The sequence below is a fragment of the Enterococcus sp. E4-223 genome, from assembly GCF_035727065.1.
In the GTDB taxonomy this organism is placed as follows: Bacteria; Bacillota; Bacilli; order Lactobacillales; family Enterococcaceae; genus Enterococcus_B; species Enterococcus_B faecium.
In genome coordinates this window covers 403,701-461,371 of the sequence record NZ_JAPMLH010000001.1, presented here as the reverse complement: position 1 = coordinate 461,371, position 57,671 = coordinate 403,701, and the positions used below count along the sequence as shown (strand labels likewise).

At 38.2% G+C, this 57,671-nt stretch carries 51 protein-coding genes and 1 riboswitch (2 of these 52 cut by a window edge); of the genes, 39 read left to right on the top strand and 12 right to left on the bottom strand.

Annotated elements, in window-relative coordinates; translation table 11 throughout:
- Positions 1-420, top strand: the 3' portion of a protein-coding gene (locus OS139_RS02270) for a permease prefix domain 1-containing protein (protein ID WP_002306962.1). 330 nt of this gene lie to the left of the window's left edge; 420 of the gene's 750 nt are visible here — the last part of the coding sequence; its start codon lies beyond the left edge, outside the window; the stop codon is at positions 418-420.
- A 79-nt stretch (positions 421-499) separates the two neighbouring features.
- Here the strand turns inward: OS139_RS02270 and OS139_RS02265 are convergent, their stop codons facing one another.
- Both OS139_RS02265 and OS139_RS02260 read right to left on the bottom strand, forming a co-directional pair.
- Complete coding sequence (locus OS139_RS02265) at positions 500-955, bottom strand: Spx/MgsR family RNA polymerase-binding regulatory protein (RefSeq protein WP_002289471.1); 456 nt, start codon at positions 953-955, stop codon at positions 500-502.
- A gap of 426 nt (positions 956-1,381) precedes the next feature.
- The gene (locus OS139_RS02260) at positions 1,382-1,657 is read right to left on the bottom strand and encodes a hypothetical protein (protein ID WP_002306959.1); all 276 of its coding nucleotides are present in this window, start codon (positions 1,655-1,657) and stop codon (positions 1,382-1,384) included.
- A gap of 293 nt (positions 1,658-1,950) precedes the next feature.
- Between OS139_RS02260 and thiD the strand changes: the two genes are divergently transcribed.
- Positions 1,951-2,766 carry a bifunctional hydroxymethylpyrimidine kinase/phosphomethylpyrimidine kinase gene (thiD, locus tag OS139_RS02255; protein WP_002306958.1) on the top strand — a complete coding sequence of 272 codons (816 nt, stop codon included), beginning with the start codon at positions 1,951-1,953 and terminating at the stop codon, positions 2,764-2,766.
- A 203-nt stretch (positions 2,767-2,969) separates the two neighbouring features.
- Here thiD and cls read toward each other — a convergent pair whose 3' ends face one another.
- Positions 2,970-4,421 (bottom strand): cardiolipin synthase, encoded by a 1,452-nt coding sequence (gene cls, locus OS139_RS02250; RefSeq protein WP_002306957.1) that lies wholly within the window; start codon positions 4,419-4,421, stop codon positions 2,970-2,972.
- A gap of 340 nt (positions 4,422-4,761) precedes the next feature.
- On the opposite strand from cls, the gene OS139_RS02245 reads away from it, so the two are divergent.
- The gene (locus tag OS139_RS02245; protein WP_002331875.1) at positions 4,762-7,428 is read left to right on the top strand and encodes a cation-translocating P-type ATPase; all 2,667 of its coding nucleotides are present in this window, start codon (positions 4,762-4,764) and stop codon (positions 7,426-7,428) included.
- A 363-nt stretch (positions 7,429-7,791) separates the two neighbouring features.
- A complete protein-coding gene (locus OS139_RS02240) occupies positions 7,792-8,544 on the top strand; it encodes a class I SAM-dependent methyltransferase (protein ID WP_002289269.1) in 753 nt (250 codons plus the stop codon).
- Positions 8,545-8,565: 21 nt separating this feature from the next.
- Here OS139_RS02240 and OS139_RS02235 read toward each other — a convergent pair whose 3' ends face one another.
- On the bottom strand, positions 8,566-9,720 hold the full coding sequence (locus tag OS139_RS02235) for a hydroxymethylglutaryl-CoA synthase (RefSeq protein WP_002289270.1): 1,155 nt from the start codon (positions 9,718-9,720) through the stop codon (positions 8,566-8,568).
- A 184-nt stretch (positions 9,721-9,904) separates the two neighbouring features.
- Here OS139_RS02235 and OS139_RS02230 point away from each other — a divergent pair, with 184 nt between their 5' ends.
- A complete protein-coding gene (locus tag OS139_RS02230) occupies positions 9,905-12,346 on the top strand; it encodes a hydroxymethylglutaryl-CoA reductase, degradative (protein ID WP_002306954.1) in 2,442 nt (813 codons plus the stop codon).
- Positions 12,347-12,675: 329 nt separating this feature from the next.
- On the opposite strand, the gene OS139_RS02225 is transcribed toward OS139_RS02230, so the two are convergent.
- From OS139_RS02225 to OS139_RS02215, 3 genes are all read right to left on the bottom strand, one after another.
- The gene (locus tag OS139_RS02225) at positions 12,676-13,380 is read right to left on the bottom strand and encodes a hypothetical protein (protein WP_002331874.1); all 705 of its coding nucleotides are present in this window, start codon (positions 13,378-13,380) and stop codon (positions 12,676-12,678) included.
- Positions 13,381-13,568: 188 nt separating this feature from the next.
- Positions 13,569-13,814 carry a hypothetical protein gene (locus OS139_RS02220; protein WP_002289275.1) on the bottom strand — a complete coding sequence of 82 codons (246 nt, stop codon included), beginning with the start codon at positions 13,812-13,814 and terminating at the stop codon, positions 13,569-13,571.
- 16 nt (positions 13,815-13,830) lie between these two features.
- On the bottom strand, positions 13,831-14,682 hold the full coding sequence (locus OS139_RS02215; protein WP_002306953.1) for an aldo/keto reductase: 852 nt from the start codon (positions 14,680-14,682) through the stop codon (positions 13,831-13,833).
- Between the two features lie 165 nt (positions 14,683-14,847).
- On the opposite strand from OS139_RS02215, the gene OS139_RS02210 reads away from it, so the two are divergent.
- Positions 14,848-15,852 carry a nucleoid-associated protein gene (locus OS139_RS02210; RefSeq protein WP_002294378.1) on the top strand — a complete coding sequence of 335 codons (1,005 nt, stop codon included), beginning with the start codon at positions 14,848-14,850 and terminating at the stop codon, positions 15,850-15,852.
- A 241-nt stretch (positions 15,853-16,093) separates the two neighbouring features.
- Here OS139_RS02210 and OS139_RS02205 read toward each other — a convergent pair whose 3' ends face one another.
- A complete protein-coding gene (locus tag OS139_RS02205) occupies positions 16,094-16,450 on the bottom strand; it encodes a YxeA family protein (RefSeq protein ID WP_002331872.1) in 357 nt (118 codons plus the stop codon).
- Positions 16,451-16,817: 367 nt separating this feature from the next.
- Here OS139_RS02205 and tuf point away from each other — a divergent pair, with 367 nt between their 5' ends.
- Positions 16,818-18,005, top strand: coding sequence for an elongation factor Tu (gene tuf / locus OS139_RS02200; RefSeq protein ID WP_002289463.1), 1,188 nt, complete (start codon positions 16,818-16,820; stop codon positions 18,003-18,005).
- A 187-nt stretch (positions 18,006-18,192) separates the two neighbouring features.
- Here the strand turns inward: tuf and mprF are convergent, their stop codons facing one another.
- Entirely contained in the window at positions 18,193-20,784 is a 2,592-nt protein-coding gene (mprF, locus tag OS139_RS02195) for a bifunctional lysylphosphatidylglycerol flippase/synthetase MprF (protein ID WP_002300997.1), read from the bottom strand.
- Positions 20,785-20,809: 25 nt separating this feature from the next.
- Positions 20,810-21,571: an alpha/beta fold hydrolase gene (locus tag OS139_RS02190; RefSeq protein WP_325066779.1), complete on the bottom strand. Its 762-nt coding sequence runs from the start codon at positions 21,569-21,571 to the stop codon at positions 20,810-20,812.
- 166 nt (positions 21,572-21,737) lie between these two features.
- Between OS139_RS02190 and OS139_RS02185 the strand changes: the two genes are divergently transcribed.
- From OS139_RS02185 to OS139_RS02105, 17 genes are all read left to right on the top strand, one after another.
- Positions 21,738-22,370, top strand: coding sequence for a lysozyme family protein (locus tag OS139_RS02185; protein WP_002289460.1), 633 nt, complete (start codon positions 21,738-21,740; stop codon positions 22,368-22,370).
- A 58-nt stretch (positions 22,371-22,428) separates the two neighbouring features.
- A complete protein-coding gene (locus OS139_RS02180; protein WP_002298152.1) occupies positions 22,429-23,289 on the top strand; it encodes a DUF368 domain-containing protein in 861 nt (286 codons plus the stop codon).
- 184 nt (positions 23,290-23,473) lie between these two features.
- Positions 23,474-25,789, top strand: a complete 2,316-nt coding sequence (locus tag OS139_RS02175; RefSeq protein WP_002303731.1) for a cation-translocating P-type ATPase — start codon at positions 23,474-23,476, stop codon at positions 25,787-25,789.
- A gap of 181 nt (positions 25,790-25,970) precedes the next feature.
- Positions 25,971-27,812 (top strand): DNA primase, encoded by a 1,842-nt coding sequence (gene dnaG / locus OS139_RS02170; protein WP_002331871.1) that lies wholly within the window; start codon positions 25,971-25,973, stop codon positions 27,810-27,812.
- Between the two features lie 23 nt (positions 27,813-27,835).
- Complete coding sequence (rpoD, locus tag OS139_RS02165; protein ID WP_002289498.1) at positions 27,836-28,945, top strand: RNA polymerase sigma factor RpoD; 1,110 nt, start codon at positions 27,836-27,838, stop codon at positions 28,943-28,945.
- A 219-nt stretch (positions 28,946-29,164) separates the two neighbouring features.
- Positions 29,165-31,270, top strand: a complete 2,106-nt coding sequence (locus OS139_RS02160; RefSeq protein ID WP_016627898.1) for a cell division site-positioning protein MapZ family protein — start codon at positions 29,165-29,167, stop codon at positions 31,268-31,270.
- A 195-nt stretch (positions 31,271-31,465) separates the two neighbouring features.
- Positions 31,466-32,329 (top strand): virulence factor B family protein, encoded by an 864-nt coding sequence (locus OS139_RS02155; RefSeq protein ID WP_002306946.1) that lies wholly within the window; start codon positions 31,466-31,468, stop codon positions 32,327-32,329.
- A gap of 104 nt (positions 32,330-32,433) precedes the next feature.
- Entirely contained in the window at positions 32,434-32,907 is a 474-nt protein-coding gene (gene fur, locus OS139_RS02150) for a ferric iron uptake transcriptional regulator (RefSeq protein ID WP_002294385.1), read from the top strand.
- 95 nt (positions 32,908-33,002) lie between these two features.
- Positions 33,003-33,890, top strand: coding sequence for a site-specific tyrosine recombinase XerD (gene xerD, locus OS139_RS02145; RefSeq protein WP_002331869.1), 888 nt, complete (start codon positions 33,003-33,005; stop codon positions 33,888-33,890).
- Positions 33,891-33,908: 18 nt separating this feature from the next.
- Entirely contained in the window at positions 33,909-34,280 is a 372-nt protein-coding gene (locus tag OS139_RS02140) for a GNAT family N-acetyltransferase (protein ID WP_002294387.1), read from the top strand.
- A complete protein-coding gene (locus tag OS139_RS02135) occupies positions 34,277-35,047 on the top strand; it encodes a segregation/condensation protein A (protein ID WP_284589394.1) in 771 nt (256 codons plus the stop codon). Before OS139_RS02140 ends, OS139_RS02135 begins: the two co-directional genes overlap by 4 nt.
- Complete coding sequence (gene scpB / locus OS139_RS02130; RefSeq protein WP_002296975.1) at positions 35,031-35,600, top strand: SMC-Scp complex subunit ScpB; 570 nt, start codon at positions 35,031-35,033, stop codon at positions 35,598-35,600. Before OS139_RS02135 ends, scpB begins: the two co-directional genes overlap by 17 nt.
- 5 nt (positions 35,601-35,605) lie before the next feature.
- A complete protein-coding gene (locus OS139_RS02125) occupies positions 35,606-36,322 on the top strand; it encodes a pseudouridine synthase (RefSeq protein WP_002294391.1) in 717 nt (238 codons plus the stop codon).
- Positions 36,323-36,403: 81 nt separating this feature from the next.
- Positions 36,404-36,528: riboswitch (FMN riboswitch) on the top strand.
- A gap of 122 nt (positions 36,529-36,650) precedes the next feature.
- On the top strand, positions 36,651-37,262 hold the full coding sequence (locus OS139_RS02120) for an ECF transporter S component (protein ID WP_002294393.1): 612 nt from the start codon (positions 36,651-36,653) through the stop codon (positions 37,260-37,262).
- A gap of 377 nt (positions 37,263-37,639) precedes the next feature.
- The gene (locus OS139_RS02115; RefSeq protein ID WP_002290168.1) at positions 37,640-39,163 is read left to right on the top strand and encodes a YfcC family protein; all 1,524 of its coding nucleotides are present in this window, start codon (positions 37,640-37,642) and stop codon (positions 39,161-39,163) included.
- Between the two features lie 236 nt (positions 39,164-39,399).
- Complete coding sequence (locus OS139_RS02110) at positions 39,400-40,740, top strand: M20 family metallopeptidase (RefSeq protein WP_002306940.1); 1,341 nt, start codon at positions 39,400-39,402, stop codon at positions 40,738-40,740.
- 153 nt (positions 40,741-40,893) lie between these two features.
- On the top strand, positions 40,894-41,631 hold the full coding sequence (locus OS139_RS02105; protein ID WP_002294400.1) for a thioesterase: 738 nt from the start codon (positions 40,894-40,896) through the stop codon (positions 41,629-41,631).
- Between the two features lie 164 nt (positions 41,632-41,795).
- Here the strand turns inward: OS139_RS02105 and OS139_RS02100 are convergent, their stop codons facing one another.
- Positions 41,796-42,017, bottom strand: coding sequence for a ferredoxin (locus OS139_RS02100; RefSeq protein ID WP_002294401.1), 222 nt, complete (start codon positions 42,015-42,017; stop codon positions 41,796-41,798).
- A gap of 30 nt (positions 42,018-42,047) precedes the next feature.
- Between OS139_RS02100 and OS139_RS02095 the strand changes: the two genes are divergently transcribed.
- The 10 genes from OS139_RS02095 (at position 42,048) to OS139_RS02050 (ending at position 52,402) form a co-directional block, all read left to right on the top strand.
- The gene (locus OS139_RS02095; protein WP_002331867.1) at positions 42,048-43,079 is read left to right on the top strand and encodes a helix-turn-helix domain-containing protein; all 1,032 of its coding nucleotides are present in this window, start codon (positions 42,048-42,050) and stop codon (positions 43,077-43,079) included.
- On the top strand, positions 43,066-44,469 hold the full coding sequence (locus OS139_RS02090) for a RecQ family ATP-dependent DNA helicase (RefSeq protein WP_016627895.1): 1,404 nt from the start codon (positions 43,066-43,068) through the stop codon (positions 44,467-44,469). Before OS139_RS02095 ends, OS139_RS02090 begins: the two co-directional genes overlap by 14 nt.
- A gap of 65 nt (positions 44,470-44,534) precedes the next feature.
- Positions 44,535-45,170: an SAG1386/EF1546 family surface-associated protein gene (locus tag OS139_RS02085; protein ID WP_002294404.1), complete on the top strand. Its 636-nt coding sequence runs from the start codon at positions 44,535-44,537 to the stop codon at positions 45,168-45,170.
- 48 nt (positions 45,171-45,218) lie between these two features.
- Positions 45,219-45,899 carry a (d)CMP kinase gene (cmk, locus tag OS139_RS02080; RefSeq protein ID WP_002331865.1) on the top strand — a complete coding sequence of 227 codons (681 nt, stop codon included), beginning with the start codon at positions 45,219-45,221 and terminating at the stop codon, positions 45,897-45,899.
- A gap of 134 nt (positions 45,900-46,033) precedes the next feature.
- A complete protein-coding gene (gene rpsA, locus OS139_RS02075; protein ID WP_002294406.1) occupies positions 46,034-47,263 on the top strand; it encodes a 30S ribosomal protein S1 in 1,230 nt (409 codons plus the stop codon).
- A 181-nt stretch (positions 47,264-47,444) separates the two neighbouring features.
- Positions 47,445-48,755, top strand: a complete 1,311-nt coding sequence (gene der, locus OS139_RS02070; RefSeq protein ID WP_002331864.1) for a ribosome biogenesis GTPase Der — start codon at positions 47,445-47,447, stop codon at positions 48,753-48,755.
- 242 nt (positions 48,756-48,997) lie between these two features.
- Positions 48,998-49,273: an HU family DNA-binding protein gene (locus OS139_RS02065; protein ID WP_002290178.1), complete on the top strand. Its 276-nt coding sequence runs from the start codon at positions 48,998-49,000 to the stop codon at positions 49,271-49,273.
- Positions 49,274-49,507: 234 nt separating this feature from the next.
- A complete protein-coding gene (locus OS139_RS02060; protein WP_002306933.1) occupies positions 49,508-50,554 on the top strand; it encodes a hypothetical protein in 1,047 nt (348 codons plus the stop codon).
- 1 nt (position 50,555) lies between these two features.
- Complete coding sequence (locus tag OS139_RS02055; protein ID WP_002298134.1) at positions 50,556-51,815, top strand: tetratricopeptide repeat protein; 1,260 nt, start codon at positions 50,556-50,558, stop codon at positions 51,813-51,815.
- Between the two features lie 5 nt (positions 51,816-51,820).
- Positions 51,821-52,402, top strand: a complete 582-nt coding sequence (locus OS139_RS02050) for a ReoY family proteolytic degradation factor (RefSeq protein ID WP_002289878.1) — start codon at positions 51,821-51,823, stop codon at positions 52,400-52,402.
- An 81-nt stretch (positions 52,403-52,483) separates the two neighbouring features.
- On the opposite strand, the gene OS139_RS02045 is transcribed toward OS139_RS02050, so the two are convergent.
- Positions 52,484-53,359, bottom strand: coding sequence for a YitT family protein (locus OS139_RS02045; protein WP_016627893.1), 876 nt, complete (start codon positions 53,357-53,359; stop codon positions 52,484-52,486).
- A gap of 147 nt (positions 53,360-53,506) precedes the next feature.
- Between OS139_RS02045 and OS139_RS02040 the strand changes: the two genes are divergently transcribed.
- The 5 genes from OS139_RS02040 to OS139_RS02020 form a co-directional block, all read left to right on the top strand.
- Positions 53,507-53,839 carry a nucleotide pyrophosphohydrolase gene (locus OS139_RS02040; protein ID WP_002290045.1) on the top strand — a complete coding sequence of 111 codons (333 nt, stop codon included), beginning with the start codon at positions 53,507-53,509 and terminating at the stop codon, positions 53,837-53,839.
- A 111-nt stretch (positions 53,840-53,950) separates the two neighbouring features.
- Positions 53,951-55,159: a CCA tRNA nucleotidyltransferase gene (locus tag OS139_RS02035; RefSeq protein ID WP_002331862.1), complete on the top strand. Its 1,209-nt coding sequence runs from the start codon at positions 53,951-53,953 to the stop codon at positions 55,157-55,159.
- Positions 55,160-55,312: 153 nt separating this feature from the next.
- Positions 55,313-55,768: a hypothetical protein gene (locus OS139_RS02030; protein WP_002290187.1), complete on the top strand. Its 456-nt coding sequence runs from the start codon at positions 55,313-55,315 to the stop codon at positions 55,766-55,768.
- Between the two features lie 361 nt (positions 55,769-56,129).
- On the top strand, positions 56,130-56,405 hold the full coding sequence (locus OS139_RS02025; RefSeq protein ID WP_002290188.1) for a hypothetical protein: 276 nt from the start codon (positions 56,130-56,132) through the stop codon (positions 56,403-56,405).
- A gap of 12 nt (positions 56,406-56,417) precedes the next feature.
- Positions 56,418-57,671: the 5' portion of a cation:proton antiporter gene (locus OS139_RS02020; RefSeq protein WP_002331861.1), read on the top strand. Its footprint extends 819 nt past the window's final position; only the first 1,254 of its 2,073 coding nucleotides appear in the window; its start codon is at positions 56,418-56,420; its stop codon lies off the right edge, out of view.

Genomic DNA, 57,671 nt, shown 5'->3' with positions numbered 1-57,671 from the left:
ATTAGCTTATCTTTTGCAAGTTTTCTTTTCTTTTGTTCAGCAGGATATGTGTTCATGGGTATTTCTTGTCTGATTTTCGGTATAGCATTAGCTGTCGGTTTTTTTATTGCTTCTGGTATGAAAATCACACGTTTAAATCACTTTTTGCACCATCGGAAAATACCTGAAAAAGTATTAGCAGAAGCAAAAGAAAAAGAAGAAGGGTATCAGCGAAGTTTTGGCTTCTCACTGATTGCAGGAATCGGATTATGTATTTTTTCACTTTTCCCACTTTTGGCTTCTTTAATGTGGTATATGGATGGTAGTATCGGTGCCTCTATATTTTTTGTTACGGTAGGAACGGGAGTCTTCTTGATCATTTATGGCAGTCTGGTCCGTCATTCTTATCGTCAATTCACTCAAAGTGCTTATTACTGGTGAATGTATTCAGATTTGTAAAAATATTCTATTTATCCGGCGTAGAAAAAAAGACTGTGACACGCTTTTGTCACAGTCTTTTTTATATATAATAATTTAAAAATTCATCATCTAAATCCGTAGAATTTTCTAGATTGCTTACCCATGTAAAATCGTTATAGACAGATTTCAGTTGACTTCTGCGCCATTGTACAGGGATAAAAAGACGCATGCTATCTTCATTGAATCCGACTAATAATTTCTTTCCGTCAGTAATGATGGGACGTTGTAACAAAGTAAAATGCGAGACGATCAGATCGACAAGCTCTGAGGTCGTACATTGGTCGATTTGATCTTTCAAATTTTTATAATCAATCGAGCGTTTAGCTAATAGATCGTCAAATCCGTTTTCTGTTAATGACAATAAATAAAATATCTCTTTCCTTGTTAAAGGCTGTTTAGGTGTGAAAATTCGTTCTCTGTAAGGCATTTGATGGTCTTTCAGCCAGTTTGCCATCAGATGGTAACTATGTGTGCGAGAAGAATAGATCGTAAGCATAAAAAAACTCCTTAAATAGTCCATTAATTTGTTAGATCTGTTGAGATAAATAATAGGTAAGGAGCTGTGCATAAGCTTTGATCAAAACAACCCAAACATCATTAGAAATAACTTTCTAAAGTCTTAAACTTGCGACGAGAAACAACTAGACTAATAGAAAAAATGTCTTAGCCATTTGGCTTCCTGTTTGTTTTTTTGCTTATGCTGCAGCTCCTCGGGAAAGGGTTCTAACAATTTGAAGAAGGTTGATGATTGATCTAGTTTAAATTGTGTGAAATTTGAAATCTGGTGTTTTTACTAGATAAATCACCTAACAACTATGATTATAACTTATAGAACCTATGTTTTGTATTCTGTTTTGTTATAGTTGTTATAAAGTTTTATTTTATTACAGAACATTTTTAATTAATAAAGAACAGTTAGAAGTTAAAATTGCTGATTCACATAGAGTTTATGACTTCTTGGAAATTCTTTTTCAATCAGTTTTTTCATCTGTTTATGAAATTCTTTTTTTTCAGTAAACATAAAGGTTTGGGTATCGTAACCTTCTTCATGTAGGAAATAGATTATTCCTTTTTCTGTGTTTTGCGTATAAGCTTTTATACTCCTGTCTTTTTTGAAAGAACAGATCGTATAGCCAACTATTTGGTCTGGTAGTCGTTTGATTTTCTTCAAAATGACTTTTTTATCCTCAAGTTTCATTTTTTTCACCTGACTTTATTTTTTTCATATGGAAATCATAGCGCCTTTGGTTATATGAAAACAAGAAGGATACTGAAATATATATAAATCAAATAGTGGTTATTTATTATTAGAATAGCGAATACAAACAAACGACAACTATTTTCTGATTTATTACAAATGTTTTTTCAAATAAATTTGATTACCAAGAAAAGGTAGTGGTATATTTACTGAGGGATACTTTGAAAAACATATGGTAGAAACAGTAACAGCATTATGAAAAATCTTTTTATAAAAATGGAGGAATCGATTTGATGGAAGATCAGTATGTACAAGCAATGACGATCGCAGGATCAGATAGCGATGGAAGCGCAGGGATGCAAGCAGATATGCATACATTCTTTACAAGAAATGTTTACGGTGTTTCTGTCATGACCGCATGTGTTGCAGGTAATTCTTGCGGAATCGGAGCAAGTGTGACATTGCCAACAGATTTTATCGACAAAGAATTTGAACTGATTGCGAAGGACTTTCAAATACGTGCAGCTAAAACAGGTATGCTAGCAGATTCAAAGTTGATTGAGACAGTTGTAAAAAATTACCAAAAATATGATTTTGGACCATTAGTCGTGGATCCCGTAATCGTAACGAAACATGGAAATCTTTTACTAGAAGAATCTGCTTTGCAAAGCTTGAAAGAAAAGCTTGTCCCTTTGGCCGAAGTACTGACACCTAATTTTTATGAAGCAGAAAAGCTGACTGGACGGACATTAGCAGCTGAAGAAGATTTTGTGCAAGCAGCAAAAGAACTGCAAGATATGGGTGCAAAAAACGTTATGATCAAAGGACATCATGCTAAAGATGCGCAGCAAGAAACAGTCAATGACTACGTATTGCTCGAATCAGGAAAATCATTTTGGTTAAATGCACCATTTTATCCTACCGACCGGATCAACGGAACTGGCGATTCGCTATCTGCATGTATTGCAGCTGAGTTAGCGAAAGGAAAAACAGTTGAACAAGCGATCCGATTGGCAAAAGACTATGTAAACCGTGCAATTCGTGAAGAAATAAATGTAGGGCACAAATATGGACCCATCAATCATTGGGCAGCTGGTGAATTAGAGTAAAAGAAAGAAGTTGTGAGATCAGCGTCCTGTTCTGAGTATTAGAGAAACAAACGGAAAAATAGTTCTCATGTTTGTTGAATATTGTGACTTGTGACCGAGGAGTTGGCAGGAGAACACCGTTTGTTCGGAAGAAGGGACTGTGACAAGATTTTTGTCACAGTCCCTTTAATCTTAGTATATTTTTCTCTACTTGAATAAAAAAATTATAGGATTGGAGAAAATAATCGAGAAATTTGTTGCTTGAATAATAGCCAGTTAGACATTTCTTTAACTGTTTCAGTTGTCATGGATGAACAATGTGTCTCATCTTCTTTGAACTGAGTAGCAAGTTCTTCTAAAAACTCAGGATCGTAAATGACAGCACTTGTTTCAAAATTCAATCTGTAGCTACGAATATCTTGATTTGCTGAACCTACCATGCAGATTTCATCATCCATTATCAATGTTTTTGCATGGAGGAAGCCGTTCTCATAGACAAGGATTTGTACATTTTCCTTGATCAGCTGCCGAGCATAATATTGTGTTGCTCGATAAATAAAAGGATGATCCGGTTTGTTGGGAATCATGATTTTCACATCTACACCAGAGGCAGTTGCGATTTTTAAAGCAGCAATGACACTTTCATCAGGAACAAGGTAAGGTGTCTGTATCCAAACACGCTTTTTAGCAGAAGTAATCAATTTGATAAATGAAAGCTTGATTTGTTCCCTTTCGTTATTCGGTCCGCTTGAAACAAGCTGGATGGATGTTTCAGCAAGCTTAGATTCATCTCGATCTGCTTTTTTAAAGAAATAATTCAAATGATAGCCGACCTTTTTTTCTTCAGGTACCGAGACGTTCCAGTCTGTTAAGAAGCGAAGCTGGAGCAAAGAAGAAGCGGCACCGAAAATCCGTATATGCGTATCGCGCCAATAGCCGAATTTTTTTGTTGTATTTACATATTGATTGGCAATATTGAAACCACCGGTATAACTAATCTTTCCATCGATCACAACGATTTTTCGGTGATCATGGTAATTCAATCGGAAACGAAGTAATGCCTTTTGTGAGGTAACAAATGTATGGACATGTCCACCATTTTTGATTAGACGATTGAAATCTTTTGCTTTTGTGCCATGAGAGCCAAATGCATCATATAATATTCGAACTTCCACGCCTTCTGCGGCTTTTTCTTCTAAAACATGTAAGACTTGCTGGCCGATATTATCTGTCACAAATGCGTAATATTCGATATGGATCGAATGTTTGGCTTTTTTTAGATCTTGAAGCAGTGAATCCAATTTCTCTTGTCCGTCTGTGAGAAGAGTGACAGAATTCATTCTTGTCAGCGGCATACGATTTAATGAAGAGAAGAAGTCAACAAATTGCTGTTTGTCTTTATCGCCCATGTCAGGATCGTAATGTTCAATGGTATCTCCTCTAAAAGACTGAAAGTTTTCTAATTCTTTCAAGTCACTTTGTCGGAGATAGAATTTTTTCTTATCCGTTAATCCACGTCCGAAAAATAAATATAATACAAAACCCACCCCAGGAAGGGCAAACAATACTAAGAGCCATGCCCAAATGGCTGCTACATCTCGGGGTTTGATCAAAATAGCCACCAAAGCAATAAGTGCATTTAATAGATAAAGGGCGGTTATAATACTAGATACCACAAAAATGTTCCTCCTTACATACAATAACATTAGTATAGCATGATAGAAGAAAGAAGCCTACCAAGGTGAATATACTTTTCACTCCTTTCATGAAAATGTAGGTAAATCGGGCTAAAGTAGTTGCTTTTTGTAGGTTAATAAGGTAGGATATTAGTACAGTTGAATATCTCCTTAGGGGAGTAACCGGCAACGTTTGTTGCGATAATATCAACAGTAAGTTAACCAAATGGTTTTCTGGTATTGTATGAAATGGTGAGACCTAAGACAAATGCGTATTTGTCTTAGGTCTCTTTTTTTTCAGACAGGACTAGGGCCAAGATCAAAAAATGGGGGATGAAATTTGGAAAACAAGGAACAAGCACAACAAGCGGTCTATAAAGAAACGATCGACTCGTTGATGCAGCAAACGCAGAGCTCAACCGATGGATTGAGCACCACGCAAGCGAAGGAAAAATTAGAAAGAGATGGCTTGAACCAGCTAAAAGAAAAGCCGAAGAAGCCAACTTGGAAATTGTTCTTAGAAACTTTCAAAGATGCAATGGTTATCGTATTGCTGATTGTCGCACTGATTCAGATGGTCATGGGTGACTACATCGAATTCTTAGTTATTTTTGCAGTATTGATGTTGAATTCTATAATCAGTGTTGTCCAAACAAAAAAAGCAGAAGGTTCTTTAGAAGCGTTGAAAAACCTTTCAGCGCCCGATGCTCGAGTGATTCGTGATGGTAAGGAAAAAACGATTCCGGCAAACGAACTTGTGGTAGGAGATATCGTGTTGTTAGACGCAGGCGATTATGTACCTGCTGATGGACGTTTACTAGATGCGGGATCATTAAAAGTAGATGAAGGTATGCTGACAGGAGAGTCGACTTCTGCAGAAAAAGAAGTAACGGATATCACAAGTACGGTACCAATCGGAGATCGTACAAATATGGTATTCAGTGGAACGATCGTAACTTACGGACGCGGTAAATTCTTAGTGACTTCAACTGGGAATAATACGGAGATCGGACAAGTTGCTGGCCTTTTGGAATCAACAACTGAGCAAGTCACTCCGTTACAACGAGGTCTGGATAAATTCAGTAAAAAACTAAGTTTGGCTATTTTGGCATTGTCTTTATTGATTTTAGGTATCCAACTGTTTCGTATTTATCTTGGAGAAGGTACAGGAGATATGACTGCAGATATCGTCAGCGCAGTGATGTTTGCCGTAGCCGTAGCCGTAGCTGCTATTCCAGAAGCATTACAGTCTATCGTAACAATCGTGTTATCTTTGGGAACGAATAAAATGGCAAAACGTCATGCCATTATTCGGAAGCTTCCAGCAGTTGAAACACTTGGTTCGACAAGTATCATCTGTACAGATAAGACTGGTACATTGACACAAAACAAAATGACAGTTGTTGACTACTTTTTAGGTAATGGCGATACTGGGGATTTCACAAATAACCCTTCAAAATGGACAGCTGACGAACGTCGCTTGATCGAAATCAGTGTTTTAGCGAATGATGCATCGATCAGTGAAGACGGTACTAAATTGGGCGACCCTACGGAAGTAGCGTTTATCGACTTTAGTGAAAAATTAAACCAGCCTTATCAGGAAATCCGAAACAACTACCCAAGACAAGCAGAACTTCCTTTCGATTCTGATCGAAAATTAATGTCTACTGGACACACGATCGATAACGAAAATTACTTATTTGTCAAAGGCGGACCAGATATCGTCTTCCAACGCAGTAAAAAAGTATTGCTAAATGGTGAAGTCGTTCCGATGACGGATGAATTGATGAAAAAATTCCAAGAGCAAAATGAAGCTTTTTCAACACGAGCATTACGTGTACTAGCTTTTGCTTACCGTCCACTTGATAATTTTGATTTATCATTTGAAGATGAAGACGATTTGATCCTTGTTGGTTTGCTTGCTATGATCGATCCTCCACGTGCTGAAGTGACTCAGGCGGTAACAGAAGCAAGAAGTGCAGGAATCAAAACAATCATGATTACTGGTGACCACAAAACAACAGCTGTTGCTATCGCAAAACAAATCGGGATTTTTGAAGAAGGAAACCTGGCTTTGACCGGGACGGAACTAGATGAATTGACAGAAGATCAACTAAACGAAGTTTTAGAAAAAGTCACTGTTTATGCACGTGTTTCACCTGAGAATAAAATTCGTATCGTTCGTGCTTGGCAAAATAAAGGTCATATCTCAGCTATGACAGGTGATGGTGTAAATGACGCACCAGCATTGAAACAAGCAGACATCGGAATTGCTATGGGAACGGGTACAGATGTGGCAAAAGATGCAGCAGCGATGGTATTGACGGATGATAACTTTGCTTCTATTGTCAGCGCAGTAGAAGTAGGACGTAATGTGTTTGATAATATCAAGAAAGCTATTTCTTATCTATTTGCAGGAAATTTAGGTGCGATCATTGCGATCATCTTTGCCTTAGTTGCTGACTGGTCCAATCCATTTACAGCATTACAACTGTTGTTCATCAATTTAGTCAATGATTCACTGCCAGCAATTGCATTAGGTACAGAAAAAGCTGAACCTGCTACGATGAACCGCCCGCCAAGAGATCCAAATTCAGGAATCTTTACGGACAAAACATTGATTTCTGTAACGTATCGTGGTGTGCTGATTGGGATTGCTGTTATCTTTGCTCAATGGCTTGGCATGCAGCATTCACCTGAATTCGGTGTAGCCATGTCATTTTCAACATTGATTTGGTGTCGGACATTGCAAACATTCCCAGCACGTTCAAACACACAAACAGCTATCCAAGCAGGGTTCTTCTCTAACAGAAGTGTCTTACTAGCTGTAGTTGTATGTAGCGCGCTTTACTGCTTAACAATGATCCCAGGACTGAAAGAAGTCTTCTCTATCCCATCAGCATTTGGATTGACAGAAGTCTTTACATGTATGGGAATCGCACTTGTGACAATTGTTTTGATGGAAATCACTAAATTGATCATTGTACGAGTACAAGGAAATAAATAAAACGAATCAACGAGGTTGTGAGCCTGCCGTTTAATTCTGAGTCACAAGGTGCAATTTCAACAAACAGCTTCTCATGTTTGTTGAATATTGTGACTTGTGACCGAAGAGTTGGCAGGAGAACACCGTTTAAGGAAGAAGTTGTAAAATCAGCATTTTGAGCTAATACTGAGGGTCATCTGATTGGACACTGTTTATTCGGAAAGAGGGACTTTGACACGACTTTGGTCACAGTCCCTTTTTTTATTTATGATAGACGGAAAGCCAATCATTTTATTATTCATCAAAAGAGATAGAATAGATAAAAGAGGAGAATAATTTATTCCGAAAAGTGAAAACATATAACAAAAAATTAGAGGAAATCAAATGAATGAAAAAGAATGGGATGAATTTGCTGAAGAATATTATGAAATCCAGCAAGAATCGCAAGTAACTATTGCTGAAGATGTAAAAAATTATCTGAAAACGGAGAAAGTCCTGCCTGCTGAAACAGCAGCAGACGTTGCTGGAGGATCTGGCAGATTTCTTTCCTTAGCAAAAGAAATTAATCGCTATGATTTGATCGATTTTTCTTCAGGAATGTTAGAAAATGCAAAAAAAGAAGCAGAAAAAAATGAGTTGCCAAATGTTTCCTTTATCAAACAGTCGTTAGAAGAATTTATCCAATCAAATGAGACATATGAAATGGTTTTTACAGCAGCAAATCCAGCATTGGTACATCTTATTCAATTAGAAAAATTGATGAAAAAGTCAAGCAAATGGTGCGTGATAATCAGAGTAGTGGAATCAATCGATGATGTTTTTTATCCTATCGAAAAGCAACTAGGAATGATAGAAGAAGATCCTAATACATCGCCAGTTGTAATGGATCAATTTGAAACATACTTAATTGATGAAGGATTCAAAGTGAAGAAAAAAGATTTTACTTATTTTACACAGGAATCAATTACTGAAGAATTGATGAAGCTATACTATGACGCGTACGCAAAAGATCCTGTTGTGACTAGGTACATTCGCAAACTATTCAGTGAAAAACGAGAAATTCTTAGTACGACTAAGCTGACCTATAGACTGCTCCTTTGGTCCGCAGATAAAAAAAGAACCTTTCACGACTCGTGAAGGGTTCTTTTTATGATTTTATTATATTTTGTAGTAACGAATATCATTTTCGATCTTTGTAATCGAAAAAGGTACATCTGAAGTATATTCTGCACATTCTCCGTGTTCAGGAAGCGTCTCACTGAAAATCGTTTCATATTCGTCAACAGTGATCCGTGTTCGAGAATCTAGCATCTCTTGATGAGATTGTGCGAAGAGATATTCTTGATAGTTTTCTTCCAGATAACCTGTAAAAAATTCACTTACTGCACCAGAACCGTAGCTGAATAGACCGATGCGATCTCCTGGCTGTAGTGATTTCGAATTTTCCAGTAGAGAAGTTAGCCCCAGGTATAATGAACCAGTGTAAAGATTACCGATTCGTCGGCTGTAACGGATGCTTTCTTCATAGCGAGCCATAAGACGTTCCTGATTTTCTTCGTCTGTTTGGTCTAATACGCTTTGCAATGCCTTTTTTCCCATCTTAGTATACGGAATATGGAAAGCAATCGCCTGATAATCTTCGAGTCCTCGACCCGACAATTCTTTATGTCGATTCCAAACTTTTTGGAATGATTCGATATACGTAGAATTAGATAAAGGACCATCAACAACAGGAAATTCGCTATAATCTGGACGCCAGAAATCATAGATATCTTCTGTCAGAAATACGCTGTCGTCTTCAATCGATAAAATACGCGGGTTTTGAGTGATCATCATCGCAACAGCACCGACACCTTGCGTCACTTCACCACCGCTTGCCAAGCCGTAACGAGCAATATCACTTGCTATGACTAGTACTTTTCGTTCTGGATGATTTTTGACATATTCTTTCGCCATGTGCAAAGCTGCGGTGCCACCGTAGCAAGCCTCTTTTACTTCAAAAGAACGAGCAAAAGATTGGATTTTCAGTAAATGGTGGATAATTACCGCACTCGCTTTTGAATGATCAATCCCGGATTCTGTTCCGACGATGACCATGTCGATTAGCTCACGGTCTTTTTCTGTTACGATTTTGCTGGCAGCATTTGCTCCTAGTGTAATGATGTCTTCATTTGCACGATTGACTGCCATTTGGTCTTGACCAATCCCTATATGGTATTTTGCAGGATCATCCCCACGGCTTTCTGCCAACTCTGTCATATCTAAATATAAATTAGGAATAAAAAAGGAAAGACGATCAATCCCTATTTTCATTTCAACACCTCTTTACTTATGATAAAAAACTTACTTTACTAAGGTATCATAAAAAGATTAAAAGAAATATAAAAAAGAGAATATTTAAGGATTGTTAAAATTTAATCTTAGAAAAAAACAACTGGAACAAGAGCTATTTGTTTTTACAGCAAAGAATGGTATATTTTTGTAGGAGGTGGCTTACTTGAAAGAAGTCGTTATGATAGATGCTGCAAGAACGCCGATAGGAAAGTATCGCGGAAGTTTAAGTCCATTTACTGCAGTTGAATTAGGCACACTTGTGACTAAAGGATTATTAGATAAAACAAAACTGAAAAAAGATAAAATCGATCAAGTAATATTCGGAAATGTCCTGCAAGCTGGTAATGGTCAAAATGTTGCCAGACAGATTGCTTTGAACAGCGGTCTCCCTGTAGATGTCCCAGCAATGACGATCAATGAAGTTTGCGGATCTGGTATGAAAGCAGTGATCTTAGCACGCCAGCTGATCCAATTAGGTGAAGCAGAACTTGTGATAGCCGGCGGAACAGAGAGTATGTCTCAAGCACCTATGCTGAAATCGTATCAGTCAGAAACAAATGAATATGGTGAACCAATTTCCAGTATGGTCAACGACGGATTGACTGACGCATTTTCAAATGCACATATGGGATTAACCGCAGAGAAGGTTGCAACACAATTTTCTGTGAGCAGAGAAGAGCAGGATCGCTATGCCTTGTCGTCCCAGTTGAAAGCAGCACATGCTGTCGAAGCCGGTGTATTTTCTGAGGAGATCATCCCAGTCAAGATTTCTGATGAAGACGTGTTATCTGAGGATGAAGCAGTTCGTGGAAATAGTACATTGGAAAAACTGGGCACGTTACGTACAGTATTCTCAGAAGAAGGAACTGTAACAGCAGGAAATGCTTCCCCGTTGAATGACGGTGCCTCTGTGGTGATCCTTGCATCCAAAGAATACGCAGAAAATAATAATCTGCCTTATTTAGCAACCATCAAAGAAGTAGCGGAGGTCGGTATTGACCCAAGTATCATGGGAATCGCTCCAATCAAAGCCATTCAAAAATTGACAGATAGATCAGGAATGAATTTATCAACAATCGATCTTTTTGAGATCAATGAAGCATTTGCAGCTTCTTCTATCGTAGTTAGCCAAGAACTGCAGTTAGATGAAGAAAAGGTCAATATATATGGAGGAGCAATCGCATTAGGCCATCCAATTGGTGCAAGCGGTGCACGTATCTTGACTACATTAGCTTACGGATTGCTTCGCGAACAGAAGAGATACGGTATTGCTTCATTATGTATTGGTGGAGGTTTAGGCTTGGCAGTCTTGTTAGAAGCGAATATGGAGCAAACACATAAGGATGTGCAAAAAAAAAAGTTTTATCAGCTTACGCCATCTGAACGGCGCAGTCAATTAATAGAAAAAAATGTATTGACACAAGAAACTGCGTTGATTTTTCAGGAACAAACACTTTCTGAAGAGCTCTCCGATCACATGATCGAAAACCAAGTGAGTGAAGTGGAAATCCCAATGGGCATCGCGCAGAATTTTCAAATCAATGGCAAGAAAAAATGGATTCCGATGGCAACAGAGGAACCATCTGTCATTGCAGCTGCAAGTAATGGTGCAAAAATCTGTGGAAATATCTGCGCAGAAACACCTCAGCGGCTGATGCGAGGGCAAATCGTTCTATCAGGAAAATCGGAGTATCAAGCAGTGATCAATGCAGTTAATCATCGAAAAGAAGAGCTGATTCTTTGTGCAAATGAAAGTTATCCTTCAATCGTGAAACGCGGGGGCGGTGTTCAAGATATCTCTACTCGGGAATTCATGGGGAGTTTCCATGCATACTTATCTATTGATTTTTTAGTGGATGTAAAAGATGCAATGGGCGCTAACATGATCAACTCGATTCTTGAGAGTGTGGCAAACAAGTTACGGGAGTGGTTCCCTGAAGAAGAGATTCTATTCAGTATTTTAAGTAATTTTGCTACAGAATCATTGGCTTCTGCCTGTTGTGAAATCCCATTCGAACGTTTAGGGAGAAACAAAGAAATCGGTGAACAAATTGCCAAAAAAATCCAACAGGCAGGGGAATATGCGAAGCTTGACCCTTACCGTGCAGCAACGCACAACAAAGGGATCATGAATGGTATAGAAGCTGTAGTGGCAGCTACAGGAAATGATACACGTGCGGTTAGCGCTTCGATCCACGCCTACGCGGCAAGAAATGGATTATACCAAGGATTAACAGACTGGCAGATCAAAGGGGATAAACTAGTTGGAAAACTAACGGTGCCTTTGGCTGTTGCCACAGTAGGCGGAGCTTCCAATATCCTGCCAAAAGCAAAAGCATCTTTAGCTATGTTAGATATTGATTCAGCCAAGGAACTAGCACAAGTAATTGCTGCAGTAGGGTTAGCTCAAAACCTGGCTGCTTTGCGTGCATTAGTTACAGAAGGAATCCAAAAAGGCCACATGGGACTTCAAGCTCGTTCATTAGCGATCTCAATTGGGGCTATTGGTGAGGAAATCGAGCAAGTTGCGAAAAAATTACGTGAAGCAGAAAAGATGAACCAGCAGACAGCTATACAAATATTGGAAAAAATCCGGGAAAAATAAAAAAGCAATATCTTTAGAAGAATAAAGCAAGATTTACAGTTATTTTATTTACTGCAGATCTTGCTTTTTTCTCTATCAGAAAATATGTTTATTATTAGAATTTTTTATAGTTAAGGTTAGGCATCTTAAGAAATCAGGCAACTCCAAGATATCTTCAGATAGAAGAGAAGTCGCCTAATATTGTAGGATCATAGGTGATTTGTTGGACAGGTCAAGCTGATATTTGAGCCTGATGTTAGAAGGAATTTCTTTTTACTTGCTGTAGAAATTATTATATGACTAAAAAGGCTGGGATTTTAAATCCCAGCCTTTTATGACAAATAGAATTTTTATCGATCAGTAATCGCTGTCGCTGCAAATTGTTCGATCAAAGGAATCAAAGTCAATTTGACTTTGTATTTCCGTTCGAGTGCTTTTTCGATAACGAACTCATTTTCAGTAGTCATAGAAATAGTTGCTAATTTACGAGGTTCATCAGCATTTTTTTCATTAATAACTACTTCATGTTCATTTTGTTCTGTGTAAAATTTAGGATACTCAGCAACGGCTTTTGAAAAATCAGCAAAACTTAAAGCGGCATTCGTATCAGTTGAGCATGTATTTTCAGTTGTGTCCGCTTTTGGTTTTTCCGTTTTTTCTTCTGGCACACTGACTGTTTCTTCTGTAACTGGTGTCGCAACAGCTTGCGCAGTTGGTTCATCGTTTTTCAATCGTTGATCATTCCAGTAAGACACGATTTCAATAAGAAGATTGTCACGGAATCGTTCGAAAATCCCGTTTTCTCCTGAACGAATTCTCTTTAATACAGTATTGAAGTTGTCATCGATTGGCACGTTGATCCGTGTATCTTCATTTGTTTTCCCAGCTAATCCGATCGTTAAGATTTGACGGTTTTTGGGATCAAGCATGACTTGTAACGGCAAACCATAACGTCGCAAGCTCTCTTCTTCTAGAGAACGGAATAATTGTCCTCTTACACCATCCAATGAAGGACGGAATTGATTTAATAATTTTTGTTTCTGTTTTTTCTTCATATGTTCTCTCCTTCGCTCATACCCTTTCGATTATAAGAAAAAAACAGCCAAATGAAAAGGAGTAATGCAAAAAAACTTGCGTATACGCAAATTACAACAGAAAAATTTGCGTATTTTCCCGTTTTTTGAAAGAAAAATAGAAAGAATGGAACGGATTATGTATATATACATAATCCGTTCCATTCTTTCTATTTTTTCGGTATCAAGGCAAAAACAGGTAGTTCAGGTGAATAAATGACTTCATGTTCGTGCCAGGGTTTGACCATTAGCGAATGATCGAACCGTTTTTTCAGTTCTTCGATGATTTGATCATGTGTCCAGTTTCTTGCAGGAAAATGTTGGATTTTCTCTGCATCGATCAAAAAGACAAAATCGGAATGAAAAGTCTGGGTAACTTCTTCCGAGAGAGAATTCAAGCGTTCGATTGGATCCATAAAATCACCTTTCGACTTAAAATTGGGTAGTATCTGGGTCTTTTGCTTTGCCGACTACACCATCTAACTGATCGATTTGTTTCATTTCTTCTTCTGTTAATTCAAAATCAAATAATTCAGTATTTTCTTTGATTCTGCTTGGTGTCACTGACTTAGGAAGAGGAAGGAATTCGTGTTGCAGCGACCAACGCAAAGCAACTTGTGCAATCGTCTTGTCATGTGCTTCAGCGATTTGTTTCATTTCGGGCACATCGAAGATTTTACCAGTGCCTAATGGACTATATGCTTCGAGGATCATATCATGTTTTTTTGCATACTCAACTACAGTTGGCTGTAATTCGCCTGGTGCAAGGAAAACTTGATTGACCATCGGCATAATTTTTGCTGTTTTTGCTAGTGTATCTAGATGGTGGGGTAAGAAATTGCTCACACCGATTGCTTTGATTTTACCTGCTTCATACAGTTCTTCAAATGCTCGCCATGTATCTGCATTTGCTTGTTCCCAATTATCACGAAAAGCAACAGGGTTTGGCCAGTGGATCAAAAACAGATCTAAATAATCTGTTTGGAGCTTCTTCAATGATTCTTCAAAAGAAGACATCACAAGTTCATAGCTGTGGTTTGCATTCCATAATTTTGTTGTCAAGAATATCTCTTCTCTAGGAATTCCACTTTCCTTAATCGCTTGGCCGACACTTTCTTCATTCTTGTATCCTTGGGCAGTATCGATATGGCGATAACCTGCAGCCAGCGCTTCTTTAACAGAGGAAACAGCGACATTCCCATCAGGTGTTTGCCATGTGCCGAATCCTACTACCGGGATTTCGTAACCATTTGATAGACGATAAGTGCTTGTTAATGAATTCATACTTTCAGCTCCTTTTTTATTCGTTCAACTATAAGTGTAGCGCATTTTTCGAAAAAAAGAATCCATTTTGTTTCTACTCTTGAAATTTTTGTTTAAAAGAAAATGATTTTGATTCTGGTATTTTTGATTTTTTTTCCGTAAACTAAGACAGAAGGGAATGAGAAAATGGATATCTATTTAAAAAAAGCAATTCTGCATATTATTGACAGAGAAACTGGTTCTCCAGTCTTTTCACAAAAAGAGCTGGATCTGACAAAAGAATATATTCGTGATTTTCTTCAAAAGAAGATCCAAAAAATCTCTTCTGCTCAAACAAAAACTGGACAACTAGCAGAAGAAAGCATGATCGTTGAATCACTTAAAATCGCTCAAGAAAATTTTGTGGAAGCAAGTGAAGCAATCGTTCAGCGGTGGTTCGATATCTACCAAGAAAGTGAAGAAGCACCTAGTGCAGATGTATTTGTTGTTTTGTATGAATTAGATACAGTGATGTACTTATCTTTATTGAAAGTCAATTATCGTGAGGCTTACACTCACTTTGTTGAAGCAGACGAAGCAGGGATCGACAACCGCTTGATTTTGAATCGAGCAATTCTAGGGGCGAAAACACAAAAAGCAGATGAAGCATTCGCTGTGAATTTGACTGATTGGACCTACGAATTAATTGAAAAAAAATATGAGTTTTCTGGCAAAAAAGAACTTTATTTTTCTGGAAGAGTGATCGAAAGTGTTCCTGCACCTTCTTTAGAAGAAAATGTAAAAGTGATCCAAAAAGTAGCCAAGCATCTTGGAAAAAAATTTGAGACAGAAGAATTTGATATCATGGCTGATTTGAAAGAAGCTGTCTATGATACGATAGAAGAAAAAGGTCGGTTGGATCATGAGATGATTGCGGAAAAAGTCTTCAAGGAAAACATCACGGCAAAAATGGCTTTTAAAGAAGAAGTACAAGAGCAAGGATTTGTCCCAGAAGCACCTCCTGTAAAAGAAGTACAAGAAATTTCTGAGAAAAAATTTGGAAAACAAAAATTCAAGCTATCAAACGGGATCGAACTGATCGTACCAGTAGATGTATATCGCAACCCAGATTTGATTGAATTTGTGAATAATCCGGATGGTACGATATCCGTGATGATCAAAAATGTGGATGAAGTATTGAATCGTTTATAAAAATGACTAGAACATTAGGTGTTCAAGTACCAGTGATCAGTTAAATGAATTGTGTCAAGAGAAGGATCGGAAAAGACGAATATAACAAAAAAAGAGCGTGAGACAAAAGTAAAGAACAATTTTTGTCTCACGCTCTAAACACGTATAAACGGCGGAAGCAGAAGCAACTCCTTCTTATTTCTTGGAGTTAAACGCTTCTGTCCCAGCCTCTTTTTATCTAATAAAATTTTAAGACCATTTACTAATTATCGATTTTTTCTGTCGCATTTTTAGGCACTTCAGAAGCCTTTATTTCTTCCCAGCTTAATACACCTTTACGAGGATTGACTTTGAGTTTAAGATACGCATTCATCTTTAATGGATGTTCTCTTTCTTCGCGAAGCGTCACCTGTTTTTTTTCACCATCTTTATTATAAGCCGCTTGCTTGTAGGTATAAGTCGTGAATTTCTCTCCGTTATCTGCTTGGGTAGCTGACATTTCGCCATTCGTCGTGATTTTTGTATAATAAGCTTCGCCGCCGTAAAAATAATGATAAGCTGCAAAACTTCCGCCGAGAAATATGCCTAAAACGACAAGTACGCCAATTAATTTTTTCATGTACTTCACCTCTTTCCTTATTATTAACGAAATAGAAGATTTCGTCTATTGAAAGTTGTTGGCAACAGCTGAATTTTAAACTTTTCCTCATTTTGTTCTTATTGCTTCAAAAGAAAGTTAAGGACTATCTTGAAGTTTTTCTCAAAAAACACATTTTTTTATTTATAAAAGGTACTTTTTTCGCGTATAAGACAAGCGAGTGCTCTTAGTTGACTTTGACCAATATTGACGTATAATAAGCTTAGTTCGAATCTTACAAAAAGTAAGTCGGACGTATTCTTTTTGATTTAGTCAAAAAAAGACTATAATAAAAAGGTGAGAGCTGAAATTTTTCAGTGATCTATATTATTTAGGAGGTTTGTAAATTATGGCAAAAGAACATTATGACAGAAGTAAACCACACGTTAACATTGGTACGATTGGACACGTTGACCATGGGAAAACTACTTTAACTGCTGCGATCACTACAGTATTAGGCAAAAAAGGCCTAGCAAATCCTCAAGACTATGCTAGTATTGATGCAGCTCCAGAAGAACGTGAACGTGGGATTACGATCAATACCGCACACGTAGAATATGAAACAGAAAAACGCCACTACGCGCATATTGATGCACCAGGACACGCGGACTATGTGAAAAACATGATTACAGGGGCAGCACAAATGGATGGTGCAATCTTAGTTGTTTCTGCAACTGACGGTCCGATGCCTCAAACACGTGAACACATTTTATTGTCACGCCAAGTTGGTGTAAAATACCTGATTGTTTTCTTGAACAAAGTTGATTTAGTCGATGATGAAGAATTGATCGATTTGGTAGAAATGGAAGTTCGCGAGTTATTGAGCGAATATGGTTTCCCAGGCGATGACACTCCTGTGATCAAAGGTTCCGCATTAAAAGCATTGCAAGGCGATCCAGATGCTGAAGCTGCTATTATGGAATTGATGGATACAGTAGATGAATATATCCCAACACCAGAACGTGATACAGATAAACCATTACTATTGCCAGTGGAAGACGTCTTCTCAATTACAGGTCGAGGAACTGTTGCCTCAGGTCGTATTGATCGTGGTGCTGTTCGTGTCGGTGATGAGGTAGAGATCGTAGGGATCAAACCTGAAACACAAAAAGCAGTTGTAACAGGTGTAGAAATGTTCCGTAAAACGTTAGATTACGGGGAAGCTGGGGATAACGTAGGCGTGTTGTTACGGGGGATCCAACGTGACGATATCGAACGTGGACAAGTACTTGCTAAACCAGGTTCCATTACTCCACATACAAAATTCAAAGCAGAAGTGTACGTGTTGACAAAAGAAGAAGGTGGACGTCATACTCCATTCTTCAACAACTATCGTCCACAATTCTACTTCCGCACAACTGATGTTACAGGAACAATCACATTGCCAGAAGATACAGAAATGGTCATGCCTGGTGACAACGTGACGATTGATGTTGACTTGATCCATCCAATCGCTGTTGAAAACGGAACGACATTCTCAATTCGTGAAGGCGGACGGACAGTAGGTTCAGGTATCGTTACAGAGATCGAAGCATAAGAAACGCGACTCGAATATTTTGGTAATGAAAAATGTTTAAAATAAAAGAGCGGTCCAAACAGGATTTCTGTTTGGACCGCTCTTTGTTCTTCAATTGTATAAGAAGAGATTGTAGAAGCATGAACTTTCGTTTTACTTCAGTCTCTTTTATTCATCATGAGAGTGTTCATCTATCGGTATGCAGTTTTTAATACTTTCTTCGTATCCATTTTTTCAAACCACTTATTCTACCTTGTGTCTGCTCAACTGGCGCATTATCAATAATCAGCAAAGCAATCATAACATATGCAATCCAACTATCTCTAGAATATAGAGTATAACGTGAGACCCAGTTTGTAGCGTACTTGCTTTTATATTCTCTTAATCCATGGAAAGAATAAAAATGAGAACCAAACTCGTAAACCAAGTATGCAATCCTTTCCTGTAAAAAACTCTTTCTGGAAGTTCCGACATTTGAAAGAGGGGCCATCCCTAAATTGAACCATTGGATATGTTCTTCTTTCATATAGGCAAACAAATGCAAGAACAAGAAATCCATACTGCCAGAAGGTGCTTTTTTAGGATCATATCGCATCAGATCAATCGTTCCTACTTTATTGTTCGTGTAAGTAGGCATGATCGTTGCAAAAGCGACAATTTCTTCTTGGGTATTTTTGACAACTGCAATAGGCGCTCTTTGTAGATAATCTTCAGAGAAAAAGCCTAAAGAAAACCCTTTTTCCTTTCGTGAACCCAACCAATTATCAGAGATATTTTTGAAAGTACTCATTTGCTCAGTAGAAAATGGTGGTTGTAAGACATCAAATGTAAATCCTTCTCGTTCGATCCGATTCAAGACAGCACGAGTGCCCTTCATTTTTTTCCCTGAAGTTGTAAAACTATTCAGGTCTACATAAGCTTCTTCCCCCATCTTAATGAAATCGTAGCCGAATTCATGCAAAATCATAACAATCTCTTCGCTTGTTTCGTAGAAAACTGGTAAATAGCATAGTCGATCTGTTTCTTCGATAAAAGCTTCGATTGCTTCTGGAAAATCTTCTTTCTTACCAGAAGGATCACCCATTACAATACATTTATTATTGAAGCAAGCGAATTGGAGAAGAACAGTTGGTTCACCGTCTTTTTCATAGGCAAACATCCGCTTATCTTTTAAGAAGATCAATTGACTATCGGAGTTTCCCCCATAAGTTGTAAGGATCTTCAGGGCCTTTTCTTCATTAAAGGCTTCGCCAATCTGTTTCTTTTCTCCTTGAAGGAAATGAACAAATAGAACGATCATGAAACTAACAGCGATGATGGCCAACAATCCCGAAAACCAAATCTTTTCAGAAGGAAATAAGAAAAAGGAAATAAAATGGTGACGCCGATGAGGGAAATCCGGCAGATTGTATACTCCAATAACGATGTAAAGCAAGGACAGTGCACCAATAATGATTCCATCGATCGTACGCCACTCCCATGAATAGATCAATTGTTCCCGAAATAATTCGTTTTTAGAAGCAAGAATGATCAGAAGCAGAATAGACAAGAAAACCACCGGTGTGAAACTAAAATCACTTAATAAAACATAAAGTAAAGCTAGAACAATCAAGAAGATTGTAGGCAAATATGCTCGTTTCACACGTGCTGCGATCCCTCTGCCCATAATGATTAAAAGAAATCCCAATAGTATACTAGGAAATTGGATAATAAAATGAAATTTCAATGGGTTCAAACTATGAAGCCAGCGAAACTCTGTAAAAGCTTGCGGGATAGTGGCAGAAAGTACTAGCATGATTCCAGAAAAGTATAATAAGACAACCACGATTTTATGCGCAATTTCTGTTGCTAATTGTTTAGGGATACCAGAATAACGCTGATCAAAAGTGGAACCGATATTTTTGAAGAAAAAGACGATTCCAATCAAAAACGGAATGATGTAGTAGAACAGGCGATAGAGCAAGATCCACACAACGACTATTTCTCTTGGCACACCAATAGCGGACAACCCGATAATCATCATTACATCGAAACTCCCAATTTCTCCTGGAATCATAGACACGATTCCTATCACTGAAGCAGCAATGAATAACGGAATTGTTTGCCACAGATCAATCCGGATTTCCATTAAATAACCAACAGAAAGGAAACTAAACAGGACACCGGTCCATTCCAACAATGAAACTAGCAATAGCTGTCCTTGAGTTTTAAGTGAGGTACCACCAAGGAATCCTTTCTTTTTGAAAGTAGTAAATAAAAAGACGACAGGAAAATATAGACCGCCGCCGATCAACCATATCCAATATTGCTTCAAAAAAGGAGCAACTGGCGTGAAGACTACAAGTAAAAAAGAAAGCAGACTGTAAATAGAAAGTCCAGCCATCAAAAACAAGAAAACTTTCGATAATGCTTGGATCACGTTTCTGCTCTCTTTCTTTTGTCCATATAGTTCAGAGCGAAGCCCCACACTAACAAACCCGCCGAAACCGGCAATATTGTTGATTGTATTGATCAGCCAGCTTGTCTCAAACAAGTAACGAGGATTCTGCTTTTGTTCAAGCATCCGATTCAAAATAATATCATAACCAATCATAGGTAACACAGAGACAAGACCAATCAACAGCATAAGTCCGCTTTTCCATACAGGTATAGTGGCAAACGTTTCTCCTAATTGCTGGATAGATAGAGTTTTACCGATGGACATCAATTCACCGACAATAATAACAATGACAGAAATCAAAAAGATTGTTTTGAACAGTCCTAGGTGGTTTTTCAGCCATTGTATGGTATTTTTTAACAAATAAATCACCTTCTATTCCTAATAGTTATGTTTCAGAAAGAAATTGAAGAACTTCTCGATTGAAGCGTTCAGGATCTTTTCTAGCTAATTCATGTCCTTGTTCTTTCACAAGCACAAAGGAAGCTTTTGGCATAGTTTTAGCTATATACAAAGAATGTTTTAGCTTGATTACATCTTTTTTTCCCACGATGATCAAAGTGGGGGAGTTGATTTTTTTTAAATCATTTTCTGTAAGCCCGATGTCATGCAGCAAAAGTTTGATAACTAAAAGATTTTTGCGAAGACTTGGGCGAAATAAAGAGAGTAACCATACCCATGCATAATGAATATTACTGATGACTCTGGCAGAAAAACGAACGCCTTTAACAAGCGTGTTTCCAGAATTTAAAATCAATCGATGAACTTTTTTAGGGAAGCTGCTGGCAAATACCAGTGCTAGATTTGCTCCATCACTAAATCCAAGAAAATCTGCCTGATCGATTTTTTCCAGCAACATGATCGTATTCAGATCCTCGGCCATTAACTGAAAATTCAACATAGATGCTTCGTTTGTCGAACGACCATGTCCTCGGCTATCTACTAGATACACGGTATAGTAGCGTTCGAGTACAGGGACCTGTTCTGAAAAAAAGCGGCCGCTGCCGTCATTGCCATGCAGTAAAAAGAGAGGGAAGCCTTGACCGCTCTTTTCATAGTAAATTTCGCTCCCATCTGGCATTTTTGCATATTTCTTTTCTTTTTTCACATAATCACCTACTGTGTAAAGTATAACGATTATATCAGTCATTGGGCAATTGTTTTTACTGAAAAACAACGATCATTTTCGTAAGATGACAAAAAATACAGGAAAATTCATTTTTTCTTAAGGCGTACACAGAAATCAAGGAAGAAATAGCCAAGAAGATAAAGAAATAGTAAGATAAAAAAAGATGTCAAAATAACTAGGTGATGAAATGAAGCGAAAACGATTATCTATTATCCGTATTCTTTTTTACATGATCATTCTGACTGTTATTGGTGCGGTGTTGTTTTTAGGAGGAAGAACTTATCGTTCGGTAAAACGAGTGGAAAGCTATCAAATAGAAATAACAACAGCTGCAAAAAATTATCATATGGAAAACTACGAGAATTTGATCAAGGCGATAATATTGACCGAATCAAAAGGAAAAGGGACAGATCTCATGCAGAGCTCGGAAAGTCTGCATGGAGAAGCTGAGATCATTGATAATCCAGCTGACAGTATTGATCAAGGTGTCAAATATTTGGCGGAAATGATAGTAGAAGCAAAGAAACAAGGATGCGATTTATGGACAGCTGTCCAAGCATATAATTTTGGGAAAGATTATATTGCCTATGTAAAAAATCATGGCGGAGAAAACACAGTAGAATTAGCAGAAGCGTATTCTAAAGATGTGCTGAGCCCACTTTTAGGAAATGAGGAAGGGAAACAATACCGATATTGGCGGATCCAGTCCTTGCTTTACAATGGCGGCTATCTCTATCATAATGGAGGTAACATGTTTTATCCTGATATTGTCAAAATGAATGAAAAAATAATAGAGACCTATGAAAAAGTCTTTAAGTAAAATAGCAGGAAATGTTCAATCATGAATAAAATTAGTTGAAAGAAGGAGTGCGCAAATAGTGGAAAAAAGGCAAAAAATGGAAAATCAAAAAGTGGGGTACACAACCAAAGACTGGATGTTACGGTTTGTGAAGGGAATGTTTATCGGTTCAGGATTTATCTTGCCAGGAGTCAGCGGTGGTGCATTAGCAGCTGTCTTTGGCATGTATGAGCGGCTGATTTCTTTTTTAGCCCACCTTACAAAAAATTTCAAAGAAAATGTTTTGTTTTTTCTGCCTGTTGGTCTAGGCGGAGTGACAGGCATCTTTCTACTTTCTTTTTTAGTCAGTTTTTTATTAGGTGCGTATGAAACAACGATATTATGGTTTTTTGTCGGATGTATCGCTGGAACTGTTCCTGCGTTATGGAAAGAAGCAGGGAAAAAAGGAAGAGATACTTCTGATGTGATCATCATGGTTGTTACTTTTGTTCTGGCTTATTTGTTTTTATTATACGGCGCTCAATTATTTGACGGGCAAGTCGATCAGAATTTTGGAACATGGCTGATTGCCGGCGGATTGATTGGTTTGGGTATGATCGTCCCAGGATTGAGCCCTTCTAATTTTTTGGTGTATATGGGATTGTATAAAGCGATGGCTGACGGATTTAAAGAAGTACGACTTGAAGTGATTGTGCCGATCGGAATTGGTGGGATTCTTTGTGTTCTTGGATTGTCAAAAATCATGGATTACATTTTCTCAAAGGCATATAGCAAGCTATTCCATTTCATTTTAGGTGTAGTTTTTGCTTCAACGATTATGATCATTCCTACCGATTACGCGGGATTGGGAGTTGCTGGGGTACTAGCTTGTCCTGTTCTTTTTATAGCCGGTACAGCACTAGGTTGGTGGATGAGCCGTTTGGAGGAACAATATAAGTAAAGATAGATTGATAATAAAAACAGCACACGGGTGATTCAAACAAAAAGGTTGGCATCTTTTTTGTAAAATCATTCGTGTGTTTTTCTATAAATTTTATAAAAACAAGTTGTTTTTAATCTTGGAACACGCTAGACTTAAACACGTGATTATTTTTGAAAGTTGGCGGAAAATGGAGAAAAAGAAAATGAATGGACTTACACAGCAAGAGGTAGTTCAGAAAATGGCTTCTGGCCAGCAAAATGACTACCAGGAAGATGCATCAAAAAGTACAAAACAAATATTCAGCGATAATATATTGACGTTATTCAATTTTCTGAACTTTGGTATTGGGATTTGTCTGTTATTTGTAGGTGCGTATTCCAACATGGCGTATTTAGCAATTATTGTCGTCAATATCGTTATTGGAATTTATCAAGAAATACATGCAAGAAATCTTGTACGGAAATTATCGATTGTTTCCCAATCAGAAGTACTAGTAATCCGGGACGGTAAAGAACAATCGATTTCTACTAAAGAGCTGGTATTAGGAGATTTGGTAAAAATCGGAGCAGGAGAACAGATACCAGCCGATTTACAGGTTATATCTGGACGGGCAGAAGCAAATGAAGCTCTTTTGACAGGCGAATCTGATTTGATTGTCAAAGAAACTGGAGCTGAATTGCTTTCTGGAAGCTTTTTGACAAGCGGTTCTGTCATGGCTGAAGTTATCCGAGTAGGTGCAGATAATTATGCTGTCCGCTTGACTAGCGAGGCAAAGACTCACAAAGCTATTCGTTCTGAACTTGTAGATTCGATTCGCAAAGTATCCAAATTCACTAGTTTCGTGATTATTCCTTTGGGGATCATACTATTTTTGGAAGCACTGTTCATCCGCGATGCTTCTATCAAAATTTCTGTTATTGCATCTGCAGCAGCTTTGTTAGGCATGCTTCCAAAGGGTTTGGTATTGCTAATAAGTATTGCATTAACGACAGGGGTAACCAAACTGGCAAAAAAACGAATCCTTGTTCAAGACATGTATTCAATTGAAACGCTGGCCCATGTCGATACATTATGCTTGGATAAAACAGGGACCATTACTGAAGGAAAAATGAGTATCCAGCGGGTAGAAGCACTACATCCGCTGTACGAGAAAGCCATCCCAGAAATTATGGGGACGTATCTGGCAGAAAGCAGTGATAACAACATCACTATGCGGGCTATGAGAGATTATTTTGAGCTTTCTAATCGGTATGATGTGACAAACAAAGTCGCATTTTCTTCTGATCGCAAATGGGGCGCGATGGAATTTCCAGAACTGGGAGTCGTGTACGTAGGAGCGCCTGAACGTTTGGTGGAAGAAGATCGGCTTCCGGACAGTCTAAAAACAGCCCAAGCGAATGGATATCGCGTACTTATGTTGGGGATCGCTCCAAATCAGCAATTGAACGAAGAAAAACCAGCATTTGTTGAGCCGGTTGCTCTGTTTGAAATCGATGATCCAATCCGAAAAAACGCTCAAGAAACACTAGCTTATCTTCATGAGGAAGGTGTGGATCTGAAAGTGATTTCTGGAGACAATCCTTTTACTGTCTCCAATATCGCTAGACGTGCAGGATTACCGAATTATGATGCGTATGTCGATCTTTCTCAAATTACTGAAGAAATGGAAGTGCGAGAAGCTGCTCATCGCTATACGGTTTTTGGACGAGTGAGTCCTCAGCAAAAGAAATTGCTGGTAAATGAATTGAAAGAAAGCGGCAGAACGGTTGCAATGACAGGCGACGGTGTGAATGATGTTTTGGCGTTAAGAGAAGCAGATTGCAGCATTGCTATGGCAGAAGGTGATGGAGCAACACGTCAGATTGCGAATCTGGTATTGTTGGACTCTGATTTTACTACATTGCCAGAAGTCCTATTTGAAGGACGCCGAGTGGTCAACAATGTGACGAAAGTCTCAGGCATCTTTTTTATCAAAACGATTTATTCATTTATTTTATCGATTATATGTGCCGTTACAGCAATTGGATTTCCGTTTATCCCTATCCAAATCACGCTGATTGATTTAGCGATTGAAGGGTATCCTTCCTTCTTTTTATCTTTTGAACAAGATAAAAGAAAAATCACTTACCGTTATTTGCCTACAGCACTTATTAATGCTTTACCAAATGCCTTGCTTGTAGTAGTGAATATCATTGCGGTGTATCTACTTGGAAAAACATTCGCATGGGGAAATGCTGAAACTACTACTTTGATGTATTACTTGCTGATTGGGATCAGTTGCATGGCAGTTGTAAAAGCTTGTTATCCCTTCAACCCATTGCGCATCTTCCTAGCAGTAACGACGATCGTAGGGATATATGTAGCTGCAATGCTGTTCCATGGAATTTTGGAAGTAAACTTAGGGTTGGGAGAGAGCGTAGGATACTTCTTTGTATTCATGCTCGTAAATATTGTTCTTCGAGTATTGTACTGGAAGGCTGATATTCAAAATCAGTTACTGAAAAGAGTAGCAAATTGATGCTTAATGAGATAGAAATGTGTTATACTTGAAAAAGCAATGAAATATGATACAATCAAACATGTATAATTGTGTCCTTTAAAATCGCACTGATTTCAGTTAGTGCGATTTTTTACCGGTTATTCTCCTGAAATATCTTCTGTTAAACCCAAAAGATATCAATAGAGCAGGGGGTGGAAAAATGGCTCAACGGATTCCTCAAGAGGTTATCGAAACAGTACGCAGTCAAACGAATATCGTTGAGGTGATTGGACAATATGTCCAGTTGAAAAAGTCTGGTAAAAATTACTTGGGGCTGTGTCCTTTTCATGAAGAACGTACACCGTCTTTTTCTGTTGCAGAAGACAAGCAGATTTTTCATTGCTTTGGTTGTGGTAAGGGCGGAAACGTGTTTACTTTTCTTCAAGAACTAGAAGGTCTAAGTTTTCCAGAAGCAGTGGTAAAAGTGGCAGACTTCGAACAGATACCGTTAGAAGATCAATGGCGTCAGCGTACTATAGCTGTCCAAAATCCTGAATCTGCTACGGGGAAACTGATTGCTGCTCATGAAAAAGCAGCGGAAATCTATCATCACATGCTATTGCATACAAAAGCTGGACAGCCAGCTTTAGAATATTTGCAAAATCGTGGGTTGTCTTTAGAATTAATTGAAGAATTCAACATAGGTTTTGCACCTAATGAGCGTTCTTTTCTTCAGCAAGTATTCAAGAATGAATCAATTTCAAATGAATTGTTAGAACGCTCTGGATTGTTTGTCACGCATGATGATGGCCGTATGTCTGATCGTTTTTATCAAAGAGTGATGTTTCCACTTCGTAATTCTCAAGGCCAGACGATCGGTTTTTCAGGACGCTGGCTTGCACCTGAAAAAGGGCAGGAAAAAGATCAGCCCAAATACTTGAATAGTCCAGAAACAGAACTGTTCAATAAAAGACAAGTTTTATTTAATCTTGATAAAGCAAGAAGCGATATCCGGAAAAACGGAGAAATTTTGTTGTTCGAAGGGTTTATGGATGTGATTGCTGCATGGCAGACTGGTATCAAAACTGGATTAGCTTCTATGGGGACAAGTCTAACAGCTCAACAGATCCAACAAATGGAAAAGCTGACGAAAGAATTGGTCTTTTGCTATGACGGAGACAACGCAGGTTTTGAAGCAACCAATCGAGGCATTGAATTGCTTCGGCAAAACAGTCGCTTAGCACTTTCTGTCGTAGTCGTTCCAGAAAAACTCGACCCGGATGAATATCTCCGTAAGTATGGAGAAGCATCTTTCCAAGAATTAGTGGCTCATGGGCGCGAAACAGTCTTTACTTTTAAATCACGTTATTTAAAACAAGGGAAAAATTTAGATAATGAAAAAGACAAGATCGAATACCTCGAAGAATTACTAGTTGAACTTAGCCGAGTTGTTTCACCAATCGAACAAGATATGTATCTATCTCAACTGTCAACAGAGTTTCAGATCGGCAGAGAGACGATACAAAAACAACTGCGCGATCTTCGAAGGACAAATCAGCAAAATCGTCAAGAACCTCAGGAAAGTCAACACACTCAGGTTACGAGACAAGAAACTGCACGGAAAAAGAGACCTTTGACGCAAGTAGAAAAGGCAGAGCAGATTCTATTATATCGTGCATTTAAAGAAGTTTCTGTCCGTAATATTTTAAAAGAACGAGAATTTCAGTTTATTCATGATGCATATGCAGAAGTTTATTTTTTATTCGATGCATATGTCTCACAACATTATGAATTCAACCTTGCAGAGTTTTTAGACTTTTTGCAAGATGAAAATTTAAGGCGGTTGGTGGTGGAAATCGAATATTTACCGGTGGCAGAAGAAAGTTCGCCACGAGAAATCCAAGACTTGCTAGATGTGATCAGCAAATCTGGCTTAGCTGATGAAATAACATTAAAAAAACAAATGCAGCAAGAAGCCAGACGAACTGGAAACAAACAGCTTGAGCTTGAATTGACGATTGAAATCATCAATTTAACGAAACAGTTAAAACAAGCCAAATAGCTACTCAAGGGGGGCCTTCTTTTATGGCAAATGGAACAGATAAAAAAACGTATGAAGCAGCAGTAGCAGCTTTCATCAAAGAAAACAAACCCAAACGACAAGTTGTATATGATGATTTATCCAATCAGCTTGCTACACCATTCACTTTGAATGCAGATGAAATGGACAAATTGATCCAAAAGATTGAAGACGCAGGTATCAGTGTGGTGGATGAAAATGGTGATCCATCAATTCACAGCTTGAAAAGTGCTGAGAAAAAAGCTGAACAGGCAAAAACAGAAGATCTATCTGCGCCAACCGGTGTAAAAATCAATGACCCGGTTCGTATGTATCTGAAAGAAATTGGCCGTGTCTCCCTTTTAACTGCGGAAGAAGAAGTAGCGTTAGCATTGAAAATCGAAGAAGGCGACCAAGAAGCAAAACAGCGTTTAGCAGAAGCAAACCTTCGTTTAGTAGTAAGTATCGCTAAACGTTATGTAGGGCGAGGCATGCAGTTCCTTGACTTGATCCAAGAAGGAAATATGGGGCTGATGAAGGCAGTTGAAAAATTTGACTATCGCAAAGGGTTCAAGTTTTCTACTTATGCTACATGGTGGATTCGTCAAGCAATTACTCGTGCAATCGCCGACCAAGCACGTACGATCCGTATTCCAGTTCACATGGTAGAAACAATCAATAAATTGATTCGTATCCAGCGTCAATTGTTGCAAGACCTTGGAAGAGAACCTACGCCAGAAGAAATCGGTGCGGAAATGGATCTTCCAACAGAAAAAGTCCGAGAAATCTTGAAAATCGCGCAAGAACCTGTTTCACTTGAAACGCCAATCGGTGAAGAAGATGACTCTCACTTAGGTGATTTCATAGAAGACCAGGAAGCAACAAGTCCAGCAGAACACGCAGCTTATGAGTTACTAAAAGAACAATTGGAAGATGTACTAGATACATTGACTGACCGGGAGGAAAATGTCCTTCGCTTACGTTTTGGTTTAGATGATGGCCGGACGAGAACATTGGAAGAAGTAGGGAAAGTATTTGGTGTTACTCGGGAACGTATTCGTCAGATCGAGGCTAAAGCGTTGAGAAAATTACGCCATCCTTCTCGTTCAAAACAATTAAAAGACTTCTTAGAATAAGCATGAACTATTGACCAGAAGAGAAATCAGTAAAATGGTTTGGTTTATTTTAAAAGAAAAAAAGCTTGGGACTACGCGGTCTCAAGCTTTTTTTTCTATAGGAAGGAAATTCATTCATTATTTTTAAGTAAATCCTAAAAATAAGCTATTGGCGTGACGTATAGAATATGATAGATTAAATGGTAGCGTAAACCTAGTAAAGGAGCCGATCGCTAAGTGATGAAAAAATGTCCAAATTGCGGATCGAAAAAAATGGAGCAGAATACTATCTGTCCAGACTGCGGTCATCAACTAACTGCAGAAGATCAGCAAATAAAAGAATCAATTGAAGAAACAAATACAGATGCAGCTATGCAGGATAAATCAACTGAAGATGCAGTCTTTCCTGATACAGAATTAAACGATCCAATCGAATGGTCGGAATTGAAAGATTTACCTCTAGAATCTGTAATGGAATTATTCGAAAAAGCAGAACCAGAAGACGATGTATCATCTACTCACGATAAAGTAGCCAATAAAGAAAAAAGGGAACAGAAGAAAGCGACTGTTCGTGAGACTTCGGAAACATCAGGAAAGAATCAAGAAGAAACCCTTGAATCAAAACAAAAAAGAAGAGTAGCTGAACTAAAAGAAATCGTCGATAATGAGGAAGAAAATTCTATACTATCCGCCTATATCAAAGCACATCGTGAAGATACAAAGGAAGAGCATGCGGAAGAGCTGCTCAAAATGATCAGTGAAAAAATTGCACAGGAAAACAAAGTAGAACCAGAACATGAAGCTGAAAAAGACACTGAAAAAGACATTAGTGGAGTAAACGCTGCAGGTAAAGAATCATTAAAAACGAATGATCTAAAAACGGATATCCCGGAAAAAACTGAAACATTGTCTGAAAAACAATCAGAAGACGAGAAATCGAATGGGTTGCCGGAAGCAGATAAAAAAGAAATGCTCGAAAAAGCAGACAAGAAGGCAACAGAGTCGGATGGAATAAATAATGAAGCCGATGCTGAAACTCAATCTGCAAGTGAAGATAGCACTGCTCTTGAAGCTAAAATAGAAAAAGAAGAGAACCAGCCTGAGCTGATTGAAGCAGAAACAGAACCAATAACAATCGTGCCAAATACTGAAAAAACGCCTCAAGAATCAAACCCAGAAAAAAAAGATTTAGATAATACACAAAAGAAAAAATCAAAAAAAGTGCCGTATCTCGCTTTAGCAGTAGTTCTTCTACTAGGTGGGGGAGGCTGGGCTTATTATGACCATCATCAAAAAGTAGAAGCCGAAGTAGCAGCAGAAGCAAAAAGACAGCAACAAATGGAAGAACTTCATGAGAAACTTGCTGCCTTTTATACAGATGATCACCATCAATTTATTCGTGCAGATATGATTCATCAAGATTTATCAAAACTAAAAAATGATTTATCCAGTCTTAAGAATGAAAAAGGATATTCAGAGTTAGAAACAACTTACCAAGATATCCAATCTAAGATCCGAGATATCCAAAAAGTGAATGAGTGGTTCATAGCACCTGCCATCGTCGATGATCATCTAGCATATGACATCAAGTTGAAAGCAGATAAAGAGATCCAAGCAATCGAAACGGATAACACAGATTTTGGAAAATTGATTCAACAAGCACAAACAGAAGCTAAAAATCAATATGCTGAATTGCAAACAGCTAAAGAAAAAACAGCTATAGTCTTTAAAGACGGAAAAGTAGTGGATTCAGCAACACGCGACCAATACAAGACGGCAAAAGAAGCAGTAGAAAAAGTGAAAAATACAGATCTATCTGCTCAGTTGAATGAACAATTGCAACAAGTAAATAAGATGCTCACTGATAAAGAGAAAAAAGAAGAAGAGGAAAAGAAAAAAGCAGAAGAAGCGAAAAAAGCAGCTGAAGAACAAGCAAAACAAGCCGCTCAAGCAGCAGCTGCAGCTCAAGCCGCTCAACAAACTGCGGTCGCACAAGCAGCACAGCAAGAAGCGGCATCCTCGACCCCTTCCTCTTCAAACTCAGCGAATCAGCCAATCAAATCTGCCAGAGCAAGTGATATTGCCGATGCATCTAATCCAGCATGGACGTGGGCACCAGGTGTCCAAAGCAAAGTGATTGCTACATGTATCCAACGTGGATATATCGTTGAAGGAGGATACAGATTAGAAAAAGCCAGAATCGAAAATGGGGAAGGCTATTACAATCTATATGCCACTTCAACAAAATCTGCATTGATGAAAGGCATTGGAGAAAGTGCTTTGCCATTTTACATCGTAACCATCAACTGTAAAACTGGATGGTTCGGAGGAAATGGGAGCAATTAATTTTAGGCAAATGAAAGAGGCTGTGAGCCTGCCGTTTAACACCGTTTATTCGAAAAAGGGGAGTATGACACAACTGTTGTCATACTCCTTTTTTCACCTTTCCAAACCAAGGCTCAGCTATTCAAGTAGATAACATTATGTTATGATAGCAAAGAAATGTATTAAGAAAACCTTTCACTATAGAGGGAGAAAAAAATGAACGATTTATTAGCAACTATATTTACAGGTATTATTATTGATGAAAATGAAAAAAACTACTTTGTCCAAAAAAACGGACAAACCTTTGGCTTAAGCAAATCAGAAGGTGAACACAAAATCGGTGAAGCAGTTGAAGGATTCGGTTACCAAAATCAAAAACATGAAAATCGGATCACTACACAAATTCCTAAAAGCCGTATCGGTCATTACGCTTTTGGAATCGTTACTGCTACACGAAAAGATTTAGGTGCGTTTGTCGATATCGGTCTTCCAGATAAAGACTTTGTCGTATCTCTTGATGAATTGCCGACAATGACAGAGCTATGGCCTAAAAAAGGGGATCGCTTGATGATTTCCCTTAGAGTTGATGCAAAAGACCGTATTTGGGGCAGTTTAGCAGATGAAAAAATATTCAAATCTTTAAGCAAATATGGAACAGAAGAAATGAAAAACAAAGATGTGATAGGAACAGCATACCGCTTGAAATTAACAGGTACGTACGTTTTAACGGAAGATTTCTATCTTGGGTTTATCCATCCTTCTGAACGATATAATGAACCTCGTCTAGGCGAGCAGATAAAAGGTCGAGTGATTGGTGTCCGACCAGACGGTGTACTGAATCTTTCATTGAAGCCAAGAGCATATGAAGCTATATCAGATGATGCACAAATGATTTTAACCATTTTAGAACGTTCTGCAGATCAGCAAATCAACTTTACAGATAAATCGGATCCAGAAGAAATCATGAAAGCTTTTGGTATCAGCAAAGGAGCATTTAAGCGCGCATTAGGTAATCTTTTGAAACAAGGACTGATTAAACAAGAAAACGGTGTGACAAAATTAGTCAAAAAATCTAATTGAGAATCCCTTGCATGTTTTTCTTAACTAGCTTATAATAATTTTAATTAACACAGTGTTATATCTTTTTTTATTTGTAATTATTATAAATTGTTGGGGTTGAGTAAATGGTCATGAATGCTATTTCGGCGATGAAAAAAACAAAACAGCAGCTACATGAAGCGGGGTTTAAGCTGACACCGCAAAGAGAAGCTACTCTGCTTGTGCTTTTGGAAAATGAGAAAGAGCATTTATCTGCAGAAGAAATCTTCTTTTTAGTGAAAAAAAAGAGTCCGGAAATTGGACTTGCTACTGTTTATCGAACCCTTGAAATCTTGACAGAATTGAAAATTGTCGATAAAGTAAGTTTTAATGATGGATTAGCCCGTTATGATTTGAGAAAAGAAGGCGCCAAACATTTCCATCATCATTTACTATGCTTGAACTGCGGCACGATCGAGGAAGTAGAAGAGGATCTTTTACTTGAAGTGGAGCAAGTAGTTGAAGAACGTTATCATTTTTTAGTAAAAGATCATCGGCTGACGTTCCATGGAATCTGTCAGGAATGTTATGAAAAAGAAAAAAGAAACCAGTCCGTCTGAGTGTCTAGACGGCTTTTTCTTTGCTCAGATTATGGAAAAAGACTATCAGAATGAAGCGGTATCTGATATGATAGAGAGGCATGAGGGGGATTATTATGAAAGAGCAAATCAACGATTATCTCCACTACTTGAATATTGAACGGGGATTGTCCGCCAATACACGACAAAGCTATGAACGTGATTTGGAACAGTACTTGCATTTTCTACAGGAGCAGAAAATTGCTTCATGGCAGGATGTCGATCGCTTTTTAGTCATCCGTTTTCTGGAGAAGTTGCATGAAGAAAAAAAAGCGACAGCAACTGTTACTCGGATGATCTCAAGTCTTAGAAGATTCCATCAGTTTTTACGGCAAGAGCGTATCACTGATCATGATCCGATGCAACATATCGATACGCCGAAGAAAGCACAGAAATTACCAAGTACATTGACTCTGACAGAAGTAGAAAATCTGATTGAAGCACCTGATACGTCAAAAACGTTAGGGATAAGAGATCGTGCAATCTTGGAAGTCATGTATGCTACAGGGATGCGCGTCAGTGAATTGATTGGATTGAAATTGGGAGATCTTCATCTTTCTCTTGGACTGGTACAGACAGTTGGAAAAGGAGATAAAGAGCGGATCATTCCTTTAGGTGATTATGCGATCCAATGGCTGGAACGCTACTTAGACGAAGCACGTCCATTACTTGTAAAGGACGCATCTGAAATGCATGTATTTGTCAATAATCATGGGAAAGGTCTTTCTCGGCAAGGAATCTGGAAAAATCTGAAGCAGCTAGTACGAGAGGCTGGGATTTACAAAGAAGTAACACCACATACGCTGCGGCATAGCTTTGCCACACATCTGCTAGAAAATGGAGCTGATTTGCGGACAGTACAGGAATTGTTAGGTCACGCGGATATCTCTACGACTCAGATTTATACACATATCACGAAGAAAAGAATGACGGATGTTTATAAGCAGCATTTTCCAAGGGCTTAGTCATAGGAAGGTGAGAAGATGTTAACACATTACCGGAAAGAAAACCGTAAAATTGCTATGGGACTATTGAGTTTCCATAAGAAACTGACAGGTAAAACTTCTTTGTTGAAGGAGATTGATACGTACGAATCTGAAGACGATTATGAACTTTTTTTCTTTACGCCAGAAGGTTCAACCAACATTCAAGGGATTATTGGTATTTACTGGGCAACGAACGATCAGCTGATCATCCATGACATTTCTTTGAATCCGTCTTATCGCGGTGAGAATATGGGCTTTCAAATGTTAGATGAATTACAGGAAAAGTACCCGGATGTCTCCATCCGTGCAACTGAAATCACAGAGCCTTACATTGGAAAATGGCTAGCAAAGAAAAAGAAGAAAGAGTGAATGAGTTGACGGAGATCAATATTAAATTAGATGTATTCGAGGGTCCTCTCGATCTGCTGCTTCATCTGATTCAGCAAATGGAAATCGATATATATGATATACCGATCGCTACGATCACGGAGCAATATATGAATTATATCCATACAATGAAAACACTAGAGCTAGCTGTTGCAGGAGAATACTTAGTGATGGCTGCTACATTGATGGCAATCAAAAGCAAGACATTGCTTCCTGTCCAAGAATTCGTCACAGATGATGAAGAATTATGGGAAGAAGATCCTCGAGAAGAATTGGTCACTCAGCTTTTAGAATACCGTAAATATAAATATGCAGCTGAAAGACTGACAGAAAAAGCAGAGGAACGAAGTCTTTATTACACAAAAGAACCTATGAACATCGATGGGTTAGCGGATGCTGAAAAGCCGTTGAAGCGAGGACAAGTCAAAAAAATCGATTTGATCCGTGCCATGCAGAAAATCTTAGAACGTAAGAAATTTTCTCAAAAAGTGGAAAAAACGATCACGCCCGATGACACAACGATCGAAGAACGAATGGTATTTATCGAAGAGCGTATAAAAAGAAATGCGCATGGCTGTACTTTCGATTCTTTTTTTGAGTCACCTTCTAAAAGTGAAGTTGTCACTACTTTTATGGCTTTGCTAGAATTGATGAAAAAAAGGCAAATCATTGCGCAACAAAAAGAAAACTATGAATCAATTATGCTTTATCCAGCAGTAGGAGATACCGAACATGACGAAATTAAGTGAACTTGAAGCCCTTCTTTTTATTGTTGGCGAGGAAGGGATCAGTAATGAAGAATTAAGCGGACTGTTAAATCTCAGCGAAGCAGAAGTCACAAGTTTAGTGAAAGAATTAAAAGAATCTTACACTCAAAACTCGCACTCAGCTTTGCATATTTTTGAAACGGAAAGCCATTATGTATTAACGACTAAAAAAGAGCTGGCTCCCTTACTTAAGCGATATGCGCAAGGGACATCAAACACATTATCTCAAGCCGCTGTCGAAACCTTAGCAATCATCGCTTATAAACAGCCAATCACAAGAGCTGAAATCGAGCAGATTCGAGGAGTTCAGGTTTCAGGAGCGGTACAGCGTCTAGCTGCCCATAAACTGATTGAAGAAAAAGGTAGAGTAGAAGGGCCAGGTCGGCCGATATTATATGGAACAACTGGCTACTTCTTAGATTATTTTGGTTTGAAATCATTAGAAGAACTGCCTGATACACAAGAAATGGAAATTTCACTTGAAGAAGACGTGTCACCAGATCTATTCTTTGATGGAATGAATAAAGGAGAATAATTGTAATGGAGAGATTGCAGAAAGTAATTGCCCACGCTGGCATCACTTCTCGTCGAAAAGCAGAAGAATTCATCCTTGCAGGACGTGTAAAAGTAAACGGACAAGTTGTAAGGGAATTAGGGATAAAAGTTGGGAAACATGACACTGTGGAAGTGGATGAAGTCCCAATTTATCAAGAAGAATACGGTTATTATTTATTGTACAAACCTAAAGGAGTTATTTCTGCTGTTGCAGATGACAAAGGAAGAAAAGTTGTTACGGATCTTTTGCCGATGGTAAAAGAACGTATCTATCCTGTAGGTCGACTGGATTACGATACTTCGGGGATCTTGCTACTGACAAATGATGGAGATTTTGCTCAGCGCCTGACACATCCAAAACATGAAGTGGATAAAGTTTACGTTGCAAAGGTAAAAGGGATCGCTACAAAATCGATGCTTGCACCTTTGACAAAAGGAATAAAGATCGAAGGACGAAAAACATCTCCAGCTAAATTCCAAATTTTATCAGTGGATCCTAAGACAAACCACAGTATTGTGGAATTGACGATCCACGAAGGACGTAATCATCAAGTGAAAAATATGCTTCAAGCAGTTGGTCTTCCTGTGCAAAAACTAAAACGTGAAAAATACGGAGATCTGACTTTACAAGGCCTACGTCCTGGGGATTACCGTGAACTGAACAAAAAAGAAGTCAGCAGTTTGCTGAACCACTCAAAATGAACACTTACTTTTTATAAGTGTTAGATGTTGCGTTTTTTGAATAGATATGTATAATGAATATGTAAACAAAAATTATATAAGGTTCGTCTTCAGGGGCAGGGTGAAATTCCCGACCGGTGGTTATAGTCCACGACCTATTTTGCAAAAAATAGCTGAATCGGTGAAATTCCGATACCGACAGTATAGTCTGGATAAAGAAGATAGAGCTTATTTGACGACGCTTGATCAAATAACTCTAACTCTATTTTCCCTGGAAAATAGAGTTTTTTCATTTGGAGAGAAACGTCAAAAAGTTCGCTGAAGAGGAGTCCTAACAGGAGGATTTCAAATGAAGAACACCCGTGTACAGAAAATGGTTGCAGTAGCGATGTTTGCTGCGATCGCATTAGTTTTACAGTATTTTGCTTTTCCGATCATGCCGGCTTTTAGTTTTTTGAAGATCGATTTTAGTGATATCCCGGTATTGATCAGCATGTTCTTATTCGGTCCAGCGGCCGGAGTTGCAACAGCGTTCTTGCGTTCAGTATTACATCTGCTGACTACAGGTTTTTCTCCGGATAATTTGGTAGGAGACACTGCTAGTTTCTTATCAACAACGATCTTTACATTCCCGATTTATTATTTCTTTAGTGTAAAGAAACAGCATAAAGGAAGAAACAAATTTTTAGGTGTCATTACAGGAACCATCGCTCTAACTATTTTTATGAGTATCGCAAATTATTTCGTTATTACGCCTCTTTACTTAATGTTTTTAGGACTGAACGCAACACAGATGCTAGGTATGTCTTTAGCAAACTATGTACTGATTGGGATCGTTCCTTTCAACTTGATCAAAGGATTCATCGTGAGCGCTGTCTTTTTAGTGCTGCATGCGCAACTTCTTCCATGGTTAAGTCGAAAACAACATCAGTTCGAACAACGTCATACAGCAGTCAAATAAATATCAAAAAGATCAAGAAATTTCTTGGTCTTTTTTTTTGGAAAAAAATACAAGACATGCAATAATGTAAACGTTTTATTTGTTTGTTTTGAGTATTTTTTTGATTTATGCATAAAAATCAATCAATTCTTTGCAAATGTGAAATTCTTCTCCTTTTAAAAGACGAAAATGTTTGTTTATAAAAAAAAGGAAACGCTACAATGAAAAAGAAGAAAGCTTTAAAAACCTGAAAAAAGAGGAGGGAATAGGGAAAAACGAACTTTTTGAACAAAAGTTTTACAAAATGCGTGTTATTATTTTTGTTCTGATACTCTTTTTGATAAAATAACATTAGAGCCAAAATTGTTGTCTCTAACGGAAAAGAAAGGAAGAAGAAGATGGAACAAACAAAAAAGAAAAAATTTCAAATGCCTTCAGCGTATACGGTCTTATTTATTATTATTGCAGTAATCGCTGTACTTACTTGGTTTATACCAGCTGGGCACTATAGTGTAGACGATGCAGGCAACATCGTCGCTGGATCATATGAACGAGTACAACAAAATCCTCAAGGGCTGTGGGATATTTTCATGGCGCCAATCAATGGGATGCTAGGTGTACCAGCGGGGGAGCTAACTAAAGAAACACCTGCTGCAATCCCAATCTCTTTCTTCATTTTGGTTGTTGGTGGATTTTTAGGTATTATCAACAAAACAGGGGCACTAGATGCCGGGATTGCTTCAGTTGTGAAGAAATTCAAAGGAAAAGAAAAAATGCTTATTCCAGTATTGATGCTGTTATTTGCATTAGGCGGCTCTACTTACGGAATGGCAGAAGAAACGATTCCATTCTATGCTTTACTGATCCCAGTCATGATGGCTGTAGGCTTTGATACAGTAGTAGCTGTAGCAATCGTATTAGTAGGGTCTCAAGTAGGCTGTCTAGCTTCAACGGTAAATCCTTTTGCAACAGGCGTAGCTTCACAAGCTGTTGGGATTTCGATGGGTGAAGGTATTGGTCTTCGATTCTTGATGTTCGTTATTTTGTTAGCTATTTCTATTGTATATGTGTATCGTTATGCATCAAAGATCGAAAAAGATCCAACAAAATCATTAGTATACAACCAACGTAAAGAAGATATGAAGCATTTCGATATTGAAGCAATCGGTCGTCAAGAAGTAATCACGAAAAAACAAAAACATGTTAATGTATTGTTCTTTATTACTTTTGGTATCATGATCATCAGTTTGATTCCTTGGACAACCTTGAATGCGAATTTCACGATTTTTGAATCATTGACAAACTGGTTAACAAACCTTCCGGTACTAGGTACTGTTCTAGGTAAAAGCATGCTTCCATTAGGTGACTGGTACTTCCCAGAAATTACTATGTTATTCTTAGTAATGTCCATCGTAGTAGCAATCACTTATGGCATGAAAGAGTCTGAATTTGTCTCTGAATTTTTAGCTGGTGCTTCTGATTTGATCGGTGTAGCAATCGTAGTAGCTGTTGCTCGTGGTATCCAAGTGGTTATGAACAATGGATTAATCACAGACACCATCTTACATTGGGGCGAACAAGGATTAAGTTCATTATCTTCAAGTGTATTCATCATTATTACATTTATTTTCTATATCCCTATGTCATTCTTGATTCCTTCAACTTCCGGCTTAGCTGCTGCAACAATGGGAATCATGGGACCTATGGGTGAATTTGCCGGCGTCGGTAAGGATTTAGTAATCACTGCTTATCAATCTGCATCTGGTTTAGTAAACTTAATTACACCAACATCTGCTATCGTAATGGGTGCTGTAGCAATTGCTCGTTTCGATGTTTCAGTGTGGTGGAAATTTACCGGTAAATTAATTGCGATATTATTTGTAGCCATCTGTGTGATCCTAGGTGTAGCAGCAATGTTCTAAACCTAGACAAATACAGGTACAAGGTCTATCATAAGAATGAAGAAACCGATAAACGGCTATCGATAAGCACGTGGACAAGTCAATAGCTCCATTCAGTGAGTGTTTTTTCTTTCATCATTTGTTAAGAACATTCTGCTTGCTGATGGAGCAGGCTTAAAACGTCATTATTTGAGAAGAAGAGGTTGTGTCGGAGGAATTTGACATGACCCTTTTTAACATATTAGGAGGATAATATCATGAAAAAATTTGTGACAGAACAACATCATGAACAAGCATTAGAATCATTGAGCGAATTGATCCGAATTCCTTCCGTACTAGATGAAGCAGATTCAGGACAAGGACATCCCTTCGGTAAAAAAGTGATTGAAGCTTTGGATAAAGTATTGGAAATCAGTGAAAAGCTAGGATTTAGAACATTTAAAGATCCAGAAGGCTATTACGGTTATTCAGAGATTGGCTCTGGAGATGAATTATTCGGTATCTTGTGTCATATGGACGTTGTTCCAGCAGGGGACGAAAATAATTGGGAAACAAAACCATTCGATCCAACTATAAAAGACGGCTGGTTAGTTGGTCGCGGATCCCAAGATGACAAAGGTCCTTCTATTGCGGCAATGTATGCCGTCAAAGCTTTGATTGATGCTGGCGTGGAATTCAAGACACGTATTCGTTTTATCTTTGGTACAGATGAAGAAAATTTATGGCGTTGTTTAGAAAAATATAACGAAAAAGAAGAAGGAATTACGCAAGGATTTGCGCCAGATGCTGAATTTCCTTTAATTTATGCAGAAAAAGGCTTATTGCAAGCTTACTTGACAGGACCAGGAACGAACGAGTTTTCTGTAAAAGCTGGAGGAGCGTTGAATGTTGTTCCTGATGCAGCTCCTTACTCTGGAGAAAAGCTTTCTGAAGTAAAAGAAGCATTGAAAAAACACGAATTCGATTTCGAAGAACAAGGTGAAGGCATCGTCGTTCTTGGTAAAAGTATCCACGCGAAAGATGCAGCACAAGGAGTGAATGCTATTTCTCGTCTGGCAATTGCTCTTTCAGAAGTATTCGATTTTGGCCCAATCAATTTCTTAGGAAAATTAGTTCAAGAAAATGCAACTGGTGAAGCTGTCGTGGGCAAAACAGAAGATGAACAATCCGGCGAGCTAACGATGAACTTTGCAAGTTTGGAAATCACACCAGAACAAACAAAAATCGGTGTAGATATGAGAATCCCTGTTACATTCAAGAAAGATGATTTAGTAGCTAAATTAACTAAAACAGCAGAAAAATATGGGTTGACTTATGAAGAATTTGACTTCCTTGATTCATTATACGTGCCACTAGACAGTGAGTTAGTGAAAAATCTATTGGGGACATATCGCGATATTACTGGAGACATGACTGAACCGTTTGTATCAGGCGGCGCTACTTTTGCTCGTACGATGAACCAGTGTGTGGCATTCGGTGCGATGTTCCCTGATACTCCTGACTTTATGCACCAGGCGAATGAACGATGGGAATTAAGTAGTATGTATACAGCAATGGAAATTTATGCAGAAGCTGTGTATCGTTTATGTGCTAAATAAAAATAAACATACAAAAAGGGCGGATATTCAAATGGATATTCCGTCTTTTTTTATTTGATGCTGGAAAGTTTGCATTTCTCTCTTATTTTTTTTAAGGTATAATCATACTTGATTAAGAAAAAGGGGTCACTCAGATAGAAAAGGTGGGAGAAAGTGAAAATATTTAGACGAATACTAATTGGCTTAGTCATCATTTTAGGATTACTCGGTGGAGCCGGTTATTACTATATACAGCAAAATACGTACGAACCATCGTCAGAAGCGCAAGTGTTGGTAAAAGAAGGAAAAAACAAAGAAGATTACTTATTTTTTGAAGGAGAGAAAAAGAATCATGGAAAGTCTCCATTACTTATTTTTTATCCTGGTGCTCTCGTAGAGCCAGAAAGTTATAGTATTTGGGCGCAAGATTTAGCAAAAAACGGCTTTTCAGTCGCTATTGTCAAAATGCCACTTGATCTAGCAGTGATGGGCGGAAACAAAGCGGATAAGGTCAAAGAAGATTTTCCAAATTCCGATTATGTGATCGGTGGCCATTCATTAGGTGGCGTAATGGCAAGTCGTTATGTCAATAAGAATCATTCAGACAAACATTTAAAAGGGGTATTCTTCATGGCAAGTTACCCCGACAAAAAAGGAACATTGACAGAATCAGCTGTCCCTGTTTTATCGATCACGGCGACAAAAGATAAAGTATTGAATCAGGAAGCTTATCAAGAAGCTAAGCAGTATTTACCGGAAAGAACAGAGTATGTATCAATCAATGGCGGAAATCATGGAGGTTTTGGCAGCTATGGTGAGCAAAAAGGAGATGGAGAGGCAGAAATTTCTAACGCAGACCAGCAAACTGTGATCGTCAATACATTGGAAAACTGGCTGAAAAAGTTGAAATAATATAAATGGGTCCTATAGGGTCCGTGAAAAAACTAGTCAATTAACTATAGATAGCAAATGAATCTTTCAAAATAAGTCGGGATTTCACGGAACAAGAGAAACAGATCCCGGCTTATTTTCAAGTTTAGAGAACTTAGTGTACGTTTTTAAAGTTTCGTTTATATTTATATTTTATTTTCTAATAAAATCGCTCGAACTGGACATTTTTGATACGCTTTTTTTACATATGTTTCTTCTTCCGGCATCACGAACTGTTGATGAGCCTCTGGTTCTTGGGCAAATAAAACGATTCCTTCTTCATCATAATCGAAAATATCTGGCGCTTCGATTTGACAAAGACCGCATGCAATACAGCGTTCAGGTACAAGTTTACATAGTAGTGACATTTCTAACCATCCTAACTTAAGGAGAATAATATGATTGTTTTTATTTTATCGCTATTTTCATCAGGACACAAGCTGCGGATTAGTTCTCTTTACCAACTCCTTGTGGGAAAACGAACGACTTCAGTACTTATTTATGGATTTACCCACGAACTTTTGTTTATCCATAACAGTTTTCCAGAATTGAAGCAGGATAAGTTTTATCAAATTTTGCAAAAAATTGCGCAGCAAGGTTGGATCGAAATAAATGAAAATGAAGCAAAGCTAACGCCTGCAGGGGCTGATATGTTGTCCGAACATCAAATAGAACATACTGGTTTGCGTTTTGACCGCTATGGCAGAACAGGGGAAACTAGTTGGCGGCTCATTAAATTTGCTGTTCAAGTAATTTCTAATCTGGCAACGGGTATTCAAGACTATCTTCCAGCAGAGACAAGTCCTTTTTATACTTTCCAACTAAAAAAATGGCTTAGTGAAAGCCAATTGCCACGTGAAATTTTGATTGATGCTGCGTATGAGAGTTTGGTGCAGCTGTTTTCGGAGATACCAGAAGAAGCAGCAGATTTTTTAGCTAACCAATTATCTGGAAATGAGCGAACAGGGCTGCTTCCTTATCAGCTGGCAAAAAACAATGATGAGTCAGCGGTTTATCTGCAACAAAGCAGATGTATCCACCTTTTGTTAGCACAAATCGAAAAACGGCCAGATTCGCTTTGGCACACTTTGATCGATTCATTATTACAGCAAAATTTCAATCAAAGCATGATGATCACCAAGCAGATGTTTATGAATGGTCAGACAATTGACCAGATCATGGCAATCCGTCATTTAAAAAGAGGAACAGTAACAGATCATCTTATTGAGTGGGCCTTGTTTTTTGATGATTTTCCATACGAGCAGATTCTCTCTGCAGAAACAATCGAACGTTTGGAACCAAATAAGGATACCGTGCGAGAGTGGCGCTTTAGCGAATGGAATGTAGATGGACAATTAGATTATGGAGAATTTCGTTTGTATCAAATCTATCTATTGAGAAAGGAAGCGATACAGAATGTTAATAAATGAATTAAAAAAATATTTTGGATTTGATTCATTTCGTCCCGGCCAAGAAGAAATTATTCAGGCGTTGCTTGATGGAGAAGATACTCTCGCTATTTTGCCTACAGGAACGGGAAAAAGCCTTTGCTATCAATTGACGGGGTATTTAATGGAAGGTCTGGTCATCATCGTGTCACCGCTGCTTTCTCTAATGGAAGATCAAGTGACGCAATTACAAAAACGAGGGGAGAAACGAGTAGCTGCTTTCAATAGTTTACTTTCGCAATCTGAAAGAAGATACGTCCTCCGTCGTCTATCGCAATATAAATTTTTGTTTTTGAGTCCCGAAATGTTGACTAATCCTTCTCTTTTAGAGCATCTGAAAAAACAAAATATTGCGTTATATGTAGTAGATGAGGCTCATTGCGTGTCTCAATGGGGAGTTGATTTCCGTCCAGAATATCAACAGTTAGGAAAAATCCGAAAGCTTTTAGGAAACCCGGTCACACTGGCACTAACGGCGACAGCAACAGATTTAGTAGCAAGAGATATACGTCATGTACTATTTGATCGACCACCAAAAGAGATCAGACAATCAGTCAATCGGCAAAATATCTCGCTTTTTGTTCGGAAAACGCAGCAAAAAGAACAAGAACTTGAACACTTCATGGAAAGAGCACAAGGAGCGGCAATCATTTATTGTGCAACAAAAAAAGAAGTCGAACGATTGTATCATTTATTCAGGGAACGTTTTACAGTTGGATACTATCATGGTGGTCTTGATGCAGCTCAAAGAAGACAACTTCAACAGCAGTTTGTAAAAAATCAGCTGCAGTTTCTCATTGCTACGAATGCATTTGGTATGGGGATCGATAAATCTGATATCCGTTATGTGGTCCATTATGATTTGCCAGACAGTCTAGAAAACTATGTACAAGAAATCGGTCGAGCAGGCAGAGATCAGGAAGAAAGTGCAGCAATTCTTTTTTATCAAAGTGGGGATGAACGTATCCATTATTTCTTTAATCAACTTTCTAGAGAACAGCGACAAAGTTTTGAGCTTTATTTGGAATATGCCACAGAGCAAGCTCCCTTTGATGAGCTGCAAAAAAAATGGATGGAGCTGATCCAGCAGTCTGAAAAACCAGAAAATTGGGTGGAACGGCTCAAACGTCAGGAAAAAGAAAAAGAATTCCGCCTGCAGCAGATGCTTCGCTATATTAATGAAGAAAACTGCCGCAGAAAATTCATCTTAGCTTATTTTGGCGAAAAACTCTCCGAAAAGCCGCAGAATTGTTGTGATATTGATGGAGCAAAAGCAGAACTTCTGCCAAAGAGGAAGCTTTTTTCTAAGACTGAACAACTTCATTGGGAAACGATTTTACTAAATTTATTTAAAAAAAACATGGAACATTGATTTTTTAGGACAAGACACTTTTTCCTATGGTATAATACACACGATAGAGTTTAGGAGGTAAAACAGTGAGCAGAAAAGATAGACATCAATCTACAGAAAATAACGAAACACAAGAACCATGGGAACAACCAATCTACGATACAGATGATGAAGTTTCATCAAGAAGTTCTCAGAGACAACAAAAGAAAGGAAATACATTATTTCTTTCGCTATTTTTGATTTTACTGGTCTTATGTATCGCTATTCCAGCAGGTGCTTATTTCTGGATCAGAAATGGATCAAGCAACAATGCAACAGCAGCAACTTCTTCTGAAACTTCGACATCAGTAGTTGAAAGTTCTACAAGTACAACAAAAGAGGAGTCAACTGAGACTTCAACAGTAGAATCTAGTACAATCGCGGAAGAATCTACTGTGTCTCAAGATACAGGTGTAACGTCAGAAAGCAGTATTGCAGCAGAGACAACACCGACTTCCTCAAGTGAGGCAACTTATCAAGCAGGGGATTCAAGCAGCAATGCAGCAGAAACAACACCTTCTTCATCAGCTGCAGCCGGTTCAACAACGACTGTTCAAGCAGGTGAAGGTCCAAAACAAGTGGCTGAGCGTGCAGGGATCACCACTGATCAATTGTTTGAATTGAATGGCTTAGATCCAAACAACTTTATGCTTTACCCTGGTCAAGAATTAAGAATTAAATAATAATAGCCGCGCTTTGCGGCTTTTTTTTTGAGAAAAAGGAGTTATATCATGACACAAATCAGTATTGCAATCGACGGGCCTGCTTCATCTGGGAAAAGTACCGTTGCCAAGATATTAGCAAAAGAATTGAATTATATTTATACAGATACCGGTGCCATGTATCGCGCAGTAACTTATTTAGCTATTACGAACAATGTATCTTTTTCAGATGAAGAAGGGCTAGTTTCGCTGATCAAAAAGTATCCTATCTCTTTTTCGCAACAAGAAAATGGACAGCATGTATTCATAGCATCAAAAGATGTGACTTTAGAAATCCGTCAACCAGATGTCACAAAAGCTGTTTCTGAAGTCTCTGCACATGGAAAAGTCAGAGAAGAATTAGTTGCTATCCAACGAAAAATAGGGGAACGCGGTGGCGTTGTCATGGACGGAAGAGACATCGGGACAGCTGTATTACCGAATGCAGAAGTGAAAATCTTTTTAGTAGCAAGCGTAAGTGAGCGTGCAGAAAGACGTTTCAAAGAGAACCAAGAAAAAGGAATTCCGACTGATCTTGAAACACTGACGAAAGAGATACAGGAAAGAGACCATTATGATTCAACAAGGGACGTCTCTCCGCTGAAGCAAGCAGAGGATGCTGTTCGTATCGATACGACTGGCAAATCGATTCCAGAAGTCGTTGCAGCAATAAAAGCTGTTGTTTTGAAAAAAGGTTATCTTCTTTTTTAAATTAAGAAAAAAAATGAAAAACAATTGTTTTTTCAAGGAAAACGAACGAAATCGCTTTATTTTTTTTGAATAATCAATTAAACTAAAAACAGTACCGTACTTACGGCAGAATGTTGGTTAGGAGGACAAGTGTTATGACAGAATTTGATCAAAATCAAGAGAACAACCAGTCAATGGAAGACGCAATGAAAAGCGTACAAGAAGTAAAAGTTGGCGATGTTGTTAAGGGCGAAGTTTTAGTCATTGAAGACAAACAAGTGATTGTCGGAATCGAAGGGGCTGGAGTTGAAGGAGTCGTTCCGGCAAAAGAATTATCAACTTTGCCGGTAGAAGATATCAGCGAAGTAGTAAAAGTCGGTGATGTATTAGACTTAGTCGTTATCAGTACGATCGGCAAAGATAAAGAAAACGGCAGCTACCTACTTTCAAAACGCCGTTTAGATGCTAAAAAAGTTTGGGAAGATATCGAAAGAGATTTCCAAGAGGGCAAGGTGATCGAAGCACCTGTTACAAATGTTGTCAAAGGCGGTTTAGTCGTTGACGTCGGTGTACGTGGTTTTGTCCCTGCATCAATGGTGGAAGATCATTTTGTTGCAGACTTTTCAGACTATAAAGGCAAAACATTGAGCTTTAAAATCATCGAAATCGAACCATCAGAAAATCGTTTGATCTTATCGCATAAAGCGGTAGTGGAAAACGAAAGAGAAGAAAAGAAAAAAGAAATTCTTTCAACTATCCATGAGGGAGATGTTCTCAGTGGACGTGTTGCACGTCTTACTGATTTTGGCGCATTTGTCGACCTAGGCGGAATTGACGGTCTAGTCCATGTCTCAGAGATTTCACATAGTCATGTAGCAAAACCAAGTGATGTATTGGCTGTCAATGATGATGTAAATGTCAAAGTGTTGTCTATCAATCCTGAACAAGAACGTGTTTCCTTGTCAATCAAAGACACACAGCCTGGACCTTGGTCAGAAATCGATACAAAAGCTCCAGTTGGCACAGTATTAGACGGAACAGTTAAACGTTTGACAAGCTTCGGTGCCTTTGTTGAAGTGTTCCCTGGAGTAGAAGGGCTAGTCCATATCTCTCAAATTTCACATAAACATATTGCGACACCACATGAAGTGCTTCATGAAGGTGACGAAGTGAAAGTGAAAGTATTAGAGATCCATCCAGAAGAACATCGTATTGCATTGAGTATCAAGGCTTTAGAAGAAAAACCAGCTTCAGAAGAAGAACCAAAAAATGTTGAGTCTTATGAATTACCAGAAGAAAATACTGGATTTACTATGGGAGACATTTTAGGTGATGCGTTGAAAGAAGAAGTAGAAGAAAAAGCAACCGATGATTCTGAAAAATAATTGATTTTGTATCTGTGACTGAGATGAAAGCAGCTGCTTTTGTCTCAGTTTTTCTTTTGAAAAGCGATTAGTATTTCAATAAGGAATAAAAATACTTCGTTTAATTGACAATCTATGCTTGAAAGTTGGCAATGCATTCGTTAAACTAAGTGAGATTGGAAACTTGTGAGGAGGAAATAATATGGCAAATCCAACAATTGCAATCGTTGGCCGCCCGAACGTCGGTAAGTCTACGATTTTTAACCGCATCGCTGGTGAGCGTATCTCGATTGTCGAAGATACTCCTGGAGTAACTCGTGATCGTATTTATGCAAAAGGTGAATGGTTAGGTCGAGAATTCAGCGTGATCGACACAGGCGGAATTGATCTTGGCGATGAACCTTTTATGGATCAGATCAAGCATCAAGCAGAAATCGCGATTGAAGAAGCAGATGTAATCATTTGTGTAGTCAGCGGACGCGAAGGCGTGACAGACGCAGATGAGATGGTTGCGAAAATTTTATACAGAAGTAATAAACCAGTGATTTTAGCAGTCAATAAAGTAGATAATCCAGAAATGAGAAACGATATCTATGAATTTTATTCCTTAGGGCTAGGCGATCCTTATCCTGTTTCAGGAAGCCATGGACTAGGGATTGGTGATATTTTAGATGAAGCAGTGAAGTATTTCTCTGAAGAGACTGAAGAAGAGGACGACGACACGATTAAGTTTAGTTTGATTGGTCGCCCAAATGTTGGTAAATCCTCTTTGATCAATGCGATTTTAGGAGAAGAACGTGTAATTGTTTCGGATATTGAAGGAACGACCCGAGACGCAATCGACACCCACTTCGTTTCTGAAAGTGGTCAGAAATTCTTAATGATCGATACAGCTGGTATGCGTAAACGCGGAAAAGTATACGAAAATACTGAAAAATACAGCGTGATGCGTGCAATGCGTGCCATTGACCGTTCTGATATCGTTTTGATGGTACTGAATGCTGAAGAAGGGATTCGGGAACAAGACAAGCGAGTAGCGGGTTACGCCCATGAAGCTGGTCGTGGAATTATTATGGTTGTGAATAAATGGGATCTTGTAAAGAAAGAAACCAATACAATGCGTGATTTCGAACAAGAGATTCGTGATGAATTCCGGTATCTTGATTACGCTCCAATCGTTTTTGTTTCTGCAGTGACTAAACAACGGTTGGAACGTCTGCCTGAAATGATCGAACAAGTAAGTATGAACCAGAATCTTCGTATCTCTTCGGCTGTGTTGAATGATATCATTATGGATGCTGTAGCAATCAATCCAACACCAACAGATAAAGGAAAACGCCTGAAGATTTTTTATGCTACACAAGTCGCTGTCAAACCACCTACATTTGTCGTTTTTGTCAATGAAGAGGAATTGATGCATTTTTCTTATGAACGTTTCTTAGAAAATCAAATCAGAAAAGCATTTACTTTTGAAGGGACGTCCATCCGAATTATCCCTCGTAGGAGAAAATAGGCATTTTACCATATCGACGTTTTTTTTTCAAAAGAAAAAGACAGTTTCGTTTGTTACGTTTCTATGACTAAAAAAAGCATGTGAAAATTGGTAAAAACCTTGCTATTAAGCGGTTCATATGATATCGTGATAACAGAATATTGAAGTTAATCAATATTTCTTTTTAAACTTCTGGACCACTCAGAAAGTTTTAACTAAATGATATTTCTATCATATCTCTTGTGGAGGAGGTGAATCTATCCATGGCAAACAAAGCAGAATTAATCGAAAAAGTTGCTTCAGCTACTGATTTAACTAAAAAAGATGCAACTGCAGCAGTAGATGCTGTATTTTCAACTATTCAAGATGCTTTAGCTAACGGCGAAAAAGTTCAATTAATCGGTTTTGGTAACTTTGAAGTTCGCGAACGCGCAGCTCGCAAAGGTCGCAACCCACAAACTGGTGAAGAAATCGAAATTCCAGCTAGCAAAGTACCTGCATTCAAACCAGGTAAAGCATTAAAAGACGCTGTTAAATAAGACAGTTGAAAAAGCGCTTGTGGCTCTAGGGCTACAAGTGCTTTTCTTTTTATTTCCTAGCAGAAAAGGAATAAATAAGAGACAGAGATTCCGAATCCGTATGTCATACATAGAAAACGCATGTATTTTATTTAATTTTTATTTATTTCCAAGTTATGAGGTGAGCTTTGCTCTTATCTTTTCTAGAATTTGCTTACTAATGGTAAAATAAAAATAAGAAGAGGAGGGATGCGTATGGAACTTGATTATCAAGTAGAAGATGCGTTGACGAAAGTGTTTTACGGAGAAACGCTAGTCAGCCAGCTAAGAGAACTTTCCATTGATCAGCCAATCTTATTTTTAACGAATCAGCGCTATTATGATTTGTTTGCAGATAAGATCAACCCGTTATTTGCAAATCAAGCAAACAATGACTGGTATATTTGTGCCAACACTCAATGCAATCATTTAACAGAATTAAAGAACCTGCTTGATTTCGTCAAACGCTATCCCGAAAATCAATCCATGTTTGTCATCGGATTTGGAAATGAAGGGATCATGGATCTGGCAGGTTTTTTTCAAAAACATACAACCCTTGATTCATCACTATGGATGATCCCTGTATCGATCCGTTCTCTAAGCCGAGCATTAACACCGCAGCGGACGATTTTACAGCTACCAAATCGTGTAGTGCTGCAAACCATCAATCTGCCAGAACGCATCGTTTATGATCAAACGATCAGCGAGCGGCAAGTGGACGGAAAGCAGATTGACTTTTTGACTTTTATCTGTTGCGGAATGATTTGTGATCATCGTTTTTTGCAAAATCTGTATAAAAACTATCCAAATAAAAAGCAATTAACGACTCGGCCGTTTGCCGGGATGATCGAAGAAATGATCTATTTTTATCAATTAGAGGCAGAAAACCTGTCAAATTATGGTAAACTGTTTGAACAAGCTTTTTATCTGACCGAAAATGGCCATCTACTTTCTGCTAGTATGAAAAAATTTTTAGGAATGATGTTTCATTTCGTGTGGAATCTCCAAGCATATCCTTTTGATTTCCAACTAAAAAACTTTTTTGTGTGGCTGGACTTGCTTGGCTATCCAATCCACTGGCTGGAACAGATTTCAAAGATGGAGTATTTGGAAAAAGTTCTTTTTTTGGCAGAAAAAAGCAAAAAAATACTTGTTTTAGAAAAAATAGGTATAATAGACGGATACCAACGTCCAAACGAAAAAGAATTATTGAGAACAATGACGGTATTTCAACAAATCGTCAGTGAAATAAGAGGGAATTGAAATGAATACAAATAGCGAAAAAATGTTGCAAGCTTTATCAGATGAAGACTTGTCACAAGCACAAATCTTTTTAGAAAAAGCATTAAAAGAAGACCCAGCAGATATATTAGCTGAACTAGGCGAAGAATTGCTGGCTATTGGCTTTTTGATCGAAGCAAAACAGATTTTTGAACAACTGATCAACCAATACCCAGAAAATGACGGACTGAACATCCCGTTAGCAGAAATTGCAATCGAAGATAATGAGATCGACTTAGCTTTTGAATACCTGGAAAAAGTGGATAAGCAAAGTGATTACTATCCGCAAAGCTTATTGGCGATAGCTGATTTGTACCAAGTTATCGGAATCCCTGAAGTGAGTGAAGCAAAATTGAAAGAAGCAGCTGGGTTGCTTCCTGATGAACCATTGATCCAGTTTGCGCTAGCTGAATTGTATTTTTCAGTTGATCGTTTCAAAGAGGCAGCAGTGGTTTATGAAACATTGTTGGCAAGCGGGATAAATGAAATTTCAGGAATCTCGATGCAGGAACGTTTAGGACAATCCTTAAGTATGCAAGGAGAATTCGAAGCAGCTATCGCACCTTTAGAAGAAGCACTGAAAGAAGAAAGGACAGATGATCGACTGTTCCAGCTAGCTTTTACGAATCTTCAATTGAAAGAAAATCAGCAGGCAATCAACTATCTGGAAGAACTTCGAGAAGTTAATCCGCATTATCAATCGTTATATCTATATCTAGGACAAGCTCTTCAAGAAGAAGAAATGATTGAAGAAGCACAAACAGTGTTAGAAGAAGGAATCAAAGAAAATCCTTACCAAGTCGAACTTTATCACCTGGCCTCGGAAAATGCTTTCCGTCTGCATGATAGACAGCGAGCAGAAGAACTTTTACTGAAAGCTTTAGAAGTAGGAGACAAACAAGATGAAACATTACTTACTTTAAGCAATCTTTACTTGGATGATGAAAGATATGAAGATGTGATACAAGTGATCAATCAGATGGAAGAAACTGCTAATCCTTATGCAGAATGGAACCTAGCCCATGCTTATAATGAATTAGAAGACTTTACCGTTGCAGCTGTACACTATGAACAGGCTTATCATGAACTATCACATGAACCAGATTTCTTGAAAGAGTATGCCTTTTTCTTAAGAGAAGAAGGGCAGCTGAAAAGAGCGCAAGAATTATTGACTTATTATTTAACACTTGAACCAGGAGATATGGAGGCACTGTCATTATTAGATGACCTAACAGAGAGGTGAGAAAAATGCTAATTGATGTACGGGAAAAGAAGAATTTTTTAACGTGGATGGTCAATCATGTATCTTTTAGCCGAAGAGAAGTTTTTTGGATCTTGAATTATCTTGCCAATCATGAAGCGATTTTAAGCAATGTCCACTTTGTTGAAGGGGCGAATTTTGCGGATCGAGGACTGCAGATCAGTGATCTATCTGTTGAAGGGGAACCCATGAAATTGTTTTTGCAGGGAAAAGAATTTACGGACACAGACCAGATTTTTCATGAAATCCGTTTGAATTGGAAAAAGCCTTTATATGTGGAATGTATATTCGAAAATGCTTGGCAGACAAGAGAATATCTATCTATCTTAGAAGACAATCCATTTTCTTCTTGGGATTCTTCAGTCAGTGAAGAGGATACTGAATTAATCGAACGATATTTTCAAGAAAAAGAAGAAGAGGCAAAACTAAAAATGCTTTATGCTCAAATCGATCAAGCACTAGAAGATGGAGATAGGGATGCTTTTTTGAAATTATCTGATGAAGTTAACCGAAAGATCCTTTTGCAGACACAAAAGAAAAGTAACCGGGTAAGTGAACATAACAATTAGTTAAAAATAGTATAGTACTAAAAAAGACAAAGGTCAGCTGGATGTGGAATCTTTCCTCATAGCCAATCTTTGTCTTTTTTCTTATAGTTTTTTCAGTAATCTTGTCTGTGGCTTCAAATAAGTAAAGCCTTGCCCTTCCACTTCATGCACATTGATGATTGAAAGGAAAGCTTTTTCGTCAATCTCATGGACGATCCTCTTAGCTTCAGTTAATTCACTAGAGCTAACGACCATATAGATGATTTTTTTTGAATTACCAGAGAATGCGCCTTCTCCAGAAAGGAAAGTCACACCTCTTTGCAGACCGGTCATCAGTAGTGGTGCAATCTCTTCGCTTTTGTTGGAGACGACAAGTAGACCTTTTGCAGAATATCCGCCATCTAAGATCGAATCAATCACACGACTGAAAACATACGAAACAATCAATGTATACATCATACGTTTCAAGTCGATATAGGTTAATGAAGCAAGTAAGACGATGATATCAAATGCCAATAGGGAACGCCCCATAGTGATGCCGTAATTTTGTTCTAAAATCCGAGCAATAATATCGCTGCCACCTGTTGTTCCACCCATGCGGTAGACGATCCCGCTTCCTACACCTGCAACTAAACCCGCAAGTAGAGAAACGATCAGTAGATCATGCTGTAAATTGATTTCTAGTGGAACCCTTTGCCAGATCCATAAAAAGAATGACAAAGAAAGTGTACCTAGAACAGTATAGGCCAAGGAACGTTTACCGAGGATCTTTCCTCCTAGTACAATCAATGGGATGTTGATTAATAAAGTCGTATAAGCTGGATCAATACCAAATAAAGCTCTTAAGATCAAGGTGATCCCTGAGACTCCCCCTTCTGCTAAATGATTAGCGATGTTCAAGTAAACAAGACCAAATGCATAAATACTTGTTCCTATAATGATAAAAAGAACTTCTTTTACTGTTTTTCGTTTGACCATATGAATTCCAGCTTTCAATTATGTATTTTCACAGAATTTCCATTTAGAAATTCCTTCCTAAATGTAGCATGGAAATTCGATTTTCTCAATTGCTCTTATCTAGGATTTGCGTTAAAGTTTTGGTAAGATAGTTTTGGAGGGAAAAAGATGGATAAAAAGCGTTCTTTATACAGTATGCAGCAGGAAGTGGATGAATATATCCAGCAATTCAAGGTGGGGTATTTCTCTCCATTAGCTCAGATGGCTCGATTAACTGAAGAAGTAGGTGAATTGGCAAGAGAAGTCAACCACACTTATGGAGAAAAAAGCAAAAAGGCTTCTGAACCAGTTAACTCGGTAGCAGAAGAACTTGGTGATGTTTTATTCGTTACGATGATCATGGCTAATTCATTGAATATCGACTTAACTGAAGTTTTTGAAAAAAACATGGAAAAATTCAATCAAAGAGACCATAATCGCTTTGAGCGTAAGGACGAGTAAACAAGATGAAGTGGTCCTGGCCTTGAAGACTCTGAAACGGACTTGTCAAACAGTCACCATGCAACTGAGTCTTTATCTCAGTACAAGAAACACGCAGGAAAGGTTGGAAAAATGAAATTAAAACAATTACCTCTGGAATACCAAAAGGCAATTCCAGTTCTGAAAAAATTAGAGAATGCAGGATATGAAGCTTATTTTGTAGGTGGAAGTGTTCGTGATATCTTGCTGAACCAGCCAATCCATGATGTGGATATCGCAACAAGCGCATTTCCAGAAGAAATCAAACAGCTTTTTCCAAAAACGATAGATATTGGGATCGAACATGGAACTGTGTTGGTATTAGAAAATAATGAACAATATGAGATCACCACATTTCGGACGGAATCAACTTATCAGGACTACCGTAGACCAGATCATGTCGAATTCGTTCGTTCGTTGGCAGAAGATTTGAAAAGAAGAGATTTTACGATCAATGCGTTTGCTTTGAAAGAAGACGGAGAAATCATCGATTTGTTCGATGGTCTGCAAGATCTAGAAGAACAGATCTTGCGAGCTGTAGGCAATCCTCATGAGCGGTTCCATGAAGATGCCTTACGAATGATGCGCGGGTTGCGTTTTGTCAGTCAACTAGGGTTCAAATTAGAGGAAGAAACCTTCTACGCCATCAAAGAAAACCACGAGCTATTAGGTAAAATATCTGTAGAACGTATAAATGTGGAATTCATCAAGATGCTCTTGGGAAATGAACGGGCCGCGGGAATCTATGCATTTATTGAAACAGAGTGCTACATTTGCTGTCCCGGTTTGAAAGAAGAAGGCGAAGCACTTTTACGTTTTGCTGAATTACCATCCGTCCCATTGAAAGAAGAGAGCCAAGTATGGACATTATTGATCAGCCAACTGGGTCTAAAAGAAAATGAGATTCGTTCCTTTTTGAAATCGTGGAAGTGTTCTAACCAAATGATTAAAGACGTTCAAGCACTTGTCCAAGGACTACGACAACGAGAAACTGGAGCTTTGGAACCATTCGAATTGTACTTCTTAGGCAAAAAACATGCACTGCAAGTAGAAGAATTGATGATCTATTTTGACGAAACACCTCAGATGGATGCCGTAGGAGAATCCTATGATCGTTTACCTATCAAGTCATTAAGCGAATTAGCAGTAGATGGTAAAATCTTGCTAGAAGAAACTGGAAAAAAACCTGGTAAGTGGGTTAGTGAAGCTTTGCAATTAGCTGAAAAAGCCGTCGTAGAACAAAGAATAAAAAATGATAAAAAACAGGTTTTGGATTTTTTATCGAAAGAAAAATTGATTTAAAAAACACTAGACTGTATCTGCTCAGCTTTGTTGGCTACTTAAAGTGGGCAGATACGTCATTAGAAGAAAAAACATAAGATGTGACCACTTACATAAATTTGTGCTAAACTGAGGTAGTACAAGAATAAATTACATCATAAAGGAGTCTTTTTAATGAGTAAAGAAATGACAGCGCTAAAATTTTATTTTAGAAATGGAGAAACCTGGACGATCAACCGCCGTCATATCGGCGATCTTTGGATCAAACAAATCACAACAAGTTTTGGACGAATCAATGGCAGTGAATTTGTTGAAATCCATCCGTGTGCTGGATTTAAAATCGAAATCTTCCATGAAGGGGACGCAGTTGCGACACATGATATCAACCTAGGCGGACTGGAAATGGGCATGTTTAATCGCGCATTGAAATACGAAGATATCGAGCGAATGGAAATCCTTTACCGAAATGGCACACCTGATCTTGTGTACTTCCCATATCTAGATAAAGGAACAGAAGGATTAGATAATCAATATCAATCAACAAAAATCAGCGAAAAAACAGGTAACTTGTATATCGTGATCAATCCAGATCAACGTGTAGAAGATGTATACGGGGAATTTTTCGAATAAATCGATTTTTACGCAAAAATGAGGCTGTGAAAGAGATGTGTCTTATTACTACTGATAGGCTGTCTCTTCCACACCGTTTATTCAGAATAAGGGACTGTGACAAGATTTTTGTCGCAGCCCCATTTTTTTGTTGTGATAAAAGAACAAGAAAGGCAGGAATGGAAAAGTAAACATCCTTTTGTCAGAAACTTTTATCTTTCTTAAGTTTTACTTGATATCTGATACTATTTGGAATAGAATGAGGCGTTGAAAAATTTATGGAAATTTCTAACTAGCAATAAACGATGAAACAATGAAATATTTTTCATCCAAAAAGAACTTTGCTATAATGATGGAAGTTTGTGTATAGGAGATCTGGAAAATGAGAGAGAGTTTTGAACAACAAAAAAAACTGTTGCATGATCGCTATGGCGCCCTTTCGATGGATGACCGCCGTCAAATACTTTGTAAGTTGCGTAAAAGAAATATATTGATGTATCGTCAGTTGGAACGTCTGAAACATGATCTGCTTCGTTTGGAGTCAAAACGTGTACAGTGTGAATTAGAGGGTAACCAAACACAGGTTGAAGTAGTCGAAACCAAAATTTTAAAGAAAAAAGAACAATTTTTAAAAATGCTTACACAAAATAAAAAATAAAGGGGATGGACGATGGAATTTGCTGAGTTAGTTATTGTATTTGCAGTAACGATCACCTTATCGAACATAGCTAGCCGCATTTTGCCAATGATTCCAGCTCCACTGATCCAAATTTTCCTTGGAGTGGTATTAGGTCTGACAAAGTGGGGACAATCAATCGATTTTGAACCTGAATTGTTCTTAGTTATGATTATTGCACCATTGTTATTTAGAGAAGGAGAAAAAGCAGATATTTCTTCGATTCTCAAAAATTTCGGGACAATTTTGTTCTTGGCATTTGGAGGAGTCATTTTGACCCTTGTCGGGGTAGGTGCGACGTTATCATTCCTGTTGCCAAGTGTCCCACTTGCTGCCTGCTTTGCTTTTGGAGCAGCGTTAGGTCCGACAGATGCGGTAGCAGTCAGTTCTCTTTCTGGACGAGTGAATATCCCTAAAAAGGCGATGCATATTTTGGAAGGAGAAGGTCTTTTGAATGATGCATCTGGTGTTACTGCCTTCCAGTTTGCTCTTGGTGCGCTGATCACCGGATCTTTTTCAGCAGTAAACGCGGGGATGAGTCTAGTAGTTTCTAGTATTGGGGGAGCTTTGATCGGCTTTTTGCTTGTCTGGTTCAAACAAAAAATAATTCATTTGATCGAAAAAGCATCAGCACAAGATGTCACAGGGTATCTGCTGATCGAACTTTTGCTTCCTTTTCTAGCCTATGTATTGGCAGAGGCATTTGATGTATCTGGAATCATTGCTGCAGTGGCAGCAGGTATTCTCCAAGCTTCTGGTTTTAGGAAAATCTCTGTGTTTGATGCAGAATTGTCGAGCTTGTCCCACAGTACATGGACAACTATTGCTTTTACACTGAATGCATTAGTATTTATATTTTTAGGAATCGAATTGACGCAAGTGTTCTCGCCAGTATGGGGAGACGGTTTATATCCAAACGGTCTTTTATTAGCGATTATCGTATTAATCTCTGTCATGCTTTTTGTGATCAGATTCATTTCTATCAGTCTTTTTTATGTATTCAAAGATGGCAGTAAAAAGTTCAAAAAACAGTTGAACGAGATCTTGATCTTAACATTTGGCGGTGTAAAGGGAACAGTCAGTTTGGCTACGATTTTTATTTTGCCATTTTCAATCAATAATATGATGTTTTACCAGCGGTCTTTGCTTTTGTTTCTGACGGCGGGTGTCATCTTAGTGACTTTGGTCATAGGGATCATTGTCTTGCCTATGCTGACGGAAACAGAGGAAGCGAAAAGCACGGATTTG

Excerpts from the sequence above, each read along its gene's own strand:
- OS139_RS02265 (WP_002289471.1), bottom strand. The coding sequence starts at position 955 with ATGCTTACGATCTATTCTTCTCGCACACATAGTTACCATCTGATGGCA.
- OS139_RS02260 (WP_002306959.1), bottom strand. The coding sequence starts at position 1,657 with ATGAAACTTGAGGATAAAAAAGTCATTTTGAAGAAAATCAAACGACTA.
- thiD (WP_002306958.1), top strand. The coding sequence starts at position 1,951 with ATGGAAGATCAGTATGTACAAGCAATGACGATCGCAGGATCAGATAGC.
- OS139_RS02240 (WP_002289269.1), top strand. The coding sequence starts at position 7,792 with ATGAATGAAAAAGAATGGGATGAATTTGCTGAAGAATATTATGAAATC.
- OS139_RS02235 (WP_002289270.1), bottom strand. The coding sequence starts at position 9,720 with ATGAAAATAGGGATTGATCGTCTTTCCTTTTTTATTCCTAATTTATAT.
- OS139_RS02225 (WP_002331874.1), bottom strand. The coding sequence starts at position 13,380 with ATGAAGAAAAAACAGAAACAAAAATTATTAAATCAATTCCGTCCTTCA.
- OS139_RS02220 (WP_002289275.1), bottom strand. The coding sequence starts at position 13,814 with ATGGATCCAATCGAACGCTTGAATTCTCTCTCGGAAGAAGTTACCCAG.
- OS139_RS02215 (WP_002306953.1), bottom strand. The coding sequence starts at position 14,682 with ATGAATTCATTAACAAGCACTTATCGTCTATCAAATGGTTACGAAATC.
- OS139_RS02210 (WP_002294378.1), top strand. The coding sequence starts at position 14,848 with ATGGATATCTATTTAAAAAAAGCAATTCTGCATATTATTGACAGAGAA.
- OS139_RS02205 (WP_002331872.1), bottom strand. The coding sequence starts at position 16,450 with ATGAAAAAATTAATTGGCGTACTTGTCGTTTTAGGCATATTTCTCGGC.
- tuf (WP_002289463.1), top strand. The coding sequence starts at position 16,818 with ATGGCAAAAGAACATTATGACAGAAGTAAACCACACGTTAACATTGGT.
- OS139_RS02190 (WP_325066779.1), bottom strand. The coding sequence starts at position 21,571 with ATGACTGATATAATCGTTATACTTTACACAGTAGGTGATTATGTGAAA.
- OS139_RS02185 (WP_002289460.1), top strand. The coding sequence starts at position 21,738 with ATGAAGCGAAAACGATTATCTATTATCCGTATTCTTTTTTACATGATC.
- OS139_RS02175 (WP_002303731.1), top strand. The coding sequence starts at position 23,474 with ATGAATGGACTTACACAGCAAGAGGTAGTTCAGAAAATGGCTTCTGGC.
- dnaG (WP_002331871.1), top strand. The coding sequence starts at position 25,971 with ATGGCTCAACGGATTCCTCAAGAGGTTATCGAAACAGTACGCAGTCAA.
- rpoD (WP_002289498.1), top strand. The coding sequence starts at position 27,836 with ATGGCAAATGGAACAGATAAAAAAACGTATGAAGCAGCAGTAGCAGCT.
- OS139_RS02160 (WP_016627898.1), top strand. The coding sequence starts at position 29,165 with ATGAAAAAATGTCCAAATTGCGGATCGAAAAAAATGGAGCAGAATACT.
- OS139_RS02155 (WP_002306946.1), top strand. The coding sequence starts at position 31,466 with ATGAACGATTTATTAGCAACTATATTTACAGGTATTATTATTGATGAA.
- fur (WP_002294385.1), top strand. The coding sequence starts at position 32,434 with ATGGTCATGAATGCTATTTCGGCGATGAAAAAAACAAAACAGCAGCTA.
- xerD (WP_002331869.1), top strand. The coding sequence starts at position 33,003 with ATGAAAGAGCAAATCAACGATTATCTCCACTACTTGAATATTGAACGG.
- OS139_RS02140 (WP_002294387.1), top strand. The coding sequence starts at position 33,909 with ATGTTAACACATTACCGGAAAGAAAACCGTAAAATTGCTATGGGACTA.
- scpB (WP_002296975.1), top strand. The coding sequence starts at position 35,031 with ATGACGAAATTAAGTGAACTTGAAGCCCTTCTTTTTATTGTTGGCGAG.
- OS139_RS02125 (WP_002294391.1), top strand. The coding sequence starts at position 35,606 with ATGGAGAGATTGCAGAAAGTAATTGCCCACGCTGGCATCACTTCTCGT.
- OS139_RS02120 (WP_002294393.1), top strand. The coding sequence starts at position 36,651 with ATGAAGAACACCCGTGTACAGAAAATGGTTGCAGTAGCGATGTTTGCT.
- OS139_RS02115 (WP_002290168.1), top strand. The coding sequence starts at position 37,640 with ATGGAACAAACAAAAAAGAAAAAATTTCAAATGCCTTCAGCGTATACG.
- OS139_RS02110 (WP_002306940.1), top strand. The coding sequence starts at position 39,400 with ATGAAAAAATTTGTGACAGAACAACATCATGAACAAGCATTAGAATCA.
- OS139_RS02100 (WP_002294401.1), bottom strand. The coding sequence starts at position 42,017 with ATGTCACTACTATGTAAACTTGTACCTGAACGCTGTATTGCATGCGGT.
- OS139_RS02095 (WP_002331867.1), top strand. The coding sequence starts at position 42,048 with ATGATTGTTTTTATTTTATCGCTATTTTCATCAGGACACAAGCTGCGG.
- OS139_RS02090 (WP_016627895.1), top strand. The coding sequence starts at position 43,066 with ATGTTAATAAATGAATTAAAAAAATATTTTGGATTTGATTCATTTCGT.
- cmk (WP_002331865.1), top strand. The coding sequence starts at position 45,219 with ATGACACAAATCAGTATTGCAATCGACGGGCCTGCTTCATCTGGGAAA.
- rpsA (WP_002294406.1), top strand. The coding sequence starts at position 46,034 with ATGACAGAATTTGATCAAAATCAAGAGAACAACCAGTCAATGGAAGAC.
- der (WP_002331864.1), top strand. The coding sequence starts at position 47,445 with ATGGCAAATCCAACAATTGCAATCGTTGGCCGCCCGAACGTCGGTAAG.
- OS139_RS02065 (WP_002290178.1), top strand. The coding sequence starts at position 48,998 with ATGGCAAACAAAGCAGAATTAATCGAAAAAGTTGCTTCAGCTACTGAT.
- OS139_RS02060 (WP_002306933.1), top strand. The coding sequence starts at position 49,508 with ATGGAACTTGATTATCAAGTAGAAGATGCGTTGACGAAAGTGTTTTAC.
- OS139_RS02055 (WP_002298134.1), top strand. The coding sequence starts at position 50,556 with ATGAATACAAATAGCGAAAAAATGTTGCAAGCTTTATCAGATGAAGAC.
- OS139_RS02050 (WP_002289878.1), top strand. The coding sequence starts at position 51,821 with ATGCTAATTGATGTACGGGAAAAGAAGAATTTTTTAACGTGGATGGTC.
- OS139_RS02045 (WP_016627893.1), bottom strand. The coding sequence starts at position 53,359 with ATGGTCAAACGAAAAACAGTAAAAGAAGTTCTTTTTATCATTATAGGA.
- OS139_RS02040 (WP_002290045.1), top strand. The coding sequence starts at position 53,507 with ATGGATAAAAAGCGTTCTTTATACAGTATGCAGCAGGAAGTGGATGAA.
- OS139_RS02035 (WP_002331862.1), top strand. The coding sequence starts at position 53,951 with ATGAAATTAAAACAATTACCTCTGGAATACCAAAAGGCAATTCCAGTT.
- OS139_RS02030 (WP_002290187.1), top strand. The coding sequence starts at position 55,313 with ATGAGTAAAGAAATGACAGCGCTAAAATTTTATTTTAGAAATGGAGAA.
- OS139_RS02025 (WP_002290188.1), top strand. The coding sequence starts at position 56,130 with ATGAGAGAGAGTTTTGAACAACAAAAAAAACTGTTGCATGATCGCTAT.